This window comes from Pseudoalteromonas sp. JB197 (genome assembly GCF_002332205.1).
In the GTDB taxonomy this organism is placed as follows: domain Bacteria; phylum Pseudomonadota; class Gammaproteobacteria; order Enterobacterales; family Alteromonadaceae; genus Pseudoalteromonas; species Pseudoalteromonas nigrifaciens.
In genome coordinates this window covers 749,731-807,401 of the sequence record NZ_NRGZ01000001.1, presented here as the reverse complement: position 1 = coordinate 807,401, position 57,671 = coordinate 749,731, and the positions used below count along the sequence as shown (strand labels likewise).

Genomic DNA, 57,671 nt, shown 5'->3' with positions numbered 1-57,671 from the left:
ATTTATTAAGCAGGATGAATAAAGTAGTAAGCTGGCTGTTGTTATTATTTTACTTAAACACTTTGTTACCTAAAAATACTGTTTAAAATTACTCAGCTATTTATACTAGTGCAAATGAAAAATATTTTTTGAGGTAGTTGTGCAGATCATACAAGGTATGGAGTATTTTTTTTCGGGTTTTAAATTAATTACTCAAAAGGGATTAAAGCGTTTTGTGTTTATTCCGTTGTTAATTAATATTTTACTTTTTGGTAGCTCGTTGTTTTTTTTATTTGGCTGGTTAAGCGACAGTTTTAGCTACATAAATAATATGCTACCCGAGTGGTTAAGCTGGCTTGAGTGGTTAATGTGGCCCATTGCCCTGTTAATAGTGCTGTTTAGCTACAGTATGTTATTTACTGTAATCACAAACTTTATTGCCGCACCTTTTAATGGTTTACTCAGTGAAAAAGTTGAGTTGCATTTAACAGGTCAAAAAATTAATGATGATGGCTTTGCTGAGTTATTAAAAGATGTGCCACGCATGCTTGGCCGAGAGTGGACAAAACTTTGCTATTACCTTCCCCGCGCCATTGGCTTTTTTATATTGTTATGGGTGTTGCCGGTTATAGGGCAAATACTGTGGGTGCTTTTTTCGTGTTGGATGTTTGCCGTGCAATACCAAGATTACGCGTTCGATAATCATAAAATCAGCTTTAAGCAAATGAAAACCGATTTACAAAGCAAGCAAGGTTTATCGTACGGGTTTGGTTTTGCAGTAATGTTGCTAACAGCCATTCCGTTGGTAAATTTAATTGTAATGCCTGTTGCTGTTTGTGGTGGCACCAAATTATGGGTTGAGAACTTTCGCAGCCAATACCGAAATCAATAATATGAAATAAAAAATGGGTCACTTGACCCATTTTTTATTTAACCTTAACTCTGGTTATTTACTAATTCATCATTAGCTATACAAGCTTTGTGGCACTTTGGTCACATTTAAATGCACGGTCACTTCCTCGCGATCATGATATAAATGCTTAGCTTGTAACTCATAGCTTATACCGTATTTTTCTAGTTCAGCTCTGATCATGCTTAAGCACTCGTAAACACTATCAAAGCGTTTTTTCATTGGCAGCTTTAAGTTAAAAATAAGCTCTTTAGCATATGCATTTACTGCCCAATCAATCATTAGGCTGGTTACTTTAGTTGGCTTTTCTACCATGTCGCATACTAACCAAGTAATGTTGCGTTTTTCTGGGCGATATTTAAAGCCATCGGCCCTAAAGTGCTTTACCTGCCCTGTTTGCATTAAATCATCGTTCATTGGGCCATTATCTATCGCGCTTACAAACATACCACGGCGCACTAACTGATAAGTCCAGCCACCTGGACACGCCCCTAAGTCAACACTGCGCATTCCGGCTGCAACGCGTGACTCGCGTTGTTGTTCTGGAATAAACACATTAAATGCTTCATCTAATTTTAAAGTAGAGCGGCTTGGCGCATCACTTGGCATACGTAAACGTAAAATACCCATAAAAAATGGCGAGTTATTAAAGCTATACGAGTAACCCACATAAGCGGTGTTGTTAGTTAAAAACAGTACATGCATTACTGGGCGGTTTGCTTTTGGCTCGCGCAGTACAATATTACGTTTTTCGAGGGCTTTTTTAAGGGGCGTTGATATTTTTTTACAAAAGGTTAAAAGCTCTTTGCCTTCGTTGGTATCGGGGGTTTCTACACGTAGCTCAGAGCACAAGGTAAAATCTTTAGCAGCCTCTACAACGGCCCCTACACGATCTTCTACTGGCATGTTTTCGATCAGCGTACCAGCAAACCATTGACGAGCAAACACCATGTTTTTAAAATCAACTTTTTTAATTATTTCGTCGCCATGCTGCGCGTCAAAAGACTCATAAATAACATAACCGGTATTTGGCTTTGCTTTAACATAACCGGCAAAACCTTGCTCGGCAGCGTGGAACGTTATTTCAGCAGCGGCATCGTTTTCAAACCCACTACGACAGTAAATTACAACACTAGACATATTAACCCTTTAAAACTTAAATCGTGCAACTTGCACTAAAATAACAATCCAACCAATAATAAAGCATAAACCACCCAATGGGGTTATTGGGCCTAGCCACTTCATACCTGTTATGGCAAGTAAGTATAAACTGCCACTAAAAAGCAGTGTGCCCGCAATAAAAAAACCGCCAGCCCAATTGAGGTTAATACCCCACTTAATTAACACCGCCACAGCTATAAGCGCTAATCCATGCACCATTTGGTACTCAGCTGCGGTTTTAAACACACCTAATGAGTACTCCGACAGTCGGCTTTTTAAACCGTGGGCGGCAAAAGCCCCTAGCATTACCGACAGCATACAAAAAAAGCTCCCGGTCATTAAAAATAATTTAATCATTTATTACTCTCTCGAATACTTATTTAACAATGCATTTTATAAAGCGCACAGCACTTTGTACTGCAGTTGCTCGATTTTGCGCCTCACTAACGCCACTTTTTTTACGCGGTTTTAGTGAATGGTCGCCATCGGGTAGCCAGCAATATTCTGGTTGCTTGGGCATTAACATAGTAGCTAGCTCCTCACGAGTACCAAACGTATCGCGCTCACCTTGTAATACCAAAAATGGGCAGCCTATATCAGCAAAATGATCAGTGCGTAGCTTTTCAGGCTTGCCTGGCGGATGAAACGGATAGCCAAACGCTAATACACCTAAAATAGCATGCTCGCTAGTACAGGCAAGCATTGACGCCATTCGTCCCCCCATAGATTTGCCACCAATAAATAACGGCAACCCTGGCTGTGCATGGCTAAGTATTTGCTCATAGTAGCTAAGCAATTTAGGCGCGCGATCGGGTGGGCGGCGTTTATTGGTTTGTTTCGCTATTTGCATATATTCAAAATCAAATAAACCAACATCAATCCCTTGCTCACTAATGAGTTGTGCCATATTTTGCATAAACTCATGGTCGCTACCGGCTCCTGCACCATGGGCAAAAATAAACTGTGCTATAGCTGGCTGCTGTGTACTTTGAAACCATTCAATCATATTAATACTCTTGTTCTTGCTCTACTAAGCTCAGCATCCATTCTTTAAATGACACTATTTTACCCATTTCAGTTTGCGACTCGCGCAGCACTAAATAATAAGCGTTTTTACTCTCTAAACTATGATTAAACGGGATCACTAATCGTCCGGCGTCAATATCGGGCTTAGCGAGTACACTATTGCCTATAGCCACACCTTGACCATGCACTGCGGCTTGTAACACCATAGATGAGTGACTAAAAATAGGCCCTTGGTTAACTTGTACATTACGTACACCGGCGGTTTTCATCCATGTTTTCCAATTTTTACGCGTGGTGTCGTGCAATAAAGTATGGTGCGCTAAATCACTGGGTTGATTAAGTGGCTTAATGCCATTTAATAATAGCGGGCTACACAGCGGCACTAAATACTCGGTATGTAACTTAAAAGTTTGCACCCCACTCCAATGCCCCCGGCCATAATAAATAGCAACGTCGACATCGTCGGTTAAAGAGTTTTCGTCTAGATCTTGCGCTTTTATTCGCACGTCTATTTCTGGGTGTAACTCATTAAATAAACTTAATCTGGGTACTAACCACTGAATCGCAAAGCTTGGCGTTAAGCTTACCGTTAAAGAGCCTTTTGCACCTCGTGCTAGTAATTTTTCGGTGGCGTCTATTAGTTGGGTAAATATTTCTTTTATATCGAGAAAGTAACCCTGGCCTTCTTCGGTTAATAATAGCGAGCGGTTTCTGCGTATAAATAGCTTTAAGCCCAAATGTTCTTCTAATGTTTTTATTTGATGACTTACAGCGGCTTGCGTTACATATAGCTCTTCTGCAGCTTTGGTAAAACTTAAATGACGTGCTGCTGCTTCAAAGGCTTTAAGCGCGTTTAATGGAGGGACCCGTCTTGACATGATAACCACGCTTTGAATTAGTTTTTCTTATGCATGGAATTATATATTTAAGGTGTAAAAAAAGCGACCTTAGTCGCTTTTTAAATATTACCTAATATATAGGTTATAAATTATAAATCGCTGGCACTGGTATCAAGCGGTGCAAAGCTTTTAATTAAATCATCTACGGCTTTCATTTGTGTTAAGTAGCCTTCTAATTTACTCAATGCTAGTGCACATGGGCCATCGCATTTTGCTTCATTTGGATTGGGGTGTGCTTCTATAAATAAGCCCGCAATACCAAGTGCCATACCACTGCGAGCAAGCTCTGCTGCTTGGGCGCGACGACCATCAGCCGAATCTGCACGGCCACCTGGGCGTTGTAGTGCATGGGTAGCATCAAAAATAACAGGTGCCATTACTTTCATGTCGTCCATGCCGAGCATATCAACCACTAAGTTATTATATCCAAAGCTTGAACCACGCTCACACAGTGCCACGTTGTTATTACCTGCTTCGTTAAATTTAGTAATAATATGGCGCATTTCGTGTGGGGCTAAAAACTGTGGTTTTTTTACGTTTATAATTGCGCCGGTTTTTGCCATAGCAACAACCAAATCTGTTTGGCGGGCTAAAAATGCCGGTAACTGAATAACGTCAACTACTTCAGCAACAGGTGCTGCTTGATGTGGTTCGTGTACGTCGGTAATTAACGGAATATTAAATGTTTTTTTAATTTCTTCAAATATTTTTAAACCCTCGTCTAAACCCGGGCCGCGGTAAGAGTTGATTGATGAGCGATTAGCTTTATCAAACGACGCTTTAAATACATAAGGGATATTTAATTTAGTGGTTACTTCTACGTAATGCTCTGCAACACGCATGGCTAAATCACGAGACTCTAATACATTAATACCGCCAAACAATACAAACGGTTTGTTGTTTGCAAGTTCTATGTCATTAATTTTAATAATTTGGTTGTTCATTTTTATTCCTTATGGTGCAACTGCTTGCATCATTAATCCACAAATATAAGCCATATAAGTACCTACGCCATAGCCAAGTACCGCTAATAATACACCTACAGGAGCAAGCGACGGGTGAAATGCAGCGGCAACAACGGGTGCAGATGCCGCGCCGCCTACGTTGGCTTGTGAGCCTACCGCCATATAAAATAACGGTGCTTTAATTAGTTTAGCTACAATTAACATTAAGCTCGCATGGGTAAGCATCCATATAATGCCAATTACAAAATACATTGGTGTTTCAAAAATCGCCGTTATATTCATGTGTAAGCCGATTGATGCAACCAAAATATACAAAAATGTAGAAGCAACTTTCGACGCGCCAAACGATTCTATATGGCGTACTTTAGTAAACGATAAACTAATACCAATAGTGGTTGAAATCACGATTAACCAAAAAAACTTACTGTTTAAGCTGTACTCTTGTGCCCATGGGAAATTAGCACCAAAGTAAGGGCCTAAAAAGTCAGCACAAAAATGTGCCAAGCCGGTAATACCAAAGGCAATGGCAATAATCATCATATAATCGTTAAGCGTTGGCATGCGCGCATGCTCAGCATGATACTTTTCAACCCGGTTTTTAAGATCTTCAATGGCGCTGGTATCGGCACCTGTTCTTGCATCAATGGCTTTATGATTAGCTGCCATTAATAATAAAACGGCCATCCATAAGTTAGCAACAATGACATCTACCGTCACCATGGCCGAAAATATATCACCGCCAACTTCAAACATTTCTTTCATTGATGCTTGATTAGCACCGCCACCAATCCAGCTACCTGCTACTGTGGTCATACCCCGCCATACGGCATCGGGGCCATGTCCGCCAATTGCTTCTGGGTACACTGCGCTCATAATTAAAATAGCTAAAGGGCCACCAATAACAATACCAGTAGTACCGGTTAAAAACATAATGAGTGCTTTGGGGCCTAAGTTTATAATGGCTTTTAAATCAATACTTATAGTCAGCAGTATTAAACACGCTGGTAGTAAATAGCGTGAGGCTACGTAATATACGTTTGATTTATTACCATCAACAATACCAAAGGTATTAAGTAATGAGGGCAAAAAGTAACATAACAGTAAAGCGGGTACATATTTATAAAATGCTTTAAAACCTGGGTGCTGGCTGTTAGAGGTTTTAAACACAAACCCTAAAATAATTGCCAGTAAACCAAGTACCACAGCATCGTTAGTAATTAATGCAGTTTGGGCTTCAACCATAGTTATTCCTATTTTTAATGGTGAGTTTTATTATTATTGTCTTCTAGTTCTTCTATTTGGTGTTGAATAATATCTATTGCAGGATCGTCTGGGCATTCATCTACAAAAAACTGTAAATCGTCACGTGCCATTTTAGGGCAACCTAATTGATTGAGTAAATACCCTCTGTCGCGTCGCTCATAAGGGTCGTCACCAATTATATCCATCAGCATTTCGACGCAGTTTAACGCATGACCAAATTTATTTTCGCTAATAAACGACCACTTTTGCTGGGCTAAAAATAATTTATATACTTCGTCGTCAAAAATAAGCTCAAGTGGCTCTTGCTCTTGGGCATTATCTTCATCAACGTTTTCAGGAATGATATACCAGCTTTGTTGGCCGCTGCTTGGCTCAATGGTATAGCCTTCTTCATCACTCATAGCTACATGTATACCAATATCACCTTGGGTAATACTTACACAAGCGTCTAGTTTGGCATGTTGTAAAAAATGGCTGAGTAAAATAGCAAGTGTTGTTGGTGAACCACTGCGCATAGTTAATGTATAGCTTATGCAATTTAACTTGTACTCTGGCACCTTTAAGCTAGAAGCACTAAATAGCCATTCACTATAAAAACGATCTAGTAGCTTATCTAAACGCACATGTTCGTCAGATGTTTGCAGGCACAAAGCATCTATTTCCTGTTCAAAGGAAGTTAAAATTTCATAGCTAGGCGTTAAGTCAATCTGAGGGTCCCATTTAGATTCGGCTTGAATACAACGATAAATCGCCGGTGGCAAAAAATCATCATAAGCTTCATCAAAATAAGAGTCATCGTGTTCATCAAACCCGAGGGTGGTCATTCATACTACAACATTTTAGAAAACGAAGGCGTAGTTTACCTACTTTTTAAGCTAGATACCAATGTAGAGGGGCTTGAATGTGAACTTATGTTTAGAAATAGTTGAGCTTTGTACACAATTATACAAAGCTCAATTGGGCTAATTATTACTTATAAAAGCAGTGCCGACTTAGCGGTTGCTAAATAACCGATAGCTAAAATAACCAAAGTGTTAAAAATGGTATATGCTACTTTTGGTGCTGTTTTTGTTTGTTTTGAGCTAACAATACCAACGGCAATATAAATAACCACTAGCACTATCTTTTCTAGTAACCAATATTGCTCAAACGGATTAATTTTAGCGATCCCCATTAGCATTAATGCTGAAACAAGTAACAAAGTGTCTATGCCGTGGCTGCCAATAAACACCAGTTTATTTTTTGCCAACTTACCACTACCCATGCGTGAAAATGAGCGTACATAAAATAAAATTACACTCAACATCGCAATAGCCATGTGTGAATGTTTAACTGCTAAATAATCCATAGTTTTAATACTTCTGTTTAGTTAAATGTTTTTATTTTTAAAAACGAATAAGCAGTGCAAATATTACACTGCTGTAATTTAGTTTAAGAGCACTGTGCAAGTGTAACGCGATCGTTATTGCCTAAGTCTTTCACTGTTTTAATATTTATAAACCCCATTTGTGCAAAAAATTGGCTAACCGCACCACTTTGCTCAAAACCATGTTCGATCAAAAGATAACCTTTAGCGTGAAGATAGTCACGTGATTGGGTAATTATTTGTTTTATATCAGCCAGTCCATCATCATCTGCAACAAGTGCTGAGAGCGGTTCAAAGCGCACATCACCTTGCTTGAGGTGTATATCGGTTGTTTCTATATACGGCGGATTAGATACAATTAAATGAAACTTTTCGCCATTAAGCGCGCTAAACCAATTACTTTGCTTTACTTGCACATTATTAATGGCTAATCGCTGCTGGTTACGTGTAGCAAGTGCAACAGCATCAGCTACTCTATCTACTGCGGTAATTTGCCAAGTGGGCATTTCGCTCCCCAGTGCTAACGCGATTGCGCCAGTCCCTGTGCCTAAATCGAGCACCTTTGCATTACTTGGCACCGCCATTTCAAGCGCTTGCTCTACTAATGTTTCGGTATCTGGACGCGGTATTAAAGTGGTGGCATTAACCTCTAGCGATAAACTCCAAAATTCACGTTGCCCTGTAATATGTGCAACTGGCTCGCCATTTAAACGCCTTTGGCAAAATGTATCAAATTGCTGCTGTTGCTCTGTACTAAGCGTGCTTTCTGGCCAAGTAAAAAGATAACTGTGAGGTTTTTGCAATATATGCAGTAGTAAAACTTGCGCGTCTAATTTAGCGCTTTCGCTGCTAGGTGCTAATAAATTAGCGCCTGCAGCAATTGCTTGTTCTAGGGTTTGGGTCACTATTATTACTCGTCGCCCATGGCCGCTAGTAAGTCGGCCTGATGCTCTTGCATTAATGGCTCTACAATACAGCTTAAATCACCGGCTACCACTTCGTTTAAGCGATATAGGGTTAAGTTAATACGGTGATCGGTAATACGACCTTGTGGATAGTTATAAGTACGAATACGCTCAGAGCGATCGCCACTACCTACTAAGTTACGACGCTCAGAGGCTTCTGCTGCATCGCGCTTTTCGTCTTCAGCTTGTTGCAAACGCGCTGCAAGTACCGACATAGCTTTAGCACGGTTTTTATGTTGCGAGCGCTGATCCTGACACTCTACAACCACACCGGTAGGTATATGGGTAATACGAATAGCAGAATCGGTTTTATTTACGTGCTGACCACCCGCGCCTGATGCACGAAACGTATCAACTTTAAGATCGGCCGAATTAATTTCAATTGCCTCAGCTTCTGGTACTTCAGCCATTACCGCAACCGTACACGCAGAGGTATGAACTCGACCTTGCGATTCGGTTTCTGGTACACGTTGTACACGATGCACGCCAGATTCAAATTTCAGCTGACCAAAAACGCCTTCACCACTAATATTAGCAATTATTTCTTTATAGCCGCCGTGCTCACCTTCGTTGGTGGTCACCACATCTACTTTCCATTTTTTAGTTTCGGCATAACGGCTGTACATTCTAAATAAGTCGCCGGCAAATATAGCCGCTTCGTCGCCACCAGTGCCCGCTCGCACTTCTAAATACACGTTATTATTGTCTTTAGGATCTTTTGGCAGCATTAATACTTGAATTTCATCTTCTATGGTCAGTATTTGTGCTTTAGCTTCTTTGTATTCTTCTTGCGCCATTTCACGTATATCTGGGTCTGAATCTTTCAGCATTTCTTCTGCGCTTATTACATCTTGTTGCGCTTGTTGGTAGCTTAAAAACGTTTTTACTACCTCTTCTAAATCTGAGTATTCTTTAGAAAGTGCACGAAAGCGGTTTTGATCACGAATGACCGATGGGTCGCTTAGTAGCGCTTGTACTTCTTCATAACGCTCAACTAAGATTTCTAACTTATGATAAACGGATTCTTTCATTAACTGCTATTCCTGATCAATACCTAACATTTTTTTCAATTGGTTTAACTGAGCCACTTCACCTTTTTTCGCTGCATCTTGAATAGCACGGGTAGGCGCGTGCATTAAGCGATTGGTTAACTTATTGGCCAGCTCTAAAATAACTTTTTCGGCATCTTTACCTGTATTGAGCTGACTCACTGCTCGCTCTACAAGTTCGGACTTTATTGTTTGTACATCGTTTCGATAGTGGCGAATTAAATCCACCGAATCGAGTGAGCGTATCCACATTAAAAACTCTTTAGTGCGCTCGGTAATAATAACTTCAGCCTGCTCAGCGGCTTCTTCTCGGGCACTCATATTCTCGCTAACAATGGTTTGTAAGTCATCAACAGAATATAAATAAGCATCGTCAAGTTCACCCACTTGGCTTTCAATATCGCGAGGAACCGCAATATCAATAAACAACATAGGCTTATAACGACGCTGTTTAAGTGCTTGCTCCACCACACCCTTACCAATAATAGGCAGTGTGCTGGCGGTAGAACTAATAACAATATCGGCTTTATGTAAACGCTCAGGTAGCTGAGCAAGTGCAATTACATCACCCGATACTTGATCCGCTAAACTACGTGCACGCTCAAGGGTTCTGTTCGCAACCGTAATGTTTTGCGGCTCATTTTGGTACAAATGTTTGGCTACTAGCTCAATTGTTTCACCGGCACCAATGAGAAGTACATTGGTTTTATCGAGCTTGCCATAAATATGTTTAGCTAAATTAACCGCCGCATAAGCAACCGACACTGCACTGGCACCAATGTTGGTTTCAGTACGTACTTGCTTAGCAACTGAAAACGTTTTTTGAAATAATCTATCAAACGTCACGCCCACAGCATTATGAGTTTTAGCACTGTTATACGCTTGCTTTATTTGCCCCAAAATTTGCGGCTCGCCCAGTACGAGTGAATCTAGGCCACAGGCTACGCGCATTAAGTGATTTATAGCATCACTACCTTCATGGCAGTAAATGTTTTTACTCAGTTCATGTTCATCCAAACCATGGAAACTAGATAACCACTGCAACAGTGTTTGGGAATTTTGCTGTGCAAGGCTACAATACACTTCAGTTCGATTACAGGTGGAAACAATCACTGCCTCATTAAAATGGGCGTGGCCACTTAATTGCTGTAGCGCCTCTGAAATTTGCTCAGGGGAAAAAGCCACTTTTTCACGTAATTCTACGGGAGCGGTTTTGTGATTAATACCAAGTGCGATTATGGTCATATTTGCCAAATATTGATGAGCCCTACTTTAAAGGCCGCAATTTTATCAAAAATCTCAGGAATATGGAAAGTAAGGAGCAACATTTGATTCGACAATATTTTATTTTAGCGATGTTTTTCTTGTTCTTAGCCGGCTGCGCTCAAAAAAGAAACTTAGAAACAACCACTTACGAAAACTGGAAAACACATCTTGCTGAGCAAAGTATTTGGCAAGTAGAAGGTAAACTTGCTTTTATTAGCCCCGATGAGCGCCAATCTGCAAACTTAAACTGGCAACAGAGCCAAAATAACAATAATTTAGTGCTCACCACTTTTATTGGTACACGTATATTGTCACTCAAACAAACTGCAAATACGGCAGAACTAAACTATGATGGCGAGCAGTATTTTGACACCAATGCAACGGCATTACTAAAACGTTTAACCGGTTTTGCTTTACCGGTAAATAACGCCGACAGTTGGTTAAAAGGCACCATTGATGACCAAACTTTAAAGGTTGATCAATTAGGCCGCGCTAAAAGCGTATTATGGTTTGATAGTACAGGTAAAAAATGGCAAATTGAGTACGCTAGCTTTGTGCAAAAAAGCGGCTACTGGCTTCCCAGCAGACTGACCTTAACCCATCAAAAAATTAAAATTAAAATTCAACTCTACGATTGGCAGTTTAATTAACCATGAATAATATCACTTCATTTTCACTTATTGCGCCGGCAAAGCTCAATCTTTTTTTACATATTAATAGCCGCCGAGATGACGGTTACCATGAACTAGAAACCCTGTTTACGTTTTTAAATTATGGCGACGAACTTAGTTTTGAGTTAAGCGATTTACCTGCAATTATTGTTACCGGCGACACAAATGGCATAGCCACAACCGACAACCTTATCTATAAAGCGGCTTTATTATTGCAAACACAGTGCAAAATAAAGCAAGGCGTGAAAATAAATTTAATTAAACGTTTGCCAATGGGCGGCGGTGTTGGCGGTGGATCATCAGACGCTGCCAGCACATTATTAGCCTTAAATAAGTTGTGGAAAACAGCCCTCAGTTTAGATGAATTAGCTCATTTAGGCTTACAACTAGGTGCCGATGTACCCGTATTCATACATGGTAAAAGCGCCATAGCGCATGGGATTGGTGAGCAATTAGAACAAGTAATGCTTGAGCAAAAGTGGTATTGTGTGGTCTTCCCTAATCAACATGTAAGTACTGCTAAAATATTTACTCATCCTGAACTAAAACGCGACACGCCAAAAATTTCAGGAGACTGGCAACAGCATATTTTAACTAACGATTGCGAATCTTTAGTGAAAAAGCTGTGTCCCGAGGTTGAAAAAACCCTGCAGTGGTTGCTAAAATACGCTCCATCAAAGATGACCGGAACAGGTTCATGTTGTTTTGTAGAATTTGCTACGCAAGTTCAAGCACAAGATGTACTTGCTAATCTCCCCCATACTTGGCAGGGGTTTATCGCATCAAGCGTTAATACTTCTCCCGCTCATACGGAGTTAGCCGCCATATTTGATTGAAGTAACGTACAAGTAGTCATAAGTTAACACGCAGTGGTTTAATTATTGCCTGTTAGTCCAAAAATTCAGTGCCTGAGGAACCCTACCGTGCCTGACATGAAGCTCTTCGCTGGTAACGCAACACCTGAGTTAGCTCAAAAAGTTGCAAAACGTTTATATATTGAATTAGGCGATGCTGTTGTTGGCCGTTTTAGCGACGGTGAGATCAGTGTTCAAATTAATGAGAATGTTCGTGGATCGGATGTTTTCATCTTACAATCAACCTGTGCCCCTACAAACGATAACCTTATGGAACTTATCGTTATGGTTGATGCTCTACGTCGTGCATCTGCCGGTCGTATTACTGCCGTTATTCCTTATTTTGGTTATGCTCGTCAAGATCGTCGTGTACGTTCTGCCCGTGTACCCATTACCGCTAAAGTCGTTGCCGATTTCTTATCTAGTGTAGGTGTTGACCGCGTTCTTACGGTTGATTTACACGCTGAGCAAATCCAAGGCTTCTTTGATGTACCTGTAGATAACGTATTTGGTAGCCCTGTTTTACTTGAAGATATGAAAGCACGTCATTTTGACGACGTTGTTGTTGTATCTCCAGATATTGGTGGCGTTGTACGTGCGCGTGCTATTGCAAAACTACTAAACGATACCGATTTAGCTATTATTGATAAACGTCGCCCACAGGCAAACGTTTCTCAAGTGATGCATATTATTGGTGATGTTGAAGGTCGTGATTGTATTATCGTTGATGATATGATTGATACCGGCGGTACATTATGTAAAGCAGCTGAAGCACTTAAAGAGCACGGTGCTAAGCGCGTATTTGCATATGCTACTCACCCTATTCTTTCGGGAAAAGCGGCTGAAAACTTGCGCAATTCAGTGATTGACGAAGTTATTGTAACTGACTCTATTCCACTGTCTGCAGAACTTAAAGCACTTAATATTGTTAAAGTACTTACACTTGCCGACATGCTTGCAGAAACTATTCGTCGTATTAGTAACGAAGAGTCTATCTCAGCAATGTTTGAGCATTAATTAAAGATCTACTTTAGCGAAGCTAAGTAACTTTAATTTAAAAAAGCGCCTTTTGGCGCTTTTTTCGTAACTGTTATATATTTTGCTGGGGGGCGATGTTATGATAGCGCGCCTTTTGGCTAGGGACCTTGGTCGCAAAGGCCCTATACTTTTAATTATTGGAAACTATTATGTCAAACAAAACTTATGTATATAACGCAGAACTTCGCGAGCAAACTGGTACTGGTGCGAGCCGCCGCCTACGTCGCGAAAACAAAGTGCCTGCTATCGTTTACGGCGCAAACAAAGAAGCTACTTCAATCACTTTAGAACATAAAGATGTGATTAAAGCTCAAGAAAGCGAAGGTTTTTACACGCAAATTCTTACACTTAACATTGGCGGCGAGTCTGTTGAAACTATCCTAAAAGATATTCAACGTCATCCTTTCAAGCCTAAAGTTACACACCTTGATTTCCAACGTATCGATGCAAACCAAAAGCTACATACTATTGTTCCAATCCACTTTGTTGGTGAAGACGTTGTAGAAAAACTTGGTACAACTGTTGTTCGTCAGTTAACTGAAATCGAAATTTCTTGTTTCCCTAAAGCAATCCCTGATTTCGTAACAGTAGATGTTTCAAAATTAGTTGCAGGCGATTCTCTACATATTTCTGATGTTGCATTACCAGCTGGCGTTTCATCAATAGATTTAGCAAAAGGTCCTGGTCACGATCAGTCTATCCTAATTGTTAAAGCTAACAAATCAGCTCCAACTGAAGATGAAGCTGAAGACGCTGCAGAATAATATTTAAGGCTTAACACCTTGAATTCTATTCAAATGCTTGTGGGCCTGGCTAATCCAGGCCCCGAATACGCAAACACACGCCACAATGCAGGTGCTTGGTTCATTGAGCAACTCGCTGCACGCTATAACTGCACTCTAAAACACGATCCTAAATATCACGGCCTTACAGGTAAAGTGATTATTCAAGATCAAGAATTCAAATTATTGATCCCCACTACTTATATGAACTTAAGTGGTAAAGCGGTCGGTAGTTTAGCTAATTTTTTCAAAATTCCTGTGGAAAGCATTTTAGTTGCCCACGATGAATTAGACTTAGAACCTGGCGTTGCCAAATTAAAGAAAGGCGGCGGACACGGCGGTCATAATGGCTTAAAAGACATTATTGCAAAAATGGCAAATCAAAAAGACTTTATGCGCTTGCGCATTGGTGTAGGTCATCCGGGGCATCGTGAAATGGTAACTGGTTGGGTGCTAGGAAAAGCGGCCAAAGCAGACCAAGAAAAAATGGATGCTGCCATTGATGAAGCGGTACGCTGCATGGAAATACTTGCAAAAGATGGTGTGTTAAAAGCACAAAACAGACTACATTCGTTTAAACCCTAGTAACTTGGGTACAAGTTCGCCGTTTAAACGAATCTAAACAAGGTATCTTACTATGGGTTTTAAATGTGGCATTGTTGGCTTGCCTAATGTGGGTAAATCGACACTTTTTAATGCATTAACAAAAGCGGGTATTGAAGCCGCTAACTTTCCTTTTTGTACCATTGAGCCTAATACAGGTGTGGTACCAGTGCCTGATCCTCGCCTAGACGCACTTGCTAAAATTGTAAACCCACAGCGCATTCTTACAACAAGTATGGAGTTTGTAGATATTGCCGGTTTAGTAAAAGGCGCATCTAAAGGTGAAGGTCTTGGTAACCAGTTTTTAGCTAATATTCGTGAAACTGACGCCATTGGCCACGTAGTTCGCTGTTTTAATGATGATAATATTATTCACGTAGCTGGCACTATTGACCCTGCTGATGATATTGACGTTATAAACACTGAATTAGTGCTTGCCGATATGGACAGCGCTGAAAAAGCATCGTTCCGTAATGCTAAAAAAGCTAAAGGTGGCGATAAAGACGCAAAAGAGCAAAATGCAGTACTTGAAAAAGTAAAAGTACACCTTGATGAAGGCTTAACATTACGTTCTTTAGAGTTAACTAAAGAAGAAAAAGCAGCTATCAGCTCTATTAACTTTTTAACTATCAAACCAACAATGTATATTGCTAACGTTGCTGAAGATGGTTTTGAAAACAACCCATACCTTGATGTTGTACGCGCTATTGCCGCAGCAGAAGATGCGATTGTTGTTCCTGTATGTGCTGCTATTGAATCTGAGCTTTCTGAGCTAGATGAAGAAGACAAGCTTGAGTTTATGGCTGATCTTGGTTTAGAAGAGCCAGGCCTTAACCTTGTTATTCGTGGTGGCTATGAATTACTGCAATTACAAACCTACTTTACAGCAGGCGTAAAAGAAGTACGCGCATGGACTATTCCTGTAGGTGCAACTGCGCCACAAGCAGCAGGTAAAATTCATACCGACTTTGAGCGTGGCTTTATTCGCGCACAAACGATTGCTTTTGACGACTTTATTGCCTTTAAGGGTGAGAGCGGCGCAAAAGAAGCAGGTAAAATGCGCCAAGAAGGTAAAGAGTACATTGTAAAAGACGGCGATGTAATGAACTTCTTGTTCAACGTATAAATATACATTACCCAAATTTAGTGTGGTGATGATTTTAAAGGCTCGTTTTTACGAGCCTTTTTTATTTCTTTAATACCTGCTGTGGTTTTTTAACGTCTGTATTTGTTTAGCAAAATTGAAGAACTGCGAATAAGTTTAAGTTTAGTGTTTTTAATGCAGCTAAAAAAACAGCATTTATGCTAAATTTTAGCCGCTTAGCTTACTTTTCCTGCAAACAAACCAAGTTAAGTGTTTTTTTGCAAAAAAGGTGTTGACGAATTTGGGTCATATCAGCATAATACGCCCCGCACTCAGCGATGAAGTGCTAACGAAAAAATATGGCTAAGTAGCTCAGCTGGTTAGAGCACATCACTCATAATGATGGGGTCACAGGTTCAAATCCCGTCTTAGCCACCATTATTTTTTTGTTACTCAATGAAGAGTTTAAAATAACTACCTAGTGTTTAATTACACAAAGTAATGCGGGAGTGGCGGAATTGGTAGACGCGCTGGATTTAGGTTCCAGTATCTTAGGATGTGAGAGTTCAAGTCTCTCCTTCCGCACCATTCTTGATAAGAATTAAAACTATCAATTGTTTTTGTTGGGATATCGCCAAGCGGTAAGGCACCAGGTTTTGATCCTGGCATTCCCAGGTTCAAATCCTGGTATCCCAGCCAACAATGGCTAAGTAGCTCAGCTGGTTAGAGCACATCACTCATAATGATGGGGTCACAGGTTCAAATCCCGTCTTAGCCACCATTTCTTCTTTTAGAAATGGCTCTGCAAGAGTTAAATTGCAGCTCAATGAAGAGTTTAAAATAACTACCTAGTGTTTAATAACACAAAGTAATGCGGGAGTGGCGGAATTGGTAGACGCGCTGGATTTAGGTTCCAGTAACTTCGGTTGTGAGAGTTCAAGTCTCTCTTTCCGCACCATTTCTTGATAAGAAATAAAACTATCAACTATTCTTTGTTGGGATATCGCCAAGCGGTAAGGCACCAGGTTTTGATCCTGGCATTCCCAGGTTCAAATCCTGGTATCCCAGCCAACTTCTTCTACCAAGGAAAGTTGTTTAAAGAATAGCTCAGCTAAGAGCTTAAAATTGCAAACTGTGTTTTATTACACAAACGATGCGGGAGTGGCGGAATTGGTAGACGCGCTGGATTTAGGTTCCAGTAACTTCGGTTGTGAGAGTTCAAGTCTCTCTTTCCGCACCATTTCTTGATAAGAAATAAAACTATCAACTATTCTTTGTTGGGATATCGCCAAGCGGTAAGGCACCAGGTTTTGATCCTGGCATTCCCAGGTTCAAATCCTGGTATCCCAGCCAACTTCTTCTACCAAGGAAAGTTGTTTAAAGAATAGCTCTAGCTTAGAGTTTAAATTAGCAAATTAGTGATGCGGGAGTGGCGGAATTGGTAGACGCGCTGGATTTAGGTTCCAGTATCTTAGGATGTGAGAGTTCAAGTCTCTCCTTCCGCACCATTCTTGATAAGAATTAAAACTATCAATTGTTTTTGTTGGGATATCGCCAAGCGGTAAGGCACCAGGTTTTGATCCTGGCATTCCCAGGTTCAAATCCTGGTATCCCAGCCAATTTGTTTATACTTCCTACTTAAATTACTCTTCCTTTTTGTATTACTCATAACTACTCATAACTACTCATAACTACTCATTTTAAATCTATTTATTTTAAACTTCTGTATTTTTAATCTATCTATAAAATCTTATTTTAATAACTGTATTTAAATAGCCGTGTTTTAGTGGCTGTATTTTATTAACACCCCCTCTGCCGCCGCACTTTTACTCAATAAACAAACATAAAAAAAGACCCATAAATGAGCCTTTTCAATAGTTCGCAAATGTTATAGCAATTAGTATTAATTTAACTCGCCGCTAATAGCGTATTTTAAAACCCAGTTTTTTACCGGTCCGGTATTGTTAGCTATTTTTAAAAATTGGCTACGCGCCCATTTTAATGGCGCAATTTGATTAGAAAAGCCAAAGTAGCAGGCATCCATCATACTCATCATTAATAAGTTTGCTTTGCGGCGCGATTTTTCATACTCATTTAATTTTAATGGGCAACCTATGTCATCAGCACTTAATAGCACCTGTGCAAGCGCTACAACGTCTTGAAAGCCTAAATTTACGCCCTGCCCGGCTAATGGGTTAATAGTATGTGCAGCGTCACCTACAAGCACTAGTCGCCCTTGCGAATATTTGTTTGCGTGCTGGCGAGCCAGTGGAAACACCGCGTGCTTTAACACGGTAAAATCACCGGCAAGCTCAGGAAATTTTTTAACAATATGTGTTTTAAGTTGCAGCGGGTTTAAACCTTTAAAGCTTTGCAATGTATTGGCATCGTCATACCAAATTAAATTAGCGTAAGGAGCCTGCATAGGTAAAAAGGCCAAAGGGCCGGTGGGAGTAAATTGCTGCCACGTTTTTACTTGTTGCGGCGCATCAAGTTTTATAAGTACGCCCATGCAGTGCTGCTGATACTGCCAACCGGTTATACCTATGTTGGCTTTAGCGCGTAATTGCGATTGCCCGCCATCGGCTGCAATAACTAAATCAGCGGTATACGTTTGCTCACCATACACTAGCGTAATTGCATCTGAGGTTTGCTCAATACTCGTAATAGGCGCTGCTTGCTCAATAACTTCAATGTTGTATTGCTCAAATTGCTGCCATAAACTGGCTTGAATTAGGTTATTTTCAATTAAGTGGCCTAAATGCGTGGTGTTTATATCGGCGCAATCAAATAATAAATTATCGCCACCGCGCTCAAATGCTTCTAATTGTTGATACGGTGCTAACCTGCTTTGTTTTAAAAGTGGCATTGCGCCCAATTCGTCTAGTAGCTTTTCTGAAAAACGATTTATTGCCGATACGCGAATATCAACCTGATCACTGCTTAAAACTTGCTGTGGATTTATTAGTTTTTTTTCTATTATGCGCACTGCTTTACCTTGCTGAGCAAGTTTAATTGCCATAGCAGCACCCACCATGCCAGCACCCACAACAATTACTTTATTTTTTGTCATGTTCTCATCTTTTTAATTTCTTAAAACTATTTTAATTGTATCGTAATTAGCTTGTTATGTGCCAAAGGATACGCTCAACTGTGGATAAAACTAAAGCTGCATTGATTTGAAATCACAAACATGAAAACTATACTTGGATTTACGTGTGTATCCAGCTAAAATACGCGTCCTTTAAGTGGGTATAGCGCAGTAATGCATTTCACTTAATCCTGTTTCTAGCACATTTTTGTGCCACTATCGAATTGAACACGAGGCAATATTTCAATGAGCAAAAAGCTGCATATTAAAACCTGGGGTTGTCAGATGAACGAATATGACTCTCAGAAAATGGCTGAACTTTTAGATGCCACCAATGGCTACCAGCTAACTGATGATGCAACAGATGCCGACGTAATTTTACTTAACACCTGTTCAATTCGTGAAAAAGCACAAGAAAAAGTGTTCCACCAGTTAGGTCGTTGGAAGTTGTTAAAAGACGACAAGCCAGACTTAATTATTGGCGTAGGTGGTTGTGTTGCCTCACAAGAAGGTGACTCTATTCGCCAGCGTGCGCCATTTGTAGACGTTATTTTTGGCCCGCAAACGCTGCACCGTTTACCAGAAATGATTAAACAAGTGCAAGGCGATAAAGGCTCATCGGTTGTTGATATTTCATTCCCAGAGATTGAAAAATTTGACCGTTTACCAGAGCCAAAAGCCGATGGCCCATCTGCGTTTGTATCTATTATGGAAGGCTGCTCTAAGTACTGTACTTTTTGTGTTGTACCATACACTCGCGGCGAAGAAGTTAGCCGCCCAGTAGATGACGTACTATTAGAAATTGCCCAGCTTGCTGAGCAAAACGTACGTGAAGTAAACCTACTTGGCCAAAACGTAAACGCGTACCGCGGCGACACACACGATGGCGAAATTTGTTATTTTTCGGATTTAATTCGTCTTATTGCTGCCATTGATGGTATTGACCGTATTCGTTACACCACATCGCATCCAGTAGAGTTTACCCAAGATATAGTTGACGTATACGCCGATGTACCAGAGCTTGTAGATCATTTACATCTACCAGTACAAAGTGGTTCAGACCGTATTTTAAACCTAATGAAACGCGGCCATACGGCAATTGAATATAAGTCGACAATTCGTAAGTTACGCAAAATTCGTCCTAACTTAAGCATGTCATCAGATTTTATTATTGGTTTTCCGGGTGAAACCCAAGATGACTTTGAAGCAACCATGAAGCTAATTAGCGACGTTGGTTTTGATATGAGCTTTAGCTTTATTTACAGTGCACGCCCAGGTACACCAGCGGCCGACTTGCCAGATGACGTAACCGAGCAAGAGAAAAAAGAGCGTTTATACTTACTGCAAAATCGTATTACACAAATGGCGCAACAAATTAGCCGTCAAATGTTCGATACAGAGCAGCGTATACTCGTTGAAGGTCCTTCTAAAAAGAACCCAATGGAATTACGTGGCCGTACCGAAAACAACCGTGTAGTTAACTTTGTTGGCCCACATACAGTGATCGGTCAGTTTGTTGACGTACGTATTACCGAGGCACTACCAAATTCTTTACGTGGTGACTTAATTCGTACAGAATCAGAAATGAACTTACGTCGTGAAATCGCTCCTTCAGCTATTTTAACCAAAGCTGCAAGCCTTGAGCCTAAACCTGACACTATAAACGAAATTGGCGTTGCTACTTTCGTCCCTTAGTGGAAATTTTAGCGCCAGTTAACACTGGCGCCATGCTATAGGAAGTAATTTTGAGTAATCAGTTAAAAACATTAGAGATTTATTTAGAACCTGCCGATAACAAACGCCTTTCTTCTTTATGTGGCCCGTTTGACGAAAACATCAAACAAATTGAACGCCGACTCGGTGTTGAAATTATCCACCGCGATAACTTTTTTAAAGTCACAGGCAAAACTTACAGTAGCGCCAGCGCTGTAGAAATTTTAAAAAACCTTTATATTGATACTCAACCTGTGCGCGGCGAAATTGGCGAAATAGAACCTGACAACGTGCACTTAGCCATTACCGAATCAAACGCCCTTGAACAAGACGCCACAACCAGCACTTACACCAAAGAAATGGTGATTAAAACGCGCCGTGGTGTTATAAAGCCGCGTAACGAAAACCAAGGTATATACGTTTCTAATATTTTGCATCACGATATTACCTTTGGCATTGGCCCTGCTGGTACAGGCAAAACATACTTAGCTGTGGCAACTGCAGTTGATGCCCTAGAGCGCCAAGAAATTCGCCGTATATTGCTTACCCGCCCAGCGGTAGAAGCAGGTGAAAAGCTCGGTTTTTTACCGGGCGATTTAAGCCAAAAGGTCGACCCATACTTGCGCCCGCTTTACGATGCGCTATTTGAAATGCTTGGCTTTGAAAAAGTAGAAAAACTAATCGAAAAAAACGTTATTGAAATTGCCCCACTTGCTTATATGCGTGGGCGTACGCTTAATGATGCCTTTATTATTTTAGATGAAAGCCAAAATACCACCGCAGAGCAAATGAAAATGTTTTTAACCCGTATTGGGTTTAACTCAAAAGCGGTTATTACTGGCGACATAACGCAAGTAGATTTACCACGTGGTGTGCGCTCAGGCTTACGCCATGCAATGGAAGTACTCGATGGCGTAGACGAAATAAGCTTTAACCACTTTAAAGCCCAAGACATAGTTCGCCACCCTGTGGTTGCGCGTATTGTTGAAGCCTACGAGCGCAACGATGAAAGCGAGCGACTTATGCGCCTAGAAAAGCAAAAAGCCCGAGAGCAACTTGCCGCTCAACAACCGCCTGCTACTAAAGAGTAATACCGTGAACACTGAACTTGATTTACAAATAGCCTGTGAGTTTGACAACTTACCAAGCGAGGCACAATTTGCGCTTTGGGCCGACAAAGCCCTTAGCCAATACCGCGACGAATCTGAACTCACTATTGTAATTAGTGACGAAGCGCAGTCGCAACAACTCAACAACGACTACCGTGGTAAAAACAAGCCTACCAATGTACTGTCGTTTGAGTTTGAAGCACCACCGGGAATAGATATTCCTTTAGTAGGTGATTTAGTTATTTGCCCAGCTATTGTATTGGCTGAAGCAATTGAGCAAGAAAAGTCATTTCATGACCACTTTGCTCATATGGTTATTCATGGATGCTTGCATTTGCTTGGATTTGACCATATAAAGAGTGAAGATGCTTTTGAGATGGAAAGTATAGAAAAGCAATTACTTGCTGAGCTAAACATAGCAGACCCATATCGGGACGAAATCTAAATAAACGGAGTAATCAGATATAATGAGCGACGGTAACTCGCATTCTAGCCAGGGTTCTTCTGGAAAAAGCTGGCTGGGCCGAATAGCCCAAAAGTTTCAAGGGGAACCCCAGAACAGAGAAGAGCTGGTTGAAGTAATTGCCGATGCGCAAGAGCGGGATGTAATCGATCCAGAAACCAAAGAGATGATTGAAGGTGTGCTTGGCGTGTCTAAGCTTAAAGTGCGAGACATTATGGTGCCGCGCTCACAAATGATCACCCTTGAGATCGACAGCCCGCTTGAAGAGCTCATACCTATGATGGTTCACTCTACGCACTCACGCTTTCCGGTGGTGTGTGAGGACAAAGACCATGTAGAAGGGATTTTACTCGCTAAAGATTTATTACCCCTAATCTTAAACAAAGACGACTTACTGCCCTCACTGCGCGATTATTTACGCCCAGCAATGGTAGTACCCGAAAGTAAACGTGTCGATACCCTGCTTAACGAATTTCGTCAGCAACGCTACCATATGGCTATTGTTATTGATGAATACGGCGGTGTATCGGGCTTAGTCACTATTGAAGATATTCTTGAAATAATCGTGGGCGAAATAGAAGACGAACACGACGAAGAAGAAGAGCAACAAGATATTCGCCAACTTGCTAAGCATGTTTACGTAGTACAAGCGCTAACCCCTGTTGATGACTTTAACGAGCATTTTAAAACAGGTTACAGCACAGATGACGCCGATACTATTGGTGGCACTGTATTACATGCCTTTGGCCACATGCCAAGCCGTGGCGAAACCATTGATATAGAAGGTTACCAATTTAAAGTAACCAACTCTGACAATCGTCGTATTTTGCAACTGCAAGTCACCGTTCCTAAGGTTGATGATAACTACAGTGAAGATTCTGCTAACTAAGTTCACCTTATTAGCAAAAGATAAAAAAGCATGGCTCGCATTAATTGCGGGCCTTATTTTAACTTTTGCCTATGCCCCCTTTGAAATTTGGCCCATTGCATTTTTTAGCCTTGCTGCCATCATTTTTTGTATTAATCCAAAAAACACCGGTAAAAAACACGCAAAAACAGCCGCTAAATATGGCTTTATATTTGGTTTAGGTTGGTTTGGTGCTGGTATTAGCTGGGTACATGTATCTATAGCCACTTTTGGCGGCATGCCATTAATCGCTTCTTTAGCGCTTATGGCCTTATTGTGTTCATACTTAGCGTTATTTCCTGCACTTGCCTTTTGGGCAACAACTCGCTTTGCCAGCGGCCCTAAAAGTTATGGCGCATTATTAATTGTAAGTTTTGCCATAAGCGAATACTTACGCGCACACTTACTAACAGGCTTTCCATGGTTAAGTTTTGGTTATACGCAAACCGACAGCCCACTTAGACTGCTTGCCCCTTATATTGGCGAATTTGGTTTAACCTTAGTATGTATTGCCATTGGTTTTGCATTGTATCGCCTAAGCCAAAAAGATTTTAAAACACTGGCCATAACCAGCAGTGCTTTAGCACTACTTTTTGCTGGTGCATACACCACAGGTACAGCACAGTACTCTGGCAAAAGCATGTCGACATTACTTGTACAAGGTAATATAAAACAAAATCTGCGCTTTGATCCCAGCCAGTTTTGGACCACCATGAGTAAATACCAAGACCTAACCCGCACACACTGGGACGCCGACTTAATAGTATGGCCCGAAGCCGCAGTACCCGAAATAGAAGCGCTTGCCGACTCATACCTAGCAGGCTTAGACAGCGCCGCTTCATTTAATAAAACCGCGCTAATTACCGGTGTTGTTGACTACCAACTCGACACTAAAACTATTTTTAATACCCTTATAGTAGTAGGTAATAAAAATAAAGATGATGAACACGGCCACTACCGCTACCTAGATAAAAACCGCTATCAAAAACACCAATTACTCCCTATTGGCGAATTTGTACCATTTGAAGATTTACTGCGCCCTATTGCACCGTTGTTTGATTTACCTATGTCGTCGTTTACCCGTGGCGACAAAGTACAAAACAACCTACGTGCTAACGGCTTTAATATACTACCCGCTATATGCTACGAAATAGTATTTGCCGACCTAGTGCGTGGTAATTATCAGCACAGCTCAGATTTACTCTTTACCGTAAGTAACGATGCTTGGTTTGGCGACTCAATTGGCCCCCACCAGCATATGCAAATAGCTCGCATGCGCGCTCTAGAGCTACAGCGGCCACTAATACGTGTTACTAACAACGGCGTAAGCGGCGTATACGACCCAATAAGCCACACGCAACAAAGCATGCCACAGTTTGAAGCCACCACCATGAAAGCCGACGTTAAGTTAATACAAGGCGACAGCGTGTACAGCCAATACGGCAATATGTTTGTATGGGGGTTTGTGTTGTTGCTAGGTGTTGGCGGGTTTGGGATTAGGTTTAAGAGATAAATAAAAATTCTAAACTTAGAGAATTAGCAATAGATTAAGCCCAGCGCAGTCTCTGGGCTTAACAATTAACTTTTCTGGTTAATTATTGCTCTACATCGCTCAAGCTAAGCAATTGACGCCTATTGCGTAATGTGAGTATTTTAATTTCATGTTCAACTTTATAAATAATTCGATAGCTACCAAATATTAATTCACGATATCTTGAGCCTAATAATTCTGGCACTTCCCGACCTAGTTCAGGTTGAGTACCAAGTAAATCTGTTCGATCAAAAATATCATTAACCCATTTGTCAGCCGCCGATGGTTTATCAAAAGCAATAAATTTAGCCATAGTGACTAATTTTTCTAATGCTAAAGGCGACCAAACTACTTTCAATCTTTAATACTCTTTAAAACTTGCGCACGAGCATCTGAGTTTGAAATACCCAACCCCATAGAGAGTTGATCTTCAGCTTTTTGTATTTCCTCTAATAACTCTATTTTTTCCTGCATAGATTCATATTCAGCAACATCTAAAACCACAGCAACGCCTTTACCCCTTTGAGTTATTACAATTGGCCTTCTGGTTTCATTAACTTGGCGTATAAATGATGCAGCTCCAGCTCTAAAATCTGAAAGCGGCTGAATATCTTGATCTAAATGAAGCCTACTCATGATCGTACCTTTAGTTGTACTTTATATGGTACAAACTATAGTTAAAATAAATGTTAAATACAATACTTTATACTTAAGCTCAATAACAATATCGAGCGAAGTATATAAATCCAATTATACTAACTCTAAGGTAAACAAGCTTATTAAGTATCAAAATGATGCTAAATAAGCTTATATGACACCTTCTTTAGCGACTTATGTTTTGTGAATGTTGTTAAAAACTAAAGCATGGATGTTCTGTGTAGCAAAGCATATCTAAACACTCTGAGATGAATAGAGTATTATTATGTTGTGGTCAACTAATTCCGGACAGTGAATTAAGTTTTTCCTCTGCTACAGCAGGGGCAACCATTTGATTATGGCTATGTGGCCTGTGCCAGTTATAATAATTCATCAAATAATTGCTAATATCTTTTTCAGCTTCTTGATAATTACTATAGCCCAATGAGGGAACCCATTCTGTTTTTAAACTTCTAAATAGGCGCTCCATTGGCGCATTATCCCAGCAATTTCCTCGGCGACTCATACTTTGTTTTATTCGGTAACGCCACAACCTTTGTTGAAACCTTTTTGCGCTGTACTGACTGCCTTGATCTGAATGAAACATCAGCCCAGGTGGCTTGCCCCGTTGCTCGTATGCTCTATCTAATGCTTTAATAACTAAGTCAGTATCAGGTTTATCAGACATTGCCCAGCCAACCACACGACGAGCAAATAAGTCGATAATAACAGCCAAATAAGACCATTTTTTACCCGTCCAAAGTAGAGTAAGAGGCAGAACGTAGTCGAACTATTTTTCTGCCTCTCCTCTCCGAACCGTACGTGCACCTTTCAGCGCATACAGCTCTCCGCTTAATTGTGGCTTACAGCCATTACAACATCGCTGTAGCGAGATGTGACAGTATTTCTCATTTCATCTCTAAGATAAGGGTTTGATTCAGGTAATCGCCAACGGAAGGGCAACTTAGGACTGCTCACCAGTCGATATAGTGAAGCGCTACATAAATTACCTCGATTGCTTTTACCAAATAATACCCAAGTCTTGGCCTGATTTGGCGTCGGTCGTTTTATCCACTTCATCATTAATGACTTAACGGAGCAACGATATTTCCGCGCTAGCCATTTTGCTAATTTCCAGAAAACTATACGATCAATTTTACTGTAAACTTTAGCGGTATAATCAGTATGACGATAAAATTGCGCCCAGCCTTTAAGCTTGCGGCTGAGTTGTTCAACTTTGTCTATCTTGCTACAACTGTGATCACTGGATAAAGCTTGGCTCAAGGAATGAGAAAATGCTTTAGCCTTACCATGTGGAATACCAGACACCACACGCATATTCCCTTTAGGACCACGTTTCCTTATGATCCTATGACCAAGGAAGATAAATCCATCATTCACATGCGTAATATGGGTTTTCTCCATGTTAAGTGTGAGTTTAAGTTTACCTTCAAGAAAATTTCGACACTGATCACGAATGGCTTCTGCTTGTTGTTTGTTACCTTTGACAATCACAAGAAAGTCATCGGCATAACGACAATAAGCAACCCCAGGTTTCCATTGTCTATTTTCCTCTAGTGCAATGGTACGCTTATCTTGGATTGTACGATTCCAGTACCAGCGATCTTTACGTGCTTTCTTGCTCAAGTAGCATTTATCCAAATACTGATCAAATTCGTTGAGCATGATATTTGACAATAATGGAGAAATGACACCACCTTGTGGTACGCCTTCGCTTGTTGCACAGAATAGATTACGTTCAATATGTCCTGCTTTGATGAACCGCCAGAGCAATTCATTAAATCGTCGACAATTGATACGCTTACGCACACATGTCATCAGTAATTGATGGTGGACTGTATCAAAATAACTTGATAAATCCCCTTCAATTACCCAGCGCCCACGTGGTTCACTTGAGCCTGTCATTTGTAACTTAACAGTTCTAATGGCGTGATGGACACTGCGTTCAGGTCTAAAACCATAGGATAGTGAATGAAAATCATTTTCCCATATCGGCTCCATTGCCATGAGCATGGCACGTTGCACTATTCTGTCTCTTAAGGTGGGTATGCCTAAAGGGCGTTGCTTTCCATTCGCTTTAGGAATATAAATTCGTCTGGCAGGCATTGGTTGATAATTACCCGAGAGTAAATCATTTCTGATCCCATCTAAGTAATCAGTCAGCTTATCCTGTAAGTGAATTTTAGTTATTCCATCAACGCCAGGTGTTTTGGCACCTTTTGAAGAAAGCGTTACTTCAGCCGCTTGGCAAAGCCATTGTGGGTGACTGATAAGGCGCAGTAATCGATTAACGCGACGCGCTTTATCGGTTGCTGTCCATGTTGCTAATTTACGTTGCAGTTCGCTGATTATCAAAGGTCTTCACCTCATTAAGGTCAGGTAATTTGCTTGCGCAAATCAATTAAACTGCGCCCCTTCGCCATGTAATGGGCTTTCCCCATCTCAGACTACTACGAACGCTCCGCCAGCTTGTTTGTCATCGGGGTCGTGCTCCCTTAGCATTCAAACAAACCTTCCCCGGTTTACCTATCTGAACTCGAACATATTGGGGTGGATGCCGATCGCAGTCTTTAACCTTATCGTGCTGTAAGGTAATAATACTTAAACGCTGAATTGTGATTTAGCGTTTATCCATTGATAAATACCTACGTGTGATTTATCAAGTCGGCAATAATACTCATACATTTAGTATTATTGCAGCATCATATTGCCTGTTAATTCGTGTAGGCAATGGCGACGTTTCAGCCCATAGATGCGGGTTAATCGGTTCATGTACTTCATCCGTCCAATACTTAGTCTAGAAGAGCATCTTGGCGTAACGAATTCGCCTCACTCCCCGTTGTCAGCGAGTTCCATCACCTTATCAGCATACGATAAGTCACTGCCGCTCAGACTCAACTATCTGCACAACCAGATAGTGCCATAAACAATTTGGCTCCTACCGTATTGCTCATGTATTTCAGATAGACTCGTGGTTCATTAAAGCATTCCTTGTTAGTGCTGAACTCCGGGCACACTATACGTAATATCCCCACACCAAACTTGGTTTGGGCTATTTACTTCAAATTCACGATTAAGTCTGTTTGGAATGTCTGGTCGCTCTACCGTCGCTAATTTATATGAATGAGGCCCAGGTTGTTTACAGACCAATCCCATGTCACGCATTATACGGCGTACCTTAAAGACGCCTACAGGTAAATCAGCGTCTTTTAGCATTGCTACCAACATGCGGCTACCGGCAGCTCCACGACTGAGTGAAAATAACTCACTAATCGTTGACCTAAGTCGCACCTCTTCAAGTTTAATTGATGTCACACGCTGCTTAAAATCGTAATAACTAGAACGCGGAACATTAAATACGCTACAGACCATTTCCACTGACTCATGCTCACTTAATTGGTCTATCAACGAATATTGTTCATCTCGTCTGACATTAAGAGAGCGGTAGCCTTTTTTAAAATTGTTTTTTCTCTTTCAAGCCGATTAACTTTAGCTTCAAGCTCCTGAATTCTAAGCTGCTCAGGAGTAAGCGCTTTAGAGTTTGGTGTTGTGCCACCACGCTCTTCTTGTAATTGCTTAACCCAACGACGAAGAGCTGTTTCACCGACCTCTAGTGAACGAGCAGCTTCTGGAAATGAGTATCCATCATCAAGGACTAATTTTGCTGAATTAAATTTAAACTCTTGAGAAAAAGAGCGACGTTGTTTTGTCATAGAACACCTCTGTTTGAGTGGTAATAATACCACCTAAATTAGTGTCCGGTTTCATTGAATCACAACATTAATTCCCTTGTTCGGTTTCGCTCCGCTCTTGCGTAACTCCTCTATATAAAATACGTTATTTAATTTGTGGGCTTTGAAAAAAGGCTGCACTAGGCAGCCTTTAATTTAAATGATTTTTTAACCCGTCTTATTATTTGGCTGCTTAACTATTTAACTAACTATTTAACTAATCTATTTAACGGTAAGCGGTGCGTTATTAATCGCTGATAATGGCAGGTTTACATCGAATAATTGGCCACGAACTTGGGCAACCCCCATAGCCTTTAAGCGTGCTGTGTGCATAGTTAAATACGCATTAGCTGATGCTTCATCTTGAAATAGGTAAATACCACCAGCAAGTTGACCTTGTTGGTTTTCGGTCCAAATTTTCCAAATAATACCGGGTTCATGGTTAATTTATTCGGCTAAATCTTTTAATGCTGCTGACATTTGCTCCCCAAACGGGCCTGCAAAATCAAAGTCTACCTGTAATAATTTTTTCACTATAAGCTCTCTTTTAACTAAAGCGCGGTATCACGCTTTTAATAATACTCTAATAAATTAGTTAGCTACCAAGCACACGCAAAGTAGCTAACAGGCTGCGTGACTTAGCAGCTTAATTTATTGCAATTAGCGACCAAATTCACTCGGTGGTGCTGGCACTACCAATGGTTTTTTCGGATTTGCTTTAAGCTCTTTTAATAACTCTTTTACAGCGCGTTCAATCGACGGATCTTGTCCGGCTTGAATAAGCTCTGGGCGATCAATCACTTCTATGTCTGGGCTTACGCCTTCATTTTCAATGATCCAGTTACCTTCGTTATCTAAAATTCTAAAAGTAGCGGCAATAACTGAGCCACCATCTACAAGCCCAGGGTTGCCCGAAATACCAATTAAACCGCCCCAGGTACGCGTACCAATTAATTTGCCTAAACCTGCTTGGCGAAAGTAATACGGTAGTGCGTCGCCGCCTGAACTAGAGTAGCCATTGATCAGCATAGCTTTAGGGCCATCGTGTGCAAACTGCGGGGTTTTAGTTGGCTCTACACCACGGCGTTTCCAGTAGTTAAGCGGTTTACGCGCTAACCAAGTGATCATATGTTCAGGTATAAAACCGCCGCCATTGTAACGATCGTCTATGATCATCGCTTCTTTATTAGTTTGCGGTAAAAAGTTTTTAAATAACGAACGGTTACCTTCGTAATGGGTGTTAGGTAAATGCACGTAGCCAATACGCCCATCTGAAAGCTTATTAACATACTCAGCGCGCGATTGTGCCCACTGTAAGTAACGCAATCCAGTTTCGCTGGCAATAGGCGTTACCATTACTTTCCAGCTATTTTTTAGGCTTGGTGATTTACTGAGTAGTAATTCAACCGATTTACCTTGGGTGTTTTCTAGTAGTTCGTAAAAGTTGACTACGCTTTTTACTGAGCGGCCATTTACTGCAATTATGTAATCGCCTACATTGGCGTTAATGCCGGTTTCGTTTAGCGGTGAGCGAAAGTTTTCGTGCCAGTTTTCGCCTTTAAAAATAGTCTCTATTTTTACAAAGCCTGATTTATGCGCGCTAATTTCAGCGCCCAATAAGCCATGCTGTAAACGAGGAGATGTTGGCATATCGCCCGAGTTAACATAAATATGCCCTGAGTTTATTTCGCCTGCTATTTCACTTAGTACATAATCTAGGTCGGCTCGATGTGCAATAGCGTCGGCCATAGGTTGGTAACGCGCTAAAATAGCATCCCAATCTTGGCCATGATGGTTCTCGTCATAAAACCAGTCGCGCAGGGTGCGCCAGCCTTCACGATACATTTGTGCCCACTCGGTTTGCGGGTCAATTTTTAATACCATGTCTTGCAAGTTAAGTTGCGTGGCTTTTAAGTCTTGTTTAGCTTCTGGCTTTATTACGCTAATGTTTTTTCCTGCACGAGCAATAATATGCTCAGCATTAGCCGACACTTTATAATTACTCACTCCTGCTGCTATTGTGACAACTTCACCATCAACGGCATTAGGCACTAATTTAAGCTCTCCTGCCGATAATGTTAATACGCCGTCTTTTACGCCGCTTAGTGCGCCGTAATTACCTGCCGGTACATTTAGCGCCACAACGCGGTTCATAAAGCCGTTACTTTCTATATAGTTGCTGGGTGTTTTAGCTGACTTTTCATCGTCTTTATCTGCTTTAGAATCAACAATACTTATTTCGTCACTCAGCGGTGTATTAAGTGGTTTTATTTTACTGTTTACTGCAACCGAATACAGTCGGGTTGCATTGTTAAACATGTAGTCAAACTCGTAGCTACTAAAAGTTAAATTAAAGTCGCGCTCTGATGTGAAATACAATTGCTGCCCGTCGGGAGAAAACGCTGGGTTGGTTTCACTGCTCATGTCGCCTGTTAAGCGAGTAACGCGTTTGTCTTTTAAATTGTAATGCCATAATGAGGCGTAGCGGTTTTCGTTATTTTTAACAAACACTATATCTTCGCTATTAGGCGACCAAATATAGCTAGTTAAACTATCTTCATTATATTTTGCGGTATCAATTTTACGCTGCTTACCGGTTTTAATATCGAGCCACCACAGGGTGTGATTTTGATCGCTAAACAATAACTTTTTATTATCTGGTGACCAAACTGGCTCAAAACGCCAAATACTGCCGTTACTGGTCAGTTGCTTAACTTGGTTGTTATTAGCTCTGTCTTTTAAGTAAATTTCGTACTCGCCCGTTTCATCACTCATGTAAGCAATATAACGCCCATTGGGCGACCATGTAGCCGATATTTCACGCCCTTTAGGCGTATGGCTTAAGTTTCGGGTTGGGCCATTTTTAACCGGTACAGAAAACAGCTCGCCACGGGCGGTAAATAGTACTCTTTTTCCGTCGTGCGATACGTCCATTGAATCAATAAAGTCACTAACATTTTTACTGTAGGCCATTGTATGTTCACGGTTACCTTGAACATTTATGCTCAGCTTTTCAGATTGCTGCGTGGCGTCATCAAAGCGATACAAATAACCACCATTTTCATACACTATGGCGTTGGGCCCAGCCGAGGGCCAAAGCACATCAAAGTCGCTGTGGTTAGTTACTTTTATCGGTTTTTTGCCATCTTGATGTTTGTATAAATTTAGCGTGTATTCTCTGTCCGACACGTAGTAAATGTTATTGTTAACCCAAGTAGGTTGTTGGTCGGTTGCTCTGTTGGTTGTTAATTGCTTTGATTTGTTATTTTCTAAATCGTAAACCCATACATCTTGTGCGCGCCCGCCACGGGTGCGTTTCCAAGTACGAAATTCGCGATCAATGGGTGTATAAACATACTGTTTACCATCGGGCGATAACATGCCACCGCCAGTTTCTGGTATGGCTAATGGTTGCTCTAGGCCACCAGCAGCAGGCACCATATAAGGTCGGCCAACACGCTGACCATAAGGGGTGCGATTAGCTCTAAACACAATATGCTTACCGTCTGGGGTCCAATCAAGTACGCGATAATCAAAACCACCGCGCGGCGGCATTACACCTACGTCGTTATAATAGGTCAGTTGCTTTAAGTCAGAGCCATCGCGGTTCATTACGTACACTTGGCGGCTGCCATTATATTGGGCTGAAAAAGCGATTTGGCTGCCATCTGGCGAAAATTTAGGAAAAGTTTCAAAACCAATATGATCAGTTAAGCGCGTGCTTTTACCTGTTTTAATGTTTGCTATATAAATATCGCCCGCATAAACAAAGGTAACTGATTCTTTATGAATATCGGGAAAGCGTAATAAGCGGGTATCTTGTGTTTGATAAGCCGCAACCATCGGCGATATTGCCGGTGCAACCGCTACTGCTATTGCTGTTAATAAAGTGCGTAGTTTCAAGGTTATCGTCCTTACAATGTTATTTCATTTCATAATAACAATAAAAAGACAGTTTGCAGCTTTGTGCGACAAATTACTGTAACAAGGTGTAAATACAGTCATTGTAAAAGCTTAATAATTGGTAATATATTTCACTCACATTTTAATATTTTAAACACCTACTCTAGCTAAAAGCAGTACTTTAAGCTCATTAAAAAAATAAAAGTTAATACTGCCTTGATTTATTCAGCTTTTGTTAACACTATCTTGCCCAATAAAATCCATTACTTTCATGGTATTACCTAACGATCTGTAATTTGGTTTTATTTAATCATAAATACACATAAAAGGAATATAATGTGAACAAAATAGCTTCAATCTTTATCGCTGTTACCCTACTTTTAACTACCGGCTGTACGGCCATTATGACTGCAGAACAAGCAGCTCCTACGTTAAATAAGCCCCAAGTTGATGAAATACAAATTGCAGTGGTAGATCATCGCCCATATGTTGTAAATGGTGACAAACTCTCTGGTTTTGAAGGATTAAGTCGCTCTGGCTTTGGTATACCTTATACACAAAACATCATTACTGGCGAAACTATGCCACAACACTTAGGTAAACGCCTTGCTGCTGGTTTTATTCGCTCTGGTATTAACGCTAAGCTAATAGCTACCACACCACAGGTCGATATTAATGACATTAAAGCAGATAGCGATACTGCGACTATTATAATCGTACTTAACGAATGGAAGTATGATCACCACGCTTTTACTGATAACTCATGGTATAACTTTGATCTAATAATTAAGGATCGCACTGGTGCTACGCTTATAAATAAAAACTTTACTGGCGAGCAAGACATTCCAAGTATGCATACCAACGACTTACAAATGCTTTATAAAGAGCGCTTTGAATTAGCGTTTGCAGATCCTGAGGTTAAAGCGTTACTGTAATTTTAAACTACGCGAACATTTTTATTGGCGAACTAAATAAGTATTTAGTTCGCCAAAGCAGCAAACAATATAACTGTTATTTACGCGCTTAAATTAAAACCCCTTCTTTATTACTATTTAATATTTTCTGAAACCTCAATCATTACCGTTTGATCTACTTGTATAAGCCCGCGCTTTGGCCGGTCTAAATCTATAATAATAAATACGATTAAAGTAATTAACAAAGAAACCAATACTATGGGCACAATCATTCGCTTACCACTGAGTCCTGCGGAATAACCCATAATGCCGCCAGACGAAATAAAAACAATAAAGAGCAGTATTAATACCACCTCAGGTACATGCATTTGCAATAAAGCATTTCGCTTTCCTTGGCTGTCTATTACATCATTAAGCGATTTTACAAACGCTCCTGTAGTTACAGGCCTTGGGTCAACATTTGTGGCTGCGATAGCCAATGACCATAACTGACGCTGTAAGTTGGCTATTTTATTATTGTAGTCGTTACGCTGCGCGTGTTTAGTTAAATCTAATTGCCCTATAGCAACTCGTAAGTCTACATACTCTTTAAATAATTCATTGGCTTTTTTTTTGTATTCTTGTGGCAGTAATTCAACCCGTAATATGGCTGTGCCTATCGTGTTTGCTTCATCTATTAACGCCATGCTGCGGTTATCATACCGTTGCATCGACATGCTAAATGTAAAACCCAGTAGTAATGCTAACAAACCTAATATACTGCCCTGAATAGAACCCGTTAGCGTCTTAACTTCACTGTCGGTTCTGCCTTGAATAAAGCGCCCTGCTCTAAAGCCTATTTCGTTAAAAATAACGATCGCTAAAACAATGTAACTGCAATTAATACACTGCTGTATCCTTGACATCCTCCCCCACCTCGCTAAGCGCCTGAACAAGTTCAGGAAAGGAGGGGGATTCCGATTAGTTTAAAACCATCGGGGCCTTATGATCACTCATAAGGCAAGTTCCTGCTTCAACAAGCTGACTAATGTCAATCTCTCCACAGGCTAGAACGCGATGACCTCGCGCTAAAATATTTAATGCGCCAACATGATCCGCATTATCTTGATAACCGCACTTCGCACATTCAAACTTAGACTGCGTTAATCGGTTATCTTTTGATTGATGACCACACGCTGGACACGTTTGACTGGTATGTTTCGGATCAACAAAAATAACCTGACCGCCGAGCCAATCCTGCTTATATTTCAGCATCTCTTTAAACATTCCCCATCCTTGATTGAGAATGACGCGGTTTAAGCCAGATTTTTGTTTCACCATTTTTCCATGCTGCTCACTGTTGCCTTTGCTGTTTTTCGTCATATTTCTAATTTTAAGATCTTCTAGCACGATGATTGCGTGGCTTTTGCTCAACTGTGTTGAGATCTTATGTAATTTGTCATGACGAATATTGGCAACTTTCGTATGAAATGTTGTGATCTTTGCTTTTAATTTTTTCCAGTTACTTGAAAATTTCACTTTTCTAGCAAGTTGCTTCTGTAATCGTTTGATCCTGATTGTCTGTTTACTGGTATCTATCGGCTCCACAAAACTGCCATCAGAAAAGGTAATTAGGCGTTTCACGCCTAAATCTCCGCCAATTATGGCGTTTGATGGGTGCTTAGGTGGTGCTACTTCTTGTTCAACTTGGATTGAAACAAACCAGTGCTTTCCTTTTTGTGAAACAGTGACGTTTTTAGCTTTTCCTAAAATAGCTTGGCTTTTTCTAACATTAACCCAACCGATTTTAGGTAAAAAAATACGTTTCCCATTCTTGTCGATTTTAAAGCCTTGTGGAAAACTAAAGCTATTCACCTCTCCTTTTTTCTTAAAAGTAGGCACCCGTTTGAGTGGTTGGTTTTTATCGAATGCGTCTTTAAAGGCGCGTTCAAGCTGTTTTAATGTTTGTTGGATAGTTTGTGCGGGCGATAGTGTTAAAAAGCCATACTCCTCGCTTTTTTTCCAAAGTTTGGAAAAGAAATCCAACTCTTGGTAGTAGCAAATTTTTTGTTCATTCTGTAACTTAAATAAGTTAATCGCTAAGGCTTTATTCCACAAGAATCGACAATTTCCCGCATATTGCGCCATTTTAGCGTTAATATCGGGTGTTGTTTTTAAACGAAATTTATAAGCTTTGCGAATAATCATACTGTTATTATATACAGTCAATCAAAAAGGAACAACCCACTTAGTCGCTTCGCGACTATTGCCTTATATCACCGACCTAAAGGAACGGTGTTTTACGGCAAAAAGTTGATAAAGTAATTCATCTTCGAACATAATTTAGTAAATTCCACTGGCCATTATTTGGGTGTACTTTTTAAAGCGTACTCAACAAAGTTATACTTTAAAAATACGGTAAATTTAAACAGGAAGTAAGTAATATTAAGTTAAGGGCTAATTCACCAAGCTGCTTTAACGTTAAACATTATAGTCGTGATCGCCTCGTCTTTTCATTTCGCTTATAACCAGCTCAATCATTTGTTGTTTTATTGCTGCTTGCTCTGATTTTAACTCCCCTAATTGCAGCTCTAGTATATCTATTTGCTCTTGTTGTTGTGAGTTTTTATATTTTTTAGACCCTAAATGCTCAACATCAAGAGCTAAACTAGCATCACTTATATTTGGCTCATTTGCGGTGCTATTTATGGTTAAGCTGCGTTGCATTGGACTTTGTTTGAGTTTGTTAATTTGCTCTTGCAATGCAATAACCCGTCCTGAAAAGTGTTTATACACTTTTTCTAGGTTTTTATATTGATTACTAAACGTTGCGTTATCTTCACTGTACTTTTGTGCTTTAGTGTCTAAGAACTTTGATAAAACATATTTTGGCTCTTCTTCTTTCTCGCCTTCAGCAAGTTGCTTACCTGGCTGTGTTAAAGGCTGAGTATTAAGGCTGTATGTATGGTGTACAGTGGAAGCTGGTGAAATCTTCATTATTTTATCCCTAAAATAGCTTTGTCACTATTATAGGTATCGACCTAAGATTAAAATTCTTGAGTAACCTTTGAAGGCTGGCTAAAAGCAAAAAGCCCCACTTTATAAAAGTAGGGCTTAAGTACTTTATTATTTTAAATAAAGTTACGACTCAATAGCCAATAACTCAACTTCAAATATAAGCAGTGATGCCGGTGGAATGCTGCCCACACGTTTTTCACCGTAAGCCAGTTGATGCGGTACATAAAGTAGGTATTTATCGCCGGGGCTCATAAGTTGCAGACCTTCGGTCCACCCTTTAATAACTTGATGTAAACCAAAGCTAATAGGGGCTTTACGCTCTACTGAGCTGTCAAATACTGTGCCGTCTATTAACGTACCGTGGTAGTGCACATTAACCATGCTTTTGGGGTTAGGCTTGTCATCGCTTTGCCCTTGGTGCAATACTTTGTACTGCAAGCCTGAAGCGGTCTCTTGTACGCCATCTACTTTTGCATTAGCCGCCAAAAAATCAGCTTCTATTTGCGCGTTAATACCCACTTGTTGTTTGGCTTTTTTACTGTTTTTAAATATTAAAAAGCAAAATATGGCGATAATTACCGCTAATATTATATTAAGCATAGTTAATTTTTTTCCTCTTCTGGTTCTGCGTCTTTTTCATCTTCGCTATCGCCGTTTACAATGTCTGCAATATCTTTAAGTCGTGCTAAGGCTAGGCCGTTTACTGAGTTTTCTGGGTAGTGCCCGTCGACTAAGTCGCCAGCTTCTAAATCCATCAGTAAGTTAAGTGCCTGATCTACCGTCTCTACTGCGTAAATATTAAATTTACCAAGTTCAACTGCATTAAGTATTTCCTCATCTAACACTAAGTTAACTTGGTTAGATTTAGGAATGATCACGCCCTCTTCGCCAGTTAAACCGCGCATTTTACACAGTTTAAAAAAGCCCTCTATTTTTTCGTTTACGCCACCAATAGCTTGTACATCGCCATGTTGGTTAATTGAGCCAGTAAGCGCAATTGATTGACTCAGTGGTAAACTAGTAATAGCCGAAATTAATGCACATAACTCGGCAAGTGACGCGCTATCGCCGTCTATGTAGCCATAACTTTGTTCAATTGCAATATTTGCACTGAGCGTTAAGCTAAAGTGCTGCGCGTATTTATTGCCTAAATAACCGGTAAGTAGCATTACCCCTTTAGAGTGAATTGCTTTACCTAGCTCGGCTTCGCGCTCTACATCTAAAACGCCATCGGCACCGGCATAAACTGTTGCCGTAATACGCGCAGGTGTACCAAATGAGGTATCGCCAATATGCAGTACTGTTAAACCATTTACTTTGCCTATGGCTTGGCCTTGCGTGGCAATAAGGGTGTGCCCTTCTTTAATATCGCTGAGCATGTTTTCGCTAATTTGCCCAGTACGATACTGTTTACCTTCAATGGCTTCGTCAATATGATGAGCGTCTATAACCGTTAGTTTGTCTTGCTTGGCATAATAGCTTGCTTCGGCTACTAGCTCTAACACATCGGCAAAACGGGCAGAGAGTTTATTATGATGCTCGGCTTGGCGATAACTAAATTTGAGCAAGCGCACCATTGCTGCTTCTGTAGTGGTGCATTTTAAAACGTGCTCACAATAGTCAGTTACTTTGGTAATAAATTGGTACTGTAATTTATCGCTACTCGGTAAGTAGTAGTCAAAGTCGGCTAGTATTCTAAACAGCTCAGCAAATTCTTCGTCGTACTCACCTATGGTGTAGTACAGCTCGCGCGAGCCTAATAATATTATTTTTACATCTAGCGGAATTAACTGCGGGCGCAACGTAAAACTGCTGCCTACAACGCTATCTTGATACGGTAAGTCATTTTTAATTTGATGGGTTTTAAGCGACAGTTTTAAACCATCCCACACTTGTGGGTTAGCCATTACTTTTTCGGCGTCCATCATTAAATAGCCACCGTTAGCGCGATGCAATGCGCCGGCCTGAATTGAGCGATAGCTAGTTATAAGCGAGCCTTGTGAGGTAGCGTACTCAACCTTGCCAAATATGTTGCCAAACGTTGGGTTAGGTTCGTAAACCACAGGAGCGGCGTCGCCTTCTTTAAACTCAACTAAAATATTGGGCGCAAAAAAGTCTGTAAGCATGCCTTTGCGATCAAAGTCTTCTTTGTTTTCTTCGCTTTCGCCTTCATCGTCTAACCACTCAAGCACAGCGTCAATAATTTCTACGCGAATGTCTTTTAAATAACGCAGCACGCCAATATGGCTGGCATATTTATGCTCTAAGTCTTTTAATAAGGGCTTAGTTGCTTGCTCGGCAGTCGACTTTTTAAGGTTACGTAGTTTTTCGGTAGATTCACGCTTCCAGCGCGGCAGCTCAATAAGTGCTTCTATTAATATGTCTTCGAGTTTTTCAATTCTTTCAAAAAAGGTTTCACGTAGCTCATCTTCAAGGTGCGAAAATTCATTATCGCTTAGCTGCTTGCCACCTATTAATGGAGCAAAACCTACTACGCCTTTTTCTTCAATAAGCGCCACACTTTGTTCAAGCGCCGCAATTTCTACCGCGGTAATAGCACCGTCATAGGCGTCGTTAAATTCACGGTCTATGGATTTCTTTTTGCGCTGGTACGCAGGGTTGTCAAATGCGGCAGGAAAGGTGTCGAGCACTTCGTCAATAAAAGCATCAATGTCATCGGCAAGCTTTTTACTTTGCCCAGCTTGCATAAACAGTGCAATAGGCTCGCGGTGGTCGTCGTAATTATTTACATACAACCACTCATTAGGCGTTACTCTGCCTTTGGCATGCTCTTTTAGTTTGTCTTTTACTAGGGTAAAACGTCCATGTGCAGCTTCGCCCATTACGTATACGTTATAGCCAGGTAAATCCATACCGAGTGAAAAGTCTAATGCACTTTGCGCCCGTTGTTGGCCTATAAAAGTAAAATGCTCTGGGTATGGGTTGCTCATGCAAGTATGCACGTGGCTAGTAGAAATGCTCGGCGCAAGCTTTGATACAGGTAGTGGCAGTAATTTTTTCGTCATTCTAACTTCTTTGTTTACCAGCGTATTCACTGGCTTTTGGCGTATTAAGTGGCCTGCAGCCACTTAATACTTATATTTAGGGTTGCAAAGCCTTACGGCTAAAATAGATTCCATCACACTCTAAACAAGGTGTTATTTGCGTAGCATGATAAACATCGTAACTATGGTTACAATTCTTACATACTAATGTGCCCATGGCTATCCATTCGCCTACGTGATATATGCCATTGTGCTTAAAATCTTGGCTAAGTGAGTGCCACTCTAGCTGTGTTTTGTCTTCTATGTGCGAAAGCTCATACCATAATGATTCTTTAAGCTCTTGCCATGCAAGCGAATTATAGTGGGTTTCGTGCTCTTGCAAGTGTTCTAAATCGCGCATTAAGTAGTTACGATAAAGTTGATACTTTTCTTCTCCTAAATTTTTAAGTGCCTGCTCAGATTCAACAAATCGTTTTACCGCCTCTTTTAATTCATGATCTTTTACATCTTTTAACCAAAGCGTTAAATCGTTTAGCCATGTTTTGTAGTCAGCCATTTTCTTACTCCTGCAAATTTAGGGCATATTTAGATTTGTAGGTTGAACCTATTAGGGCTGTTAAATCAACCTTTAACCTATGCTTTTCAGCAACTAGCTTACAAAAGTATAGGTTAACCTGCACTGAAAGTTATAATTTAATAAAAGCGTGTTTATGGCGCTATAAATAGCGGTTTATTTGGGTTATCCTAGAGCTAATTTTTTATTAGTCGTAAGAAGTCTGGAACCGTAGATGCAAGAGCAATATAACCCTCAAAAAATAGAGTCAAAAATCCAACGTTACTGGGAAGAAAACAAAGTATTTAAAGTTACGGAAGATGAGAGCAAAGAAAAGTATTACTGCCTTTCTATGTTCCCCTACCCGAGCGGTCGACTCCATATGGGTCACGTGCGTAACTACACTATTGGTGACGTTGTATCTCGCTTTCAGCGCTTAAAAGGCAAAAACGTAATGCAACCTATGGGTTGGGATGCGTTTGGTTTACCTGCAGAAAACGCGGCTATTAAAAACAAAACAGCCCCTGCAAAATGGACCTACGAGAATATTGACTACATGCGCACCCAACTTAAGCAGTTAGGTTTTGGTTATGACTGGGATCGCGAAATTGCCACGTGTCATCCAGAATACTATAAATGGGAACAATGGTTTTTCACTAAGTTGTACGAAAAAGGCTTAGTGTACAAAAAAATGTCGACGGTTAACTGGGATCCGGTAGATCAAACTGTATTAGCTAACGAGCAAGTTATTGACGGTCGCGGTTGGCGTTCGGGCGCTGTGGTTGAGCAAAAAGAAATTCCACAGTGGTTTATTAAAATTACCGACTACGCACAAGAACTACTTGACGATTTAGACAAGTTAGAAGATTGGCCTGAACAAGTTAAAACCATGCAGCGCAACTGGATTGGTCGCTCTGAAGGGTGTGATATTGAATTTAAACGCACTGATAACAACGAAACATTTAGCGTTTATACCACGCGTCCAGATACCTTTATGGGTGTGACTTATGTAGCGGTTGCTGCAGGCCACCCAATTGCTAAAGAAGCGGCTAAAAATAGCGATTCTGTGGCACTGTTTGTTGAAGAATGTAAAAACAACAAAGTAAGTGAAGCCGACATGGCAACCATGGAGAAAAAAGGCATAGCAACAGGCTTTTTTGCTACTCACCCACTTACTGGTGAGCAAGTACCAATTTGGATCGCTAACTTTGTATTAATGCATTACGGCTCAGGCGCGGTAATGGCAGTGCCTGCACACGACCAACGTGACTTTGAATTTGCAACAGCCTACGGCCTTGATATTAAACAAGTGATTGCGCCAGTTACGGGCTCTGACCTTGAAGTAAACCTAAACAAAGAAGCGTTTACCGATAAAGGTGTATTGGTTAACTCGGGTGAATTTGACGGCCTTGATTTTGACGCGGCATTTAATGCCATTGCCGATAAGTTAGAAGCCTTGGGTGTGGGCGAGCGTAAAGTAAACTTCCGCCTGCGTGATTGGGGCGTAAGCCGCCAACGTTACTGGGGTTCACCAATTCCAATGCTTAGCGACGAAGACGGTAACGAACTTGCTGCAACCGACGAGATGCTGCCAGTACGCTTACCAGAGGACGTAGTAATGAATGGCGTTACATCGCCAATCAAAGCTGATCCTAACTGGGCAAAAACCACCATGAATGGCGCACCAGCGTTTCATGAAACCGATACCTTTGACACCTTTATGGAATCGTCTTGGTATTACGCTCGTTACTGTAGCCCACGTCATGACGAAGGCATGCTAGACCCAGCAGCGGCTAACTATTGGTTACCAGTAAACCAATACATAGGCGGTATTGAACACGCTATTTTACATTTATTGTACTCGCGCTTTTTCCATAAACTATTACGCGACTTTGGTTTAGTTGATTCAGACGAGCCATTTGACCGCTTACTTTGTCAAGGTATGGTATTAGCCGAAACATTTTATCGTAAAGATGAAAAAGGAGCTGATATTTGGATTTCGCCAAGCGACGTAAATACCGAAACAGACGACAAAGGCCGCGTAACTAAAGCATGGCATAAAGTTGATGGTAACCCGGTGTTTTCATCTGGCATGAGCAAAATGTCAAAATCGAAAAATAACGGTATTGACCCACAGCATGTTATTGCACAATACGGCGCCGACACTGTACGTTTATTTATGATGTTTACAGCACCACCAGAGCAAACGCTAGAATGGTCTGACGCGGGTGTTGAAGGTGCACATCGCTTCTTAAAACGTGTGTGGAAATACGCGGTTGATGTTAAAACAGTTGGTTTTCAACCACTCAATAAAACAGCATTAAATAACGAGCAAAAAGTACTGCGTCGCGATTTACACAAAGCAATTGCTAAAGTGAGTGATGATGTTGAACGTCGTCAAACCTTTAATACTGCTATTGCGGCAATTATGGAGCTGTCTAATAAATTATTAAAAGCACCGTTAAATAGTAAGCAAGATGTAGCGATAGCTAACGAAGCGCTTGAAGCAATGCTTATTATGCTTGCACCTATTACGCCGCATTTGTCGCACCAATTATGGCAAGAGCTAGGTAAAGAAGGCGATATAGTTAACGCTTCATGGCCAGAGGTTGATCAGTCGGCTTTGGTTGAGGATGAAAAGTTAATTATTATTCAAGTTAACGGAAAACTACGCGCTAAACTAACCGTTGCAGCCGATGCCACAAAAGAGCAAGTAGAAGCACTCGCTTTTGAACAAGCAAGCGTAACTAAATACACTGACGGTGTTACCGTTCGTAAAGTTATTTACGTACCGGGTAAACTGCTTAATGTGGTAGCTAATTAATATGGCCGCTTTTAACGCCATTAAAAACGGACTAGCCTTAGTGCTAGTCTGTTTTTTATTAACTAGCTGTGGCTTTCATTTAAAAAAAGCCTCTAGCTTGCCAGACGACCTAAAACAAATAACCCTCATTGGCGACGATGAAAAGTCAGCGTTATTTAGCGCCTTAAAAAGTGAGCTTATTGCCAGTGACGTTAAACTAGTTGCGGCTAGTAAAAAGTCGGCACAGCTTTATTTATTTAAAGATCAGCTTGAACGTCAAACCTTGTCGTTGTTTCAAAATGGCCAAGTAGCAGAATACGAACTTACTTACAGTGTTGCGTTTGTGATCAATCGTCCTAATGCTGAGCCAATAGAAAAGCGCTTTGAGTTATATCGTAATTATCAAGACGATCCTGACAATGCATTAGCCAAAGCAAAAGAGCTTGCACTCCTTATTAGCGAAATACGCCAACAAGCTAGTCGTCGTATTCTTAGAGAGTTGTCGCAACTATAATGCGCTGTTACGCTAATCAATTACCGAGTGAACTAAAAAAAGGCTTAAAACCCTTTTACTTAGTGTTTGGTGAAGAGCCTTTTCAAGAAGCGCAATGTGTACAACAAATTCGCGCAATTGCTAAAGAGCAAGGCTTTGATGAAGTAATTAAATTTACTTTAATGCAAGGTTTTGATTGGCAAGAAATTATAGCTCAATATCAAAGTATGTCGCTGTTTAGCGCCCGCACTATTATTGAGCTTGATTTAAACCAGCAAAAGCCAGGACTTATTGGTAGCAATACATTTAAAAAAATTATTGAGCTAATAAACCCCGATACCATTTTAATTATTAAAGGCGCTAAAGCCAGCCAAGACGTACAACGCAGTGCTTGGTTTAAAGCGCTTGATAAACACGGTTTATTTGTACCTTGCTACCCGCTTACCGGTACGCATGTAAAGCGCTGGTTAGATGAGCAATGCCAGCGTTTATCACTTAATATGCAAAATGAGGCAAAGCTGAGTTTAATTAGCGCCACTGAAGGTAATTTACTAGCGTGCTTTCAAGAGCTTGAAAAACTCTCATTACTACACGCCAATACGCTCATTACACAACAATTAGTAATGCAAGGGCTGTTAAATCAAGCCAAGTTTGATATTTTTGATTTAAGCGACGCACTGTTAAACGGCCAAGCTAAACAAGCAATAAAAGTGCTGAATAAACTGGCCAGCGATAACACCGAAGTGGTGAGTATTTTATGGGCTATAACCAAAGAGCTTAACACCTTAATTGATGTGCAAATTGGTTTACTTAATGGCGAGCCTATTGCTAATTTATTTAAGCAAAAAGCAATATGGAAAAACCAGCAAGCGCCAGTACAAAGCGCTATAAACAGGTTAAATATTCACACCCTTGAGCAAATTAGCTCTGAGCTTGCAATATTCGACGCCAGCTACAAACAAGGTAACTTAATTGCGCCCTATCAAGCACTCGCGCATATTTGTATTAAGTTTTGCCAACCGCTGAATATTTCGCTGCCATGTCATCCTGTTAATTAAAATGCAGAATTTAACATGATCGCAATTTTTGGTGGCACTTTCGACCCCGTTCATTTGGGGCACATTAATATGGCAAAGCAATGCGTAAATACTCTTAACTTAAGTACGTTGTATTTTATGCCTTGCGCACTGCCAGCTCATAAAATGGCTCCTGGCATTAGCACCCAGCACCGAGTAGCTATGCTCAATGCAGCAATTGCGCCTTACCCTTTTTTTCAACTCGATTTAAGAGAGTTGCACCGCACTGGGCCTTCTTATTCTTTATTGAGTTTACAAGAATTAAGAGCACAGCATCCAAACACGCCAATTGTGTTTTTAATTGGCATGGACTCGTTTAATAACCTCGATAAATGGTATCAGTGGCAAGCAATCACGCAACTTTGCCATATTGTGGTGTATCAACGCCCTGGGCAGCAATGTGCTGTTAGTGGCCATTTACAGCATTATATGCAACAAGCGCAAGTTAATAATGCAAAAACCCTTTCACATACGGTTGCCGGTAAACTTTATTTTTTACCCGGTGAAATGCTCGATGCAGCATCGAGTAATATTCGCCAACAACTTAAAAATACTAATAAAAAGAATGAACTATTACCCGATGCGGTGAGTCTGTATATAGAGCGCCATGCGCTTTACCAAAATGATGATAATACTAATTAACCTTGACAAGTGAATACTCTGCAAGAGTCATTGGTATAAAACCCCTAGCATGTTAAAATGCACGCTATTAAATTTAAAATTGAGACAAAACCTTGGATTCGAAACAACTACTCGCTTTTGCAATAGATAAAATTGAAGATATGAAAGCACGCGATGTGATTCATATTGACGTAACAGCAACATCAGACATTACAGACTACATGGTTGTATGCTCTGGCACATCTAAACGTCATGTTCTGTCAATTGCTGATAATTTAGCAAAAGAGGCTCGCCACGCAGGTGAAGAACCTTTAGGTTATGAAGGCCAAAGCGACGGTGAATGGGCATTGGTTGATTTAGGTGATGTGGTTGTACACGTGATGCAAAACGAAGCACGTAGCTATTACGATCTAGAAAAACTGTGGGGCTAGTAATAAACACCCACTTATTTTAGACAGGCTTGGAAGTAACACGTGAAAATACAAATGATTGCCGTTGGTACAAAAATGCCAGCTTGGGTAGAAACCGGGTTTACAGAGTATCAACGTCGTTTTGCTAAAGATATGGCGCTTGAACTGATTGAAATTCCAGCCGGAAAACGTGGTAAAAATGCAGATATAAAACGCATTTTACATATTGAAGGTGAAAAAACCTTAGCAGCTATTCCTAAAGGCAACCGTATTGTTACTCTAGAAGTAACAGGTAAACCACTTGATACACACGAACTTGCTAAAAACATGGAAAAATGGCAACTCGATGGCCGCGATGTAAGTTTACTTATTGGCGGTCCTGAAGGACTTGCACCAGAGTGTATTGCTGCCTCTGAGCAAAAATGGTCGTTATCTAACTTAACTTTACCGCACCCTTTGGTGCGTATTATTGTTGCTGAAAGCCTATACAGAGGCTGGAGCTTAAATAACAACCATCCTTATCATCGCGAGTAATCCTTGCTATGTTAAAACAAAGACCCACTATTCGCGACCATTCAGCAGAGGCAAACTTATTTGCACGGCGTGCGTTTGTGGGTTTTATTTTTATATTAGCTCTAATTGCTATTTTACTCTCTAATTTATATAAAATTCAGGTAGATGATCATCAAAACTACCAAACTCGCTCCAACGACAACCGTATTAAAGTTATTCCAATTGCGCCTAACCGAGGTTTAATTTACGACCGCAATGGCGTATTACTTGCCGAAAACAAACCCGTTTATAATCTTGAGGTTATTCCTGAAGATGTTGCAGACCTGCCGCTATCGCTTGAACAAGTAAGTAAAATAATAACCATAAGCGAGCAAGAAAAAACCGACTTTTTAGACGATATAAAACATACGCGGCGTTTTAAAAGCCAAGTACTAAAAGCACGTTTAGATGAAACAGAAGTTGCTAAATTTTCAGTAAACCAACATAAATTCCCAGGCTTTAGTATTGAAGCTCGCCTCGCCCGCTATTATCCGTTTGGCGATACCCTTACCCATGCACTAGGCTATGTGGCTAGATTAAACAGAAAAGAGTTAAATAAATTAACCCAAGAAGATCAAGCTACAAATTATCGCGCCACTCACGACATTGGCAAACTCGGCATCGAAAAATATTACGAAGAACTCTTGCATGGCCAAGTAGGCTCGCAGCATGTTGAAGTTAATAATCGCGGTAGAATAATTCGCACTTTAAGCATGCTCCCCCCGCAACCAGGCAGCGACTTAGTACTCACACTCGATATTGGTTTACAGCAAATTGCCCAACATGCGCTTAAAGATATGCGTGGTGCTATTGTCGTTATGGACGCTAAAGATGGCGGTGTACTTGCACTTTATTCTAACCCTAGTTACGACCCTAATTTATTTGTGCACGGCATAAGCAGCAAAAACTATAAAGCGTTACTAAATCCAGACCGCCCGTTAATTAATCGTGCAACTCAAGGTCGTTATGCACCTGCCTCTACTGTAAAACCACATATGGCTATTTTAGCCCTAGAAGAGAATATAGTCAGCGAAAGTACTTCTATGTGGGATCCTGGTTTTTTTCAAATTCCAAATGTAGAGCATAAATGGCGCGACTGGAAACGTTGGGGTCATGGTCATGTTGATGTATACAAAGCAATTGAAGAGTCGTGCGATACCTATTTTTACGATGCAGCTTATCGCTTAGGTATTACTAAAATAAGTAACTTTATGTCGCGTTTTGGCTTTGGTGAACTCTCTGGTATTGATATTCATGAAGAAACTACGGCAATACTGCCCTCAAAAGAGTGGAAAGAAAATCGCTTTAAAGAGTCGTGGTGGCGTGGTGACACTATTTCTGTAGGCATAGGCCAAGGTTATTGGACCGCAACCCCGGTTCAAATGGCAAATGCGACAAACATTTTAGTAAACCGTGGTATTAACCATCCGCCACATTTAGTGCAAGTGGTTAAAAAAGATAACGATATTATACAAATCAATAATGAAGAAAAACCCCCTGTAATATTAAAAAACCCTCATCATTGGCAAATTGCTTTAGATGCAATGCACAACACAGTAAAAAAAGTATCGGGTACTGCGCATAAAGCATTTAAAGGGACTAATTATGACTCTGCTGGTAAAACGGGCACAGCACAAATAGTAAGTATTGCTCAAGGCGAACGCTACGATGCTGATGCGTTAAAAGAGCGACAACGCGACAACACTATTTATATTGGTTTTGCACCGTATAACGATCCCAAAATTGTAGTGTCTGTAATATTAGAAAATAACCATGGTGGTGTGCAAATTGCTCGGCAACTTATGGATTACTACTTTGCAGCCAACCCCGTTAATCTTGCAAGGAATAACATCCCATGACCGCTTTGCACGATAAACGCTCAATTTGGATGCGCCTACATATAGACTTACCCTTATTTATTGCGCTGCTAATAATGATGGTCGGTAGTATCACTATTGTGTACAGCGCCAGTGGCCAAGATAACGCCATGATGATCCGCCATATTACGCGTATGGGCGGTGCAATTGTAGCTATGTTCGTATTAGCGCAGCTATCTCCTGCTACTTTAAAGCGCTTAGTTATACCACTTTATTGCTTAGGGTTATTAATGCTAGTTGGAGTGTTATTATTTGGGGTGAGCTCCAAAGGCGCTCAGCGCTGGTTAGATTTAGGTATTACTCGCTTTCAGCCATCTGAATTAATGAAGCTCGCAGTTCCTATGATGGTGGCTTGGTATATAGGACGTAATCACTTACCCCCTCGCCCACTGCATTTAATTATTGGTTTTGTAATTATGATGCTACCGACGCTACTAATTAAAGAGCAGCCCGACTTAGGCACTTCTATATTAATTGCCAGCTCAGGTGTTTTTGTATTGTTTTTATCGGGTTTGAGCTGGCGTTTAATTGGTTTTTTAAGCTCTATCGTAGCACTCGCTGCATGGCCTTTTTGGCACTATGGTATGCACGATTATCAAAAGCAACGAGTACTTACTTTTTTAGATCCTGAAAGCGACCCGCTTGGCTCTGGCTATCATATTATTCAGTCTAAAATTGCGATTGGCTCTGGTGGCATTGAAGGTAAAGGTTGGTTACAGGGTACGCAATCGCAACTTGAATTTTTACCAGAGCGCCATACAGACTTTATATTTTCGGTGTTAAGTGAGGAATTTGGCTTATTTGGGGTGTGTATTTTACTCAGTTTATATTTATTTATTATTGGCCGCGGTTTATACATTGCCGTTAATGCACAAGATGCCTTTGGCAAGTTATTAGCTGGCTCACTCACACTGACATTTTTTGTTTATGTGTTTGTAAATATAGGCATGGTATCGGGTTTATTACCCGTTGTAGGTGTACCGCTTCCACTAATAAGTTATGGTGGTACGTCTATGGTGACGCTGATGGCCAGTTTTGGCATTATTATGTCTATTGCAACTGATAAAAGGATGCTTTTAAAATAATGCAATTTTATACTCGATTTTTTACTATCAGCTTTGTCCTAATACTTTTAAGTGCTTGTAGTAGCTCAAATAACACCCCAAGCAGTCGCTACAGCATGCGCCATGATGCTGCACCATTACGTGCGCCTACCACATTAGAAATGCAAGACGCTGTAGTGGTTAAAGTTACTAAAAGTGCCAGCGCAAGCCGGCCTTATACCGTATTAGGTAAAAGTTATACGCCTATGCTTGACGAGACTGGTTATGCAGAGGAAGGCATTGCATCGTGGTACGGCCGTAAATTTCATGGTTATCATACTTCAAATGGCGAAATATACGATATGTTTGCCATGACCGCCGCTCATAAAACACTGCCCTTACCTAGCTTTGTAAAAGTAACAAATACCAGTAATAATAAATCTGTCATTGTGCGCGTAAATGACCGTGGCCCATTTCATGAAGATAGAGTGATTGATTTATCCTACGCAGCCGCTTACAAACTAGGTTATTACACCCATGGTACAGCCAAGGTTAAGCTTGAAGCAGTTACGCTTGATAATTCGACTGCGCATTTAACCTATATTCAGGTAGCAGCAGGTAGTACACTAGCAAATATTGAAGCATTGGCTAGTCGTTTACGCCTCGATTATAAATTACCCACTAATATCGTGCAAAAAGACGATATTTTCAGGTTGCATTTAGGGCCAATTAAAGACGCCCAGCATGCACAGCAAGTATTAACACAATTAAAACAAAACCAATTTAAAAACGCGTTCTTGCTTTACACTCAGTAAGACCTTTAGAGTGGGTAACGCAAATCTTTAACTTTAACCATTAATGAGTATGATGAAATCTATTAAACATAAAATTCTCAACGGGGTATGCGGCCTAGTTTGTTCTGCCGCCGTATTTTCAGCCACCGCACAAATTATTCCAGCACCTCCTCAAGTTAATGCTAAAGGTTATTTTTTAGTAGACTTTACAACTGGTAAAGTTATTGCCCAAGGTGAAGCTGATACAAAGTTAGCACCTGCTAGTTTAACTAAAATGATGACCAGTTATGTTATAGGCACAGAAGTTAAAGCCGGTAATATTGCACCTACCGACATGGTTACGGTTAGCGAAAAAGCATGGGCTAAAAACTTTCCAGAATCATCTAAAATGTTTATTGAAGTAGGTAAACAAATTAGCGTTGATGACCTAAACCACGGAATAATTATTCAATCAGGTAACGATGCCTGCGTTGCTATGGCAGAGCACATTGCCGGTAGCGAAAGCGCTTTTGCTGATTTAATGAACGCCCACGCTGCAAAATTAGGCATGAGCAACACCCACTTTATTAATAGCCACGGCCTTGATACCGACGCGCACTATACAACACCGCGTGATATGGCAACACTTGGCGGCGCACTTATTCGCGATGTACCCGATGAGTACGCACTTTATAAGAAAAAGTCATTTACTTATAACGGCATTAAACAATACAACCGCAACTCATTATTATGGGATGAAAGCCTAGACGTAGACGGTATTAAAACCGGCCATACATCAGATGCAGGCTACAGCTTAGTAACCTCTGCAACTAAAAACGATATGCGTTTAATTGCCGTTGTTATGGGTACTTCAAGCGAGCGCGCACGTAAAGAAGAAAGCAAAAAGTTACTTAACTATGGCTTTCGCTTTTATGAAACAATTACACCGTACAAAGCAGGCGATAGCTTTGCAGAGCAACGTATTTGGATGGGTAATAAAGAAAATGTTTCTTTAGGTATTTTAGAAGATACCCCTATTACTATTCCACGTGGTCAGCATAAAAATTTAAAAGCGAACTTTAAATTAGATAACACGCTTGAAGCGCCATTAGCTAAAGGCACTAAAGTAGGTACTTTATTTTTACAACTAGAAGGCGAAGATATTGCACAATATCCGCTAGTTACACTTGAAGAAGTGGAAGAAGGTAGCTTCTTTAGTAAAATTTATGACTACTTACGTTTACAGATTATGCAATAGCCGCATAAAACAATATTAACGCCTCTGCTATGAGGCGTTTTTTTTTGCTTGAAAAATGCTAGAATGCGCCCCATATAAGTCAATTATGTTGAGTTGTAACTTTTTTGGCACAGCCAAACAAGCTTAACTCAGATTGCCATTAGCCCAATAGTATTAAGCTTAGGGTTTGCCACTTAGCAAAATTAAGCCAACACTTTTTTGTATGAGGAGTCACTGTCGTGGTTCAACCAGTTAAAGATACTAAATTTGATGAGTATTTAGAGTTCCCTTGCCCGTTTACATTTAAAATAATGGGTTTAGCCAATGTAAACTTAACGGATCAAATTTTAGCTAAGTTACAAGTTATTGCACCTGGCGACTATGCCCCAAAAGTAAAACCAAGTAGCAAAGGTAATTACGAATCAGTTTCGCTTGTTGCAACCGTTACTAGTGGCGCTCATATTGAAGAAATTTATAACGTGATCAGTAATCTAGATGACGTACGCCACATGCTTTAAGCCATAATTGAGATTTGTTGTGAAAGAAAACACCTTAATCGTGCGCCAACTTGGCCGCCAGCGTTACTTGCCAATTTGGCAGAAAATGCAAGACTTCACCGATACCCGCGACGACGATAGCGCGGATGAAATTTGGTTAGTAGAGCACGAAAGTGTATTTACTCAAGGCCAAGCAGGTAAAGACGAGCACTTACTCGCACCCGGCGATATAGAAGTGATTAAAGTTGATCGCGGTGGGCAAGTAACCTACCACGGCCCCGGCCAGCAAATGATGTATGTACTATTTAACTTACGTCGTTTAAAAATTGGTGTACGCGAATTAGTTACTTGGCTAGAGGAGTGTATTATTGAATCCCTCGCCGAGTACGACATTCAAGCATACGCCAAAGCCGATGCGCCCGGTGTTTACGTTAACGACAGTAAAATAGCCTCTTTGGGTTTACGCGTTCGTCGTGGTTGCTCGTTTCATGGCTTAGCATTAAATGTTAACATGGACCTAAGTCCATTTTTACGCATTAACCCATGTGGTTATGCAGGCATGAATATGGTGCAAACTAAAGAATTAAAGGGTCCTCAAAACCTAGAAACAGCAGGTGCAGGACTGGTAAAACACATGATTAAAAAGCTTAATGCAACACAGGTTAAGCATACTGAAGGGTTTGAAAACGAATGAATAAACCAGTCAAGATGGAACCAGGTGTAAAACTACGCGACGCAGCAAAAATGGCGTTGATCCCCGTAAAAGTTTTACCAACAGAAAAAAACGAAATGTTACGCAAGCCAGAGTGGCTAAAAATTCGCTTACCTAAATCAACAGAGCGTATTGAGGGCATTAAACAGGCGATGCGTAAGCATGGGCTGCACTCGGTATGCGAAGAGGCTTCGTGCCCTAACCTATCTGAATGCTTTAACCACGGTACAGCTACCTTTATGATTTTAGGTGCAATTTGTACTCGTCGTTGCCCATTTTGTGATGTTGCCCATGGTCGTCCATTAACACCTGATGCAACTGAGCCTGAAAAACTAGCGCTTACAATTAAAGACATGAAGCTAAGCTATGTGGTTATTACCTCGGTAGATCGTGATGATTTACGTGATGGCGGCGCGCAGCATTTTGCCGATTGTATTCGCGAAATTCGCAAGCACAGCCCAAATATTACTATTGAGATTTTAGTACCCGATTTTCGTGGCCGTATGGACCGCGCACTCGAAATACTAATCGAAACCCCACCAGATGTGTTTAACCATAACCTAGAAACTGCGCCGCGTTTATATAAGCTTGCGCGTCCAGGGGCTGATTACAAATGGTCACTTGAGCTACTGCGTCGCTTTAAAGAAGCGCACCCAGAGATTAAAACTAAGTCTGGTTTAATGGTTGGTTTAGGTGAAGAAATTAGCGAAATAGAAGAAGTACTTCGCGACTTACGTGCCCATAACGTTGATATGCTTACAGTAGGCCAATACTTACAGCCTTCTAAGCACCACTTACCAGTAAAACGTTACGTGCCACCTTCTGAGTTTGATGCACTAAAAGCCTACGCTGATGAAATTGGCTTTACTCATGCAGCCTCTGGCCCATTTGTGCGCTCTAGCTACCATGCTGACCAACAAGCGGCAGGTAAAGAAGTAAAATAAGTCGTTTTTATAAATTAAGCAAGCCGTTAGTGATCAATAGTCATTAACGGCTTTTTTGTTGCAGTTTATTACCCATAAGTAATAAGGATAATTGAATTATTTTAATTTTTAATTGCTTTTCTTCTAAGCTGAAATGAAATATTATCGTTTAACTCGAGCCAACTAAAGTCCTTATTCCAAGCCTGCTTAAAGCTTTCTCCGCCTTGCGAATTATCCAGGATTTCTTTTAAGTCAAATATTTTGGAGAAATTATCTTCGTTTACGTCGTAACTTGACCACCCCCTAACTCCCAAGTCAATATGCCCTAGAAAGCTCGATTTAAACTCGTTAGCTGCGGCCACAAAATCCCCGTTGCCATTTAATTTTTCAGATATAAGACTTTTCTCTTTATCACTAATTGAACCTGTAACTTCTAGCTCACCTAATTGACTGATTGATATACCCCAATCTTTATTCGCTAATGATGGTTGTCCAGCCGCAATTTCAGTCATAATATTGTCATACTGAGTAAACATTTTTTCAACCGAGTTAGAAACTTCACCACCCGGCATATAAAGATTAACAGTAGCTATTCGAATATTATTTAACGCTTTTTCTTCTGCTTCCCTTGTTGATACAACATTATTTGTTATTATTTTCATTGACTTATTATAAGTCGGCTCTGGCTCTTTAGGCTGATCTTTATGATATATATCCTTAGCTAGTCGCTCCATTTCACTATTTAATTGCTCTTTACCATTTGCAGGTTTATTAACTTTTACTTCTGAACCGTTCGATATAAACTGCGATGCTAAATTAGTATCATTTGAATTAACTTTCATATCATTTTCCTTGTTCGTTATTACTAGCTATCGGCAGGTTACTATCTTACTTTAGTTGCTTGTATGGCCAGTGTTGGTAACTTAGGTAAAATAAACTGCCGAATATTTTCCTCCTCTCTAATCATTACTACATATTAATGGCCATACAACTGCAATAATTTAATACCTGGTAATGGTGCCTTAGTACTGACTAAAGTTAGATTTAATGTTGGTAGAACATGGTTAAATATATAATGCGCACGCTGCATATGAAACTCCGAGCTGAACAAAATTGCATGGCTGATATTAGCACTCGCTAAAATAGGTTTAGCCAGTAGAGCATTCTCAAAGGTAAAGCGGCTTAATGGAATATCTAAAAATACAACTGTAGGTATTCCAAGCTCAATAAAATAATTATTTAGTGTATCGTTCATGCGCGCAATCAGTGGTATTAAAATGCACGCCAAAACCTCCTGTGCATAATATTTTAGCCTTGGGATTATGCAAATATGCTTGATATGACTGAGCGCATCGGATTTTCGCTATTACTGATAAACGGCTGTCACTACTGTTGGGCGCACCTAAAACTATAATTACCGCATTCATTTAGTCGTCCTTCACCACAAAACGAAGCTATTAAGTTTAAACTATTTTTACTGATCGCAATTTATCGTTAGGTCAATCGGCTTTTACTTGAGACAATCGCGGTAGTTATTTTTAAAACATGGTTCATTATGAAACTATTAGTTCGCAACTTATCTCGTGCTACTTCTGAGCACGACCTTCGTACTTTATTTGCAGAGCACGGTAAAGTGACTACCTGTAACTTAGTACTTGATAAAGAAACTGGCCAATCTAAAGGTTTTGCCTTTGTTGAAATGCCAAACGACATAGAAGTTAAAGGTGCAATTAAAGCCCTTAACCAAGCAACTGTTGATAAAAGCAAAATCCGCGTTAAATTGGCAGATGCTTAATTAGTTAGCCGCGGCTATTATTGCCCTTAATATTATAAACACAGATGTGTTTTATTATTAGGGCAGTATTAATTTAGCCTACATTTATAACACTGCCACAACTAATTTTTGCTCCTTGCTCCCCCTCCTAAGTTCTAAGTTCTAAGTTCTAAGTTCTAAGTTCAAAGTTCAAAGTTCAAAGTTCAAAGTTCAAAGTTCAAAGTTCAAAGTTCAATATTGTGCAACAGCTAAAACTTAAGTCTATAAAATTATATCCTGTATAGACACTTTAAAGTTCGCTGTATATAGTCGAGCTATGTATTACCTACCCTCAGTTATTATGACAATTATAAAAACAACCAGCCTTTTTTTATTTCTAACGCTCATAGGTTGCTCAGAGCAAGCTGCAGACACAACTAAACTTGAGAATTCCCAAGAACTTAGTATTAATAATATTAAGCAGCACATTAAAACACTCGCCTCAGACGAATTTGAAGGTCGTGGCCCCCTTACAGCCGGTGAAGTAAAAACGATTGGTTATTTAACTAAGCAATACCAAGCGTTTGGTTTAAGCGGTGCTTATAACGATAAGTACTTACAACCGGTGAAAATGGCAAAAGTAACTGCTGATCAAAATATGCAATTAACTATTGGTGAGCTCACTTTTAGTGCAGGTAAAGACTTTACTGCCCGTACCGAGCAGCTACAAAGCGTTATTGATGTGCGTAATTCTGACGTGGTATATGTAGGCTATGGTATTAATGCACCAGAATATAACTGGAACGATTATAAAAATCTTGATGTAACAGGCAAAACCGTGGTGGTGTTAGTTAACGATCCTGGCTTTGCAACTCAAGACGACAGCCTGTTTACCGGTAATGCTATGACCTACTACGGTCGTTGGACTTACAAGTATGAAGAAGCGGCTCGTCAAGGTGCTGCTGCTGTTCTTATAGTGCACGAAACTGCACCAGCAGCTTACCCATGGAGCGTAGTAGAGAGCTCAAATACGGGTACTAAATATACGCTAATTGATGACACCAACAACACCTCAAAACTTCCCGTTATGGGATGGTTACACCTTGAGGCTACCGAGCGCTTATTTAATGCTGCAAACCTTAACTATCAGCAATTAAAACAACAGGCTTTAAATGCAGACTTTAAAGCGCTGCCGCTTAACGTAAAAGCAAATCTGGCCTTTAAAAATGAAGTATCGCATGCAAAATCGCATAACGTAGTAGCACAACTTACCGGTAGCGAGCTGCCAGAGGAATACGTTGTAATTAGCGCGCATTGGGATCACTTTGGCACTAAACAAACAGATAGCGGGCCTAAAATTTATAATGGTGCGGTAGATAACGCATCAGGTACAGCCGCCACGCTCGAAATTGCCAGAGTAATGAGTAAAATACATCAACAAACGCCATTTAAACGCTCGATCATTTTTGCCAATTTTACCGCAGAAGAAACTGGCCTAATTGGCTCAGAAGAATTTGCATCTGGTGCGGTGATCCCAACTAAACAAATGGTTGGCTTATTAAATATTGATGGCATGAACGTACTTGACGCTACTGACTATGTTTTACAGTATGGTAAAGGGCTTTCTGAAATGGAAGATTACTTAGCCACGGCCGCTAAGGCACAAGGTCGAACGGTAAAAATGGATCCTCGCCCGCAAAATGGTCTGTTTTTTCGCTCTGATCACTTTTCGCTTTCTAAGCAAGGTGTGCCCAGTTTATTATTTATGAGCCTTGGTGATACCGACCCTGATTACATTACTCATAAGTACCACAAAGAAGCCGATGATTACTCTGCTGACTGGTCGCTTGGTGGTGTAGAGCAAGATAGCCAACTGATCATTAATATAGCCACACAACTGGCTAACAGCAACGATTGGCCAAAGTGGAAAGCAGAGTCTGACTTTAAAACAAAACGTGAGCAAGATAAGCGCTAGCAATTGCGTTTTAAACACACATAAAAAAGCAACCAATTGGCTGCTTTTTAGTACGTATTATCATTATTCAGTTAGAAGTGGGTAGCATTATTGAACGACTGCAAACTCTTCTTTAGAAAGCTCACCATTACCATCTGCATCTAATTCATCAAATATTTGTGCAAGCTGCGGGTTTGCCTGCGCTTCTGTTTGGCTAATAACGCCGTCGCCATCTGTATCAAATGAGTCGAAGTCTACTGCTGCAAATGCCGCTGAAGATGATGCTAGTGCGATTAGTGCTAATGTCTTATGTAATGTTTTCATTGTGTTATCCTTAAGCTTAAAGCCTGTTTAATAAAAAATAATAAAGTGAAAATCCTTTTCAAGAATCCATATTCTGTAAATTAATGTGCTGAAAATTAATACTCAGCAAATTCTTCTTTAGAAAGCTCACCGTTGCCATCAACGTCAAGCTCTGCAAATTGCTCCATT

55 protein-coding genes, 10 tRNA genes and 2 pseudogenes (1 of these 67 running past the window's edge) are annotated in these 57,671 nt (G+C 40.5%); 38 read left to right on the top strand and 29 right to left on the bottom strand.

The window, feature by feature from the left end; translation table 11 throughout:
* Nucleotides 1–139 precede the first annotated feature (139 nt).
* On the top strand, nt 140–871 hold the full coding sequence (gene cysZ / locus CIK86_RS03840; RefSeq protein ID WP_086997963.1) for a sulfate transporter CysZ: 732 nt from the start codon (nt 140–142) through the stop codon (nt 869–871).
* Nucleotides 872–943: 72 nt separating this feature from the next.
* Here cysZ and rlmM read toward each other — a convergent pair whose 3' ends face one another.
* From rlmM to hemA, 11 genes are all read right to left on the bottom strand, one after another.
* Nucleotides 944–2,029, bottom strand: coding sequence for a 23S rRNA (cytidine(2498)-2'-O)-methyltransferase RlmM (rlmM, locus tag CIK86_RS03835; RefSeq protein ID WP_086997960.1), 1,086 nt, complete (start codon nt 2,027–2,029; stop codon nt 944–946).
* Between the two features lie 9 nt (nt 2,030–2,038).
* Nucleotides 2,039–2,407, bottom strand: a complete 369-nt coding sequence (locus CIK86_RS03830) for a DUF423 domain-containing protein (protein WP_041454382.1) — start codon at nt 2,405–2,407, stop codon at nt 2,039–2,041.
* Nucleotides 2,408–2,426: 19 nt separating this feature from the next.
* The gene (locus CIK86_RS03825; protein WP_011327751.1) at nt 2,427–3,056 is read right to left on the bottom strand and encodes an alpha/beta family hydrolase; all 630 of its coding nucleotides are present in this window, start codon (nt 3,054–3,056) and stop codon (nt 2,427–2,429) included.
* Between the two features lies 1 nt (nt 3,057).
* A complete protein-coding gene (locus CIK86_RS03820; protein ID WP_011327750.1) occupies nt 3,058–3,954 on the bottom strand; it encodes a transcriptional regulator GcvA in 897 nt (298 codons plus the stop codon).
* A 110-nt stretch (nt 3,955–4,064) separates the two neighbouring features.
* Nucleotides 4,065–4,919, bottom strand: a complete 855-nt coding sequence (gene kdsA, locus CIK86_RS03815) for a 3-deoxy-8-phosphooctulonate synthase (RefSeq protein ID WP_011327749.1) — start codon at nt 4,917–4,919, stop codon at nt 4,065–4,067.
* A 9-nt stretch (nt 4,920–4,928) separates the two neighbouring features.
* Nucleotides 4,929–6,182 (bottom strand): DUF819 family protein, encoded by a 1,254-nt coding sequence (locus CIK86_RS03810; RefSeq protein ID WP_011327748.1) that lies wholly within the window; start codon nt 6,180–6,182, stop codon nt 4,929–4,931.
* 14 nt (nt 6,183–6,196) lie between these two features.
* Nucleotides 6,197–7,027 carry a tetratricopeptide repeat protein gene (locus CIK86_RS03805; protein ID WP_086997957.1) on the bottom strand — a complete coding sequence of 277 codons (831 nt, stop codon included), beginning with the start codon at nt 7,025–7,027 and terminating at the stop codon, nt 6,197–6,199.
* Between the two features lie 149 nt (nt 7,028–7,176).
* Nucleotides 7,177–7,551: a SirB2 family protein gene (locus CIK86_RS03800; RefSeq protein ID WP_011327746.1), complete on the bottom strand. Its 375-nt coding sequence runs from the start codon at nt 7,549–7,551 to the stop codon at nt 7,177–7,179.
* Nucleotides 7,552–7,634: 83 nt separating this feature from the next.
* Entirely contained in the window at nt 7,635–8,474 is an 840-nt protein-coding gene (gene prmC / locus CIK86_RS03795; RefSeq protein WP_086997954.1) for a peptide chain release factor N(5)-glutamine methyltransferase, read from the bottom strand.
* A 5-nt stretch (nt 8,475–8,479) separates the two neighbouring features.
* Nucleotides 8,480–9,565 carry a peptide chain release factor 1 gene (gene prfA, locus CIK86_RS03790; RefSeq protein ID WP_011327744.1) on the bottom strand — a complete coding sequence of 362 codons (1,086 nt, stop codon included), beginning with the start codon at nt 9,563–9,565 and terminating at the stop codon, nt 8,480–8,482.
* 6 nt (nt 9,566–9,571) lie between these two features.
* A complete protein-coding gene (gene hemA / locus CIK86_RS03785; RefSeq protein ID WP_041454381.1) occupies nt 9,572–10,828 on the bottom strand; it encodes a glutamyl-tRNA reductase in 1,257 nt (418 codons plus the stop codon).
* 83 nt (nt 10,829–10,911) lie between these two features.
* Here hemA and lolB point away from each other — a divergent pair, with 83 nt between their 5' ends.
* The 16 genes from lolB (at nt 10,912) to CIK86_RS03705 (ending at nt 17,500) form a co-directional block, all read left to right on the top strand.
* Nucleotides 10,912–11,499: a lipoprotein insertase outer membrane protein LolB gene (gene lolB / locus CIK86_RS03780; RefSeq protein ID WP_086998003.1), complete on the top strand. Its 588-nt coding sequence runs from the start codon at nt 10,912–10,914 to the stop codon at nt 11,497–11,499.
* Between the two features lie 2 nt (nt 11,500–11,501).
* Nucleotides 11,502–12,356: a 4-(cytidine 5'-diphospho)-2-C-methyl-D-erythritol kinase gene (ispE, locus tag CIK86_RS03775; RefSeq protein WP_086997951.1), complete on the top strand. Its 855-nt coding sequence runs from the start codon at nt 11,502–11,504 to the stop codon at nt 12,354–12,356.
* An 87-nt stretch (nt 12,357–12,443) separates the two neighbouring features.
* Nucleotides 12,444–13,391 (top strand): ribose-phosphate pyrophosphokinase, encoded by a 948-nt coding sequence (locus tag CIK86_RS03770; RefSeq protein WP_011327740.1) that lies wholly within the window; start codon nt 12,444–12,446, stop codon nt 13,389–13,391.
* Between the two features lie 170 nt (nt 13,392–13,561).
* Nucleotides 13,562–14,176 (top strand): 50S ribosomal protein L25/general stress protein Ctc, encoded by a 615-nt coding sequence (locus CIK86_RS03765; protein WP_086997948.1) that lies wholly within the window; start codon nt 13,562–13,564, stop codon nt 14,174–14,176.
* Nucleotides 14,177–14,194: 18 nt separating this feature from the next.
* Nucleotides 14,195–14,779 (top strand): aminoacyl-tRNA hydrolase, encoded by a 585-nt coding sequence (gene pth, locus CIK86_RS03760; RefSeq protein WP_011327738.1) that lies wholly within the window; start codon nt 14,195–14,197, stop codon nt 14,777–14,779.
* A 52-nt stretch (nt 14,780–14,831) separates the two neighbouring features.
* A complete protein-coding gene (gene ychF, locus CIK86_RS03755) occupies nt 14,832–15,923 on the top strand; it encodes a redox-regulated ATPase YchF (protein ID WP_011327737.1) in 1,092 nt (363 codons plus the stop codon).
* Nucleotides 15,924–16,242: 319 nt separating this feature from the next.
* A tRNA-Met gene (locus tag CIK86_RS03750) sits at nt 16,243–16,319 on the top strand.
* Between the two features lie 65 nt (nt 16,320–16,384).
* Nucleotides 16,385–16,469, top strand: a tRNA-Leu gene (locus CIK86_RS03745).
* Between the two features lie 36 nt (nt 16,470–16,505).
* A tRNA-Gln gene (locus tag CIK86_RS03740) sits at nt 16,506–16,580 on the top strand.
* Between the two features lie 5 nt (nt 16,581–16,585).
* Nucleotides 16,586–16,662 (top strand) — tRNA-Met (locus tag CIK86_RS03735).
* 92 nt (nt 16,663–16,754) lie between these two features.
* Nucleotides 16,755–16,839 (top strand) — tRNA-Leu (locus tag CIK86_RS03730).
* 38 nt (nt 16,840–16,877) lie between these two features.
* A tRNA-Gln gene (locus tag CIK86_RS03725) sits at nt 16,878–16,952 on the top strand.
* 84 nt (nt 16,953–17,036) lie between these two features.
* Nucleotides 17,037–17,121, top strand: a tRNA-Leu gene (locus CIK86_RS03720).
* A 38-nt stretch (nt 17,122–17,159) separates the two neighbouring features.
* A tRNA-Gln gene (locus tag CIK86_RS03715) sits at nt 17,160–17,234 on the top strand.
* Nucleotides 17,235–17,304: 70 nt separating this feature from the next.
* A tRNA-Leu gene (locus CIK86_RS03710) sits at nt 17,305–17,389 on the top strand.
* 36 nt (nt 17,390–17,425) lie between these two features.
* Nucleotides 17,426–17,500 (top strand) — tRNA-Gln (locus CIK86_RS03705).
* A gap of 284 nt (nt 17,501–17,784) precedes the next feature.
* Here the strand turns inward: CIK86_RS03705 and CIK86_RS03700 are convergent.
* On the bottom strand, nt 17,785–18,954 hold the full coding sequence (locus tag CIK86_RS03700) for an FAD-dependent monooxygenase (protein WP_011327736.1): 1,170 nt from the start codon (nt 18,952–18,954) through the stop codon (nt 17,785–17,787).
* A gap of 264 nt (nt 18,955–19,218) precedes the next feature.
* On the opposite strand from CIK86_RS03700, the gene miaB reads away from it, so the two are divergent.
* From miaB to lnt, 5 genes are read left to right on the top strand one after another with little or no spacing between them, the layout of a single operon-like run.
* Nucleotides 19,219–20,667, top strand: a complete 1,449-nt coding sequence (gene miaB, locus CIK86_RS03695) for a tRNA (N6-isopentenyl adenosine(37)-C2)-methylthiotransferase MiaB (RefSeq protein ID WP_086994706.1) — start codon at nt 19,219–19,221, stop codon at nt 20,665–20,667.
* Between the two features lie 50 nt (nt 20,668–20,717).
* Complete coding sequence (locus CIK86_RS03690) at nt 20,718–21,776, top strand: PhoH family protein (protein WP_011327734.1); 1,059 nt, start codon at nt 20,718–20,720, stop codon at nt 21,774–21,776.
* Nucleotides 21,777–21,780: 4 nt separating this feature from the next.
* Entirely contained in the window at nt 21,781–22,239 is a 459-nt protein-coding gene (gene ybeY / locus CIK86_RS03685) for an rRNA maturation RNase YbeY (RefSeq protein WP_011327733.1), read from the top strand.
* Nucleotides 22,240–22,261: 22 nt separating this feature from the next.
* Nucleotides 22,262–23,146 carry a CNNM family magnesium/cobalt transport protein CorC gene (corC, locus tag CIK86_RS03680; RefSeq protein WP_011327732.1) on the top strand — a complete coding sequence of 295 codons (885 nt, stop codon included), beginning with the start codon at nt 22,262–22,264 and terminating at the stop codon, nt 23,144–23,146.
* A complete protein-coding gene (gene lnt, locus CIK86_RS03675; RefSeq protein WP_176359666.1) occupies nt 23,127–24,677 on the top strand; it encodes an apolipoprotein N-acyltransferase in 1,551 nt (516 codons plus the stop codon). Before corC ends, lnt begins: the two co-directional genes overlap by 20 nt.
* An 82-nt stretch (nt 24,678–24,759) precedes the next feature.
* On the opposite strand, the gene CIK86_RS03670 is transcribed toward lnt, so the two are convergent.
* From CIK86_RS03670 to CIK86_RS03635, 7 genes and pseudogenes are all read right to left on the bottom strand, one after another.
* Nucleotides 24,760–25,053, bottom strand: coding sequence for a type II toxin-antitoxin system RelE/ParE family toxin (locus tag CIK86_RS03670; protein WP_086994712.1), 294 nt, complete (start codon nt 25,051–25,053; stop codon nt 24,760–24,762).
* Nucleotides 25,050–25,331: a type II toxin-antitoxin system Phd/YefM family antitoxin gene (locus CIK86_RS03665; protein ID WP_011327729.1), complete on the bottom strand. Its 282-nt coding sequence runs from the start codon at nt 25,329–25,331 to the stop codon at nt 25,050–25,052. Before CIK86_RS03665 ends, CIK86_RS03670 begins: the two co-directional genes overlap by 4 nt.
* 295 nt (nt 25,332–25,626) lie before the next feature.
* A pseudogene (locus tag CIK86_RS03660) lies at nt 25,627–26,103 on the bottom strand (IS3 family transposase); the annotation flags it as partial.
* Between the two features lie 80 nt (nt 26,104–26,183).
* Nucleotides 26,184–27,707, bottom strand: a complete 1,524-nt coding sequence (ltrA, locus tag CIK86_RS03655; RefSeq protein ID WP_008109360.1) for a group II intron reverse transcriptase/maturase — start codon at nt 27,705–27,707, stop codon at nt 26,184–26,186.
* Between the two features lie 663 nt (nt 27,708–28,370).
* Nucleotides 28,371–29,065, bottom strand: a pseudogene (locus tag CIK86_RS19330) (IS3 family transposase); the annotation flags it as partial.
* A gap of 240 nt (nt 29,066–29,305) precedes the next feature.
* Entirely contained in the window at nt 29,306–29,530 is a 225-nt protein-coding gene (locus tag CIK86_RS03640) for a monooxygenase (protein ID WP_303394022.1), read from the bottom strand.
* A 213-nt stretch (nt 29,531–29,743) separates the two neighbouring features.
* On the bottom strand, nt 29,744–32,986 hold the full coding sequence (locus CIK86_RS03635) for a S41 family peptidase (protein WP_176359684.1): 3,243 nt from the start codon (nt 32,984–32,986) through the stop codon (nt 29,744–29,746).
* 338 nt (nt 32,987–33,324) lie between these two features.
* Here CIK86_RS03635 and CIK86_RS03630 point away from each other — a divergent pair, with 338 nt between their 5' ends.
* On the top strand, nt 33,325–33,921 hold the full coding sequence (locus CIK86_RS03630; protein ID WP_011327726.1) for a hypothetical protein: 597 nt from the start codon (nt 33,325–33,327) through the stop codon (nt 33,919–33,921).
* Nucleotides 33,922–34,034: 113 nt separating this feature from the next.
* Here the strand turns inward: CIK86_RS03630 and CIK86_RS03625 are convergent, their stop codons facing one another.
* The 6 genes from CIK86_RS03625 to CIK86_RS03600 all read right to left on the bottom strand — a co-directional run bounded on the left by CIK86_RS03625 (nt 34,035) and on the right by CIK86_RS03600 (nt 40,458).
* The gene (locus CIK86_RS03625) at nt 34,035–34,805 is read right to left on the bottom strand and encodes a hypothetical protein (protein ID WP_086996771.1); all 771 of its coding nucleotides are present in this window, start codon (nt 34,803–34,805) and stop codon (nt 34,035–34,037) included.
* A 55-nt stretch (nt 34,806–34,860) separates the two neighbouring features.
* On the bottom strand, nt 34,861–36,087 hold the full coding sequence (locus CIK86_RS03620; protein WP_096317084.1) for an RNA-guided endonuclease TnpB family protein: 1,227 nt from the start codon (nt 36,085–36,087) through the stop codon (nt 34,861–34,863).
* 273 nt (nt 36,088–36,360) lie between these two features.
* Complete coding sequence (locus tag CIK86_RS03615) at nt 36,361–36,876, bottom strand: hypothetical protein (protein ID WP_086998375.1); 516 nt, start codon at nt 36,874–36,876, stop codon at nt 36,361–36,363.
* A 144-nt stretch (nt 36,877–37,020) separates the two neighbouring features.
* The gene (locus tag CIK86_RS03610; protein WP_011327723.1) at nt 37,021–37,497 is read right to left on the bottom strand and encodes an FKBP-type peptidyl-prolyl cis-trans isomerase; all 477 of its coding nucleotides are present in this window, start codon (nt 37,495–37,497) and stop codon (nt 37,021–37,023) included.
* A gap of 2 nt (nt 37,498–37,499) precedes the next feature.
* Complete coding sequence (locus tag CIK86_RS03605; RefSeq protein WP_086998384.1) at nt 37,500–39,923, bottom strand: AAA family ATPase; 2,424 nt, start codon at nt 39,921–39,923, stop codon at nt 37,500–37,502.
* Nucleotides 39,924–39,999: 76 nt separating this feature from the next.
* A complete protein-coding gene (locus CIK86_RS03600; RefSeq protein ID WP_011327721.1) occupies nt 40,000–40,458 on the bottom strand; it encodes a hypothetical protein in 459 nt (152 codons plus the stop codon).
* 232 nt (nt 40,459–40,690) lie between these two features.
* Here CIK86_RS03600 and leuS point away from each other — a divergent pair, with 232 nt between their 5' ends.
* The 13 genes from leuS to lipA all read left to right on the top strand — a co-directional run bounded on the left by leuS (nt 40,691) and on the right by lipA (nt 53,493).
* A complete protein-coding gene (gene leuS, locus CIK86_RS03595; RefSeq protein ID WP_086998372.1) occupies nt 40,691–43,279 on the top strand; it encodes a leucine--tRNA ligase in 2,589 nt (862 codons plus the stop codon).
* Nucleotide 43,280: 1 nt separating this feature from the next.
* On the top strand, nt 43,281–43,772 hold the full coding sequence (gene lptE, locus CIK86_RS03590; RefSeq protein WP_011327719.1) for an LPS assembly lipoprotein LptE: 492 nt from the start codon (nt 43,281–43,283) through the stop codon (nt 43,770–43,772).
* Nucleotides 43,772–44,809 carry a DNA polymerase III subunit delta gene (gene holA, locus CIK86_RS03585; protein ID WP_086998369.1) on the top strand — a complete coding sequence of 346 codons (1,038 nt, stop codon included), beginning with the start codon at nt 43,772–43,774 and terminating at the stop codon, nt 44,807–44,809. Before lptE ends, holA begins: the two co-directional genes overlap by 1 nt.
* A 15-nt stretch (nt 44,810–44,824) precedes the next feature.
* Nucleotides 44,825–45,469: a nicotinate-nucleotide adenylyltransferase gene (nadD, locus tag CIK86_RS03580; protein WP_086998366.1), complete on the top strand. Its 645-nt coding sequence runs from the start codon at nt 44,825–44,827 to the stop codon at nt 45,467–45,469.
* A 92-nt stretch (nt 45,470–45,561) separates the two neighbouring features.
* Complete coding sequence (rsfS, locus tag CIK86_RS03575) at nt 45,562–45,879, top strand: ribosome silencing factor (RefSeq protein WP_011327716.1); 318 nt, start codon at nt 45,562–45,564, stop codon at nt 45,877–45,879.
* 42 nt (nt 45,880–45,921) lie between these two features.
* Nucleotides 45,922–46,392: a 23S rRNA (pseudouridine(1915)-N(3))-methyltransferase RlmH gene (gene rlmH / locus CIK86_RS03570; RefSeq protein ID WP_058372938.1), complete on the top strand. Its 471-nt coding sequence runs from the start codon at nt 45,922–45,924 to the stop codon at nt 46,390–46,392.
* An 8-nt stretch (nt 46,393–46,400) separates the two neighbouring features.
* Entirely contained in the window at nt 46,401–48,269 is a 1,869-nt protein-coding gene (gene mrdA, locus CIK86_RS03565; RefSeq protein WP_086998363.1) for a penicillin-binding protein 2, read from the top strand.
* Nucleotides 48,266–49,372 (top strand): rod shape-determining protein RodA, encoded by a 1,107-nt coding sequence (gene rodA, locus CIK86_RS03560; RefSeq protein ID WP_011327713.1) that lies wholly within the window; start codon nt 48,266–48,268, stop codon nt 49,370–49,372. Before mrdA ends, rodA begins: the two co-directional genes overlap by 4 nt.
* Entirely contained in the window at nt 49,372–50,145 is a 774-nt protein-coding gene (locus tag CIK86_RS03555; RefSeq protein ID WP_041454376.1) for a septal ring lytic transglycosylase RlpA family protein, read from the top strand. Before rodA ends, CIK86_RS03555 begins: the two co-directional genes overlap by 1 nt.
* A gap of 52 nt (nt 50,146–50,197) precedes the next feature.
* Nucleotides 50,198–51,361 carry a serine hydrolase gene (locus tag CIK86_RS03550; protein WP_011327711.1) on the top strand — a complete coding sequence of 388 codons (1,164 nt, stop codon included), beginning with the start codon at nt 50,198–50,200 and terminating at the stop codon, nt 51,359–51,361.
* 218 nt (nt 51,362–51,579) lie between these two features.
* Complete coding sequence (ybeD, locus tag CIK86_RS03545) at nt 51,580–51,858, top strand: DUF493 family protein YbeD (protein ID WP_011327710.1); 279 nt, start codon at nt 51,580–51,582, stop codon at nt 51,856–51,858.
* A gap of 19 nt (nt 51,859–51,877) precedes the next feature.
* Complete coding sequence (gene lipB / locus CIK86_RS03540) at nt 51,878–52,531, top strand: lipoyl(octanoyl) transferase LipB (protein ID WP_011327709.1); 654 nt, start codon at nt 51,878–51,880, stop codon at nt 52,529–52,531.
* Nucleotides 52,528–53,493 (top strand): lipoyl synthase, encoded by a 966-nt coding sequence (gene lipA / locus CIK86_RS03535; protein ID WP_086998360.1) that lies wholly within the window; start codon nt 52,528–52,530, stop codon nt 53,491–53,493. Before lipB ends, lipA begins: the two co-directional genes overlap by 4 nt.
* A gap of 101 nt (nt 53,494–53,594) precedes the next feature.
* Here lipA and CIK86_RS03530 read toward each other — a convergent pair whose 3' ends face one another.
* Nucleotides 53,595–54,314 carry a hypothetical protein gene (locus tag CIK86_RS03530; protein ID WP_086998357.1) on the bottom strand — a complete coding sequence of 240 codons (720 nt, stop codon included), beginning with the start codon at nt 54,312–54,314 and terminating at the stop codon, nt 53,595–53,597.
* 134 nt (nt 54,315–54,448) lie between these two features.
* Nucleotides 54,449–54,727, bottom strand: coding sequence for a YdcF family protein (locus CIK86_RS03525; protein WP_086998355.1), 279 nt, complete (start codon nt 54,725–54,727; stop codon nt 54,449–54,451).
* A 300-nt stretch (nt 54,728–55,027) separates the two neighbouring features.
* Here CIK86_RS03525 and CIK86_RS03515 point away from each other — a divergent pair, with 300 nt between their 5' ends.
* Nucleotides 55,028–55,267 carry a hypothetical protein gene (locus CIK86_RS03515; RefSeq protein ID WP_011327707.1) on the top strand — a complete coding sequence of 80 codons (240 nt, stop codon included), beginning with the start codon at nt 55,028–55,030 and terminating at the stop codon, nt 55,265–55,267.
* 319 nt (nt 55,268–55,586) lie between these two features.
* Nucleotides 55,587–57,200 (top strand): M28 family metallopeptidase, encoded by a 1,614-nt coding sequence (locus tag CIK86_RS03510; RefSeq protein WP_086998349.1) that lies wholly within the window; start codon nt 55,587–55,589, stop codon nt 57,198–57,200.
* Between the two features lie 87 nt (nt 57,201–57,287).
* Here the strand turns inward: CIK86_RS03510 and CIK86_RS03505 are convergent, their stop codons facing one another.
* Nucleotides 57,288–57,503 carry an EF-hand domain-containing protein gene (locus CIK86_RS03505; protein ID WP_086998346.1) on the bottom strand — a complete coding sequence of 72 codons (216 nt, stop codon included), beginning with the start codon at nt 57,501–57,503 and terminating at the stop codon, nt 57,288–57,290.
* Nucleotides 57,504–57,598: 95 nt separating this feature from the next.
* Nucleotides 57,599–57,671, bottom strand: partial view of a calmodulin gene (locus CIK86_RS03500; RefSeq protein ID WP_011327704.1) — the final stretch only. Its footprint extends 140 nt past the window's final position; only the last 73 of its 213 coding nucleotides appear in the window; its start codon lies off the right edge, out of view — the gene reads right to left on this strand; the stop codon is at nt 57,599–57,601.

Bases quoted from the DNA above. Each gene is read 5' to 3' on its own strand.
- kdsA (WP_011327749.1), bottom strand. From the start codon at position 4,919: ATGAACAACCAAATTATTAAAATTAATGACATAGAACTTGCAAACAAC.
- prfA (WP_011327744.1), bottom strand. From the start codon at position 9,565: ATGAAAGAATCCGTTTATCATAAGTTAGAAATCTTAGTTGAGCGTTAT.
- lipA (WP_086998360.1), top strand. From the start codon at position 52,528: ATGAATAAACCAGTCAAGATGGAACCAGGTGTAAAACTACGCGACGCA.
- rodA (WP_011327713.1), top strand. From the start codon at position 48,266: ATGACCGCTTTGCACGATAAACGCTCAATTTGGATGCGCCTACATATA.
- corC (WP_011327732.1), top strand. From the start codon at position 22,262: ATGAGCGACGGTAACTCGCATTCTAGCCAGGGTTCTTCTGGAAAAAGC.
- CIK86_RS03515 (WP_011327707.1), top strand. From the start codon at position 55,028: ATGAAACTATTAGTTCGCAACTTATCTCGTGCTACTTCTGAGCACGAC.
- CIK86_RS03505 (WP_086998346.1), bottom strand. From the start codon at position 57,503: ATGAAAACATTACATAAGACATTAGCACTAATCGCACTAGCATCATCT.
- CIK86_RS03765 (WP_086997948.1), top strand. From the start codon at position 13,562: ATGTCAAACAAAACTTATGTATATAACGCAGAACTTCGCGAGCAAACT.
- holA (WP_086998369.1), top strand. From the start codon at position 43,772: ATGCGCTGTTACGCTAATCAATTACCGAGTGAACTAAAAAAAGGCTTA.
- CIK86_RS03525 (WP_086998355.1), bottom strand. From the start codon at position 54,727: ATGAACGATACACTAAATAATTATTTTATTGAGCTTGGAATACCTACA.
- hemA (WP_041454381.1), bottom strand. From the start codon at position 10,828: ATGACCATAATCGCACTTGGTATTAATCACAAAACCGCTCCCGTAGAA.
- CIK86_RS03830 (WP_041454382.1), bottom strand. From the start codon at position 2,407: ATGATTAAATTATTTTTAATGACCGGGAGCTTTTTTTGTATGCTGTCG.
- CIK86_RS03510 (WP_086998349.1), top strand. From the start codon at position 55,587: ATGACAATTATAAAAACAACCAGCCTTTTTTTATTTCTAACGCTCATA.
- nadD (WP_086998366.1), top strand. From the start codon at position 44,825: ATGATCGCAATTTTTGGTGGCACTTTCGACCCCGTTCATTTGGGGCAC.
- miaB (WP_086994706.1), top strand. From the start codon at position 19,219: ATGAGCAAAAAGCTGCATATTAAAACCTGGGGTTGTCAGATGAACGAA.
- CIK86_RS03825 (WP_011327751.1), bottom strand. From the start codon at position 3,056: ATGATTGAATGGTTTCAAAGTACACAGCAGCCAGCTATAGCACAGTTT.
- CIK86_RS03615 (WP_086998375.1), bottom strand. From the start codon at position 36,876: ATGAAGATTTCACCAGCTTCCACTGTACACCATACATACAGCCTTAAT.
- ispE (WP_086997951.1), top strand. From the start codon at position 11,502: ATGAATAATATCACTTCATTTTCACTTATTGCGCCGGCAAAGCTCAAT.
- ychF (WP_011327737.1), top strand. From the start codon at position 14,832: ATGGGTTTTAAATGTGGCATTGTTGGCTTGCCTAATGTGGGTAAATCG.
- CIK86_RS03620 (WP_096317084.1), bottom strand. From the start codon at position 36,087: ATGATTATTCGCAAAGCTTATAAATTTCGTTTAAAAACAACACCCGAT.
- CIK86_RS03605 (WP_086998384.1), bottom strand. From the start codon at position 39,923: ATGACGAAAAAATTACTGCCACTACCTGTATCAAAGCTTGCGCCGAGC.
- CIK86_RS03550 (WP_011327711.1), top strand. From the start codon at position 50,198: ATGAAATCTATTAAACATAAAATTCTCAACGGGGTATGCGGCCTAGTT.
- CIK86_RS03555 (WP_041454376.1), top strand. From the start codon at position 49,372: ATGCAATTTTATACTCGATTTTTTACTATCAGCTTTGTCCTAATACTT.
- CIK86_RS03610 (WP_011327723.1), bottom strand. From the start codon at position 37,497: ATGCTTAATATAATATTAGCGGTAATTATCGCCATATTTTGCTTTTTA.
- CIK86_RS03625 (WP_086996771.1), bottom strand. From the start codon at position 34,805: ATGTCAAGGATACAGCAGTGTATTAATTGCAGTTACATTGTTTTAGCG.
- CIK86_RS03810 (WP_011327748.1), bottom strand. From the start codon at position 6,182: ATGGTTGAAGCCCAAACTGCATTAATTACTAACGATGCTGTGGTACTT.
- CIK86_RS03805 (WP_086997957.1), bottom strand. From the start codon at position 7,027: ATGACCACCCTCGGGTTTGATGAACACGATGACTCTTATTTTGATGAA.
- lptE (WP_011327719.1), top strand. From the start codon at position 43,281: ATGGCCGCTTTTAACGCCATTAAAAACGGACTAGCCTTAGTGCTAGTC.
- leuS (WP_086998372.1), top strand. From the start codon at position 40,691: ATGCAAGAGCAATATAACCCTCAAAAAATAGAGTCAAAAATCCAACGT.
- CIK86_RS03800 (WP_011327746.1), bottom strand. From the start codon at position 7,551: ATGGATTATTTAGCAGTTAAACATTCACACATGGCTATTGCGATGTTG.
- CIK86_RS03530 (WP_086998357.1), bottom strand. From the start codon at position 54,314: ATGAAAGTTAATTCAAATGATACTAATTTAGCATCGCAGTTTATATCG.
- mrdA (WP_086998363.1), top strand. From the start codon at position 46,401: ATGTTAAAACAAAGACCCACTATTCGCGACCATTCAGCAGAGGCAAAC.
- CIK86_RS03600 (WP_011327721.1), bottom strand. From the start codon at position 40,458: ATGGCTGACTACAAAACATGGCTAAACGATTTAACGCTTTGGTTAAAA.
- CIK86_RS03820 (WP_011327750.1), bottom strand. From the start codon at position 3,954: ATGTCAAGACGGGTCCCTCCATTAAACGCGCTTAAAGCCTTTGAAGCA.
- rlmM (WP_086997960.1), bottom strand. From the start codon at position 2,029: ATGTCTAGTGTTGTAATTTACTGTCGTAGTGGGTTTGAAAACGATGCC.
- CIK86_RS03665 (WP_011327729.1), bottom strand. From the start codon at position 25,331: ATGAGTAGGCTTCATTTAGATCAAGATATTCAGCCGCTTTCAGATTTT.
- CIK86_RS03700 (WP_011327736.1), bottom strand. From the start codon at position 18,954: ATGACAAAAAATAAAGTAATTGTTGTGGGTGCTGGCATGGTGGGTGCT.